69 protein-coding genes, 1 pseudogene and 1 riboswitch (1 of these 71 cut by a window edge) are annotated in these 56,173 nt (G+C 40.1%); of the genes and pseudogenes, 61 read left to right on the forward strand and 9 right to left on the reverse strand.

What is annotated here, in order from left to right; all coding sequences use genetic code 11:
• The coding region (locus tag HT730_RS00125; RefSeq protein ID WP_173306445.1) for a beta-propeller fold lactonase family protein at positions 1-112 on the forward strand (112 nt) is incomplete at its 5' end.
• Positions 113-288: 176 nt separating this feature from the next.
• Here HT730_RS00125 and HT730_RS00130 read toward each other — a convergent pair.
• From HT730_RS00130 to HT730_RS00140, 3 genes are all read right to left on the reverse strand, one after another.
• Complete coding sequence (locus HT730_RS00130; protein ID WP_173306446.1) at positions 289-1,551, reverse strand: NRAMP family divalent metal transporter; 1,263 nt, start codon at positions 1,549-1,551, stop codon at positions 289-291.
• A gap of 215 nt (positions 1,552-1,766) precedes the next feature.
• Positions 1,767-2,225 carry a DUF3021 domain-containing protein gene (locus HT730_RS00135; protein ID WP_000743982.1) on the reverse strand — a complete coding sequence of 153 codons (459 nt, stop codon included), beginning with the start codon at positions 2,223-2,225 and terminating at the stop codon, positions 1,767-1,769.
• Positions 2,222-2,662, reverse strand: coding sequence for a LytTR family DNA-binding domain-containing protein (locus tag HT730_RS00140; protein ID WP_000861971.1), 441 nt, complete (start codon positions 2,660-2,662; stop codon positions 2,222-2,224). Before HT730_RS00140 ends, HT730_RS00135 begins: the two co-directional genes overlap by 4 nt.
• A 537-nt stretch (positions 2,663-3,199) precedes the next feature.
• Here HT730_RS00140 and HT730_RS00145 point away from each other — a divergent pair.
• From HT730_RS00145 to HT730_RS10350, 7 genes are all read left to right on the forward strand, one after another.
• The gene (locus HT730_RS00145) at positions 3,200-4,066 is read left to right on the forward strand and encodes a helix-turn-helix domain-containing protein (protein WP_173306447.1); all 867 of its coding nucleotides are present in this window, start codon (positions 3,200-3,202) and stop codon (positions 4,064-4,066) included.
• Positions 4,067-4,192: 126 nt separating this feature from the next.
• Entirely contained in the window at positions 4,193-4,351 is a 159-nt protein-coding gene (locus HT730_RS00150; RefSeq protein WP_173306444.1) for a hypothetical protein, read from the forward strand.
• Between the two features lie 25 nt (positions 4,352-4,376).
• Complete coding sequence (locus HT730_RS00155; RefSeq protein WP_173306448.1) at positions 4,377-5,492, forward strand: ThiF family adenylyltransferase; 1,116 nt, start codon at positions 4,377-4,379, stop codon at positions 5,490-5,492.
• Positions 5,493-5,824: 332 nt separating this feature from the next.
• Positions 5,825-6,937, forward strand: a complete 1,113-nt coding sequence (locus tag HT730_RS00160; protein WP_173306449.1) for an arginase family protein — start codon at positions 5,825-5,827, stop codon at positions 6,935-6,937.
• Complete coding sequence (locus HT730_RS00165; RefSeq protein ID WP_050223301.1) at positions 6,934-7,461, forward strand: isochorismatase family protein; 528 nt, start codon at positions 6,934-6,936, stop codon at positions 7,459-7,461. The genes HT730_RS00160 and HT730_RS00165 overlap by 4 nt, the downstream gene beginning before the upstream one ends.
• Positions 7,436-8,596: a hypothetical protein gene (locus HT730_RS00170; protein WP_173306450.1), complete on the forward strand. Its 1,161-nt coding sequence runs from the start codon at positions 7,436-7,438 to the stop codon at positions 8,594-8,596. Before HT730_RS00165 ends, HT730_RS00170 begins: the two co-directional genes overlap by 26 nt.
• Before the next feature lie 80 nt (positions 8,597-8,676).
• Positions 8,677-8,787, forward strand: coding sequence for a fucose isomerase (locus HT730_RS10350; protein WP_191995007.1), 111 nt, complete (start codon positions 8,677-8,679; stop codon positions 8,785-8,787).
• 99 nt (positions 8,788-8,886) lie between these two features.
• Here the strand turns inward: HT730_RS10350 and HT730_RS00175 are convergent.
• A pseudogene (locus HT730_RS00175) lies at positions 8,887-9,288 on the reverse strand (transposase); the annotation flags it as partial.
• A gap of 177 nt (positions 9,289-9,465) precedes the next feature.
• Here HT730_RS00175 and mutL point away from each other — a divergent pair.
• Genes mutL through HT730_RS00190 form a run of 3 tightly spaced genes read left to right on the forward strand, consistent with a single transcriptional unit; the run spans position 9,466 to position 12,597 of the window.
• Complete coding sequence (gene mutL / locus HT730_RS00180; protein ID WP_173306452.1) at positions 9,466-11,415, forward strand: DNA mismatch repair endonuclease MutL; 1,950 nt, start codon at positions 9,466-9,468, stop codon at positions 11,413-11,415.
• 15 nt (positions 11,416-11,430) lie between these two features.
• Positions 11,431-12,024, forward strand: a complete 594-nt coding sequence (gene ruvA, locus HT730_RS00185; protein ID WP_000273423.1) for a Holliday junction branch migration protein RuvA — start codon at positions 11,431-11,433, stop codon at positions 12,022-12,024.
• 9 nt (positions 12,025-12,033) lie between these two features.
• Positions 12,034-12,597, forward strand: a complete 564-nt coding sequence (locus HT730_RS00190; RefSeq protein ID WP_173306453.1) for a DNA-3-methyladenine glycosylase I — start codon at positions 12,034-12,036, stop codon at positions 12,595-12,597.
• 89 nt (positions 12,598-12,686) lie between these two features.
• Here HT730_RS00190 and HT730_RS00195 read toward each other — a convergent pair whose 3' ends face one another.
• The 4 genes from HT730_RS00195 to HT730_RS00210 form a co-directional block, all read right to left on the reverse strand.
• Positions 12,687-12,950: a SemiSWEET family transporter gene (locus HT730_RS00195; RefSeq protein ID WP_000166114.1), complete on the reverse strand. Its 264-nt coding sequence runs from the start codon at positions 12,948-12,950 to the stop codon at positions 12,687-12,689.
• Between the two features lie 105 nt (positions 12,951-13,055).
• Positions 13,056-14,090, reverse strand: a complete 1,035-nt coding sequence (locus HT730_RS00200; protein ID WP_173306454.1) for a S66 peptidase family protein — start codon at positions 14,088-14,090, stop codon at positions 13,056-13,058.
• A gap of 142 nt (positions 14,091-14,232) precedes the next feature.
• A complete protein-coding gene (locus HT730_RS00205) occupies positions 14,233-14,910 on the reverse strand; it encodes a DUF1129 domain-containing protein (protein WP_173306455.1) in 678 nt (225 codons plus the stop codon).
• Positions 14,911-14,921: 11 nt separating this feature from the next.
• Positions 14,922-15,866 carry a magnesium transporter CorA family protein gene (locus HT730_RS00210; RefSeq protein ID WP_000815623.1) on the reverse strand — a complete coding sequence of 315 codons (945 nt, stop codon included), beginning with the start codon at positions 15,864-15,866 and terminating at the stop codon, positions 14,922-14,924.
• Between the two features lie 131 nt (positions 15,867-15,997).
• Between HT730_RS00210 and uvrA the strand changes: the two genes are divergently transcribed.
• From uvrA to HT730_RS00460, 50 genes are all read left to right on the forward strand, one after another.
• Positions 15,998-18,829, forward strand: coding sequence for an excinuclease ABC subunit UvrA (gene uvrA, locus HT730_RS00215; protein ID WP_173306456.1), 2,832 nt, complete (start codon positions 15,998-16,000; stop codon positions 18,827-18,829).
• Positions 18,822-19,883, forward strand: coding sequence for a Xaa-Pro peptidase family protein (locus HT730_RS00220; protein ID WP_173306457.1), 1,062 nt, complete (start codon positions 18,822-18,824; stop codon positions 19,881-19,883). Before uvrA ends, HT730_RS00220 begins: the two co-directional genes overlap by 8 nt.
• Before the next feature lie 57 nt (positions 19,884-19,940).
• A riboswitch (M-box (ykoK) riboswitch) is annotated at positions 19,941-20,091 on the forward strand.
• A 194-nt stretch (positions 20,092-20,285) separates the two neighbouring features.
• Complete coding sequence (mgtA, locus tag HT730_RS00225) at positions 20,286-22,946, forward strand: magnesium-translocating P-type ATPase (protein ID WP_173306458.1); 2,661 nt, start codon at positions 20,286-20,288, stop codon at positions 22,944-22,946.
• A gap of 135 nt (positions 22,947-23,081) precedes the next feature.
• The gene (gene spx, locus HT730_RS00230; RefSeq protein ID WP_000591165.1) at positions 23,082-23,480 is read left to right on the forward strand and encodes a transcriptional regulator Spx; all 399 of its coding nucleotides are present in this window, start codon (positions 23,082-23,084) and stop codon (positions 23,478-23,480) included.
• A 65-nt stretch (positions 23,481-23,545) separates the two neighbouring features.
• On the forward strand, positions 23,546-24,115 hold the full coding sequence (locus HT730_RS00235; RefSeq protein ID WP_173306459.1) for an SP0191 family lipoprotein: 570 nt from the start codon (positions 23,546-23,548) through the stop codon (positions 24,113-24,115).
• Positions 24,116-24,201: 86 nt separating this feature from the next.
• Positions 24,202-24,468 (forward strand): IreB family regulatory phosphoprotein, encoded by a 267-nt coding sequence (locus HT730_RS00240; RefSeq protein WP_000507059.1) that lies wholly within the window; start codon positions 24,202-24,204, stop codon positions 24,466-24,468.
• 3 nt (positions 24,469-24,471) lie between these two features.
• Positions 24,472-24,891: a Holliday junction resolvase RuvX gene (gene ruvX, locus HT730_RS00245; RefSeq protein ID WP_004239076.1), complete on the forward strand. Its 420-nt coding sequence runs from the start codon at positions 24,472-24,474 to the stop codon at positions 24,889-24,891.
• A 15-nt stretch (positions 24,892-24,906) separates the two neighbouring features.
• On the forward strand, positions 24,907-25,212 hold the full coding sequence (locus HT730_RS00250; RefSeq protein ID WP_000017620.1) for a DUF1292 domain-containing protein: 306 nt from the start codon (positions 24,907-24,909) through the stop codon (positions 25,210-25,212).
• A gap of 305 nt (positions 25,213-25,517) precedes the next feature.
• On the forward strand, positions 25,518-26,768 hold the full coding sequence (locus HT730_RS00255; protein WP_173306460.1) for a folylpolyglutamate synthase/dihydrofolate synthase family protein: 1,251 nt from the start codon (positions 25,518-25,520) through the stop codon (positions 26,766-26,768).
• Positions 26,769-26,855: 87 nt separating this feature from the next.
• Complete coding sequence (locus HT730_RS00260; RefSeq protein ID WP_001843432.1) at positions 26,856-27,326, forward strand: SP_0198 family lipoprotein; 471 nt, start codon at positions 26,856-26,858, stop codon at positions 27,324-27,326.
• 251 nt (positions 27,327-27,577) lie between these two features.
• On the forward strand, positions 27,578-29,110 hold the full coding sequence (cls, locus tag HT730_RS00265) for a cardiolipin synthase (protein WP_173306462.1): 1,533 nt from the start codon (positions 27,578-27,580) through the stop codon (positions 29,108-29,110).
• A gap of 256 nt (positions 29,111-29,366) precedes the next feature.
• Positions 29,367-30,905, forward strand: a complete 1,539-nt coding sequence (locus tag HT730_RS00270) for a damage-inducible protein CinA (RefSeq protein ID WP_173306463.1) — start codon at positions 29,367-29,369, stop codon at positions 30,903-30,905.
• Positions 30,906-31,024: 119 nt separating this feature from the next.
• Complete coding sequence (nrdD, locus tag HT730_RS00275) at positions 31,025-33,232, forward strand: anaerobic ribonucleoside-triphosphate reductase (RefSeq protein ID WP_173306464.1); 2,208 nt, start codon at positions 31,025-31,027, stop codon at positions 33,230-33,232.
• Between the two features lie 11 nt (positions 33,233-33,243).
• Entirely contained in the window at positions 33,244-33,384 is a 141-nt protein-coding gene (locus HT730_RS00280) for a hypothetical protein (protein WP_000521621.1), read from the forward strand.
• 43 nt (positions 33,385-33,427) lie between these two features.
• The gene (locus tag HT730_RS00285; protein ID WP_173306465.1) at positions 33,428-33,934 is read left to right on the forward strand and encodes a GNAT family N-acetyltransferase; all 507 of its coding nucleotides are present in this window, start codon (positions 33,428-33,430) and stop codon (positions 33,932-33,934) included.
• Entirely contained in the window at positions 33,927-34,517 is a 591-nt protein-coding gene (gene nrdG / locus HT730_RS00290) for an anaerobic ribonucleoside-triphosphate reductase activating protein (RefSeq protein WP_173306466.1), read from the forward strand. Before HT730_RS00285 ends, nrdG begins: the two co-directional genes overlap by 8 nt.
• Positions 34,514-35,140 (forward strand): phosphoribulokinase, encoded by a 627-nt coding sequence (locus HT730_RS00295; protein ID WP_173306467.1) that lies wholly within the window; start codon positions 34,514-34,516, stop codon positions 35,138-35,140. The genes nrdG and HT730_RS00295 overlap by 4 nt, the downstream gene beginning before the upstream one ends.
• 246 nt (positions 35,141-35,386) lie before the next feature.
• Positions 35,387-35,695, forward strand: a complete 309-nt coding sequence (gene rpsJ, locus HT730_RS00300; protein ID WP_001284513.1) for a 30S ribosomal protein S10 — start codon at positions 35,387-35,389, stop codon at positions 35,693-35,695.
• Positions 35,696-35,911: 216 nt separating this feature from the next.
• Complete coding sequence (gene rplC, locus HT730_RS00305) at positions 35,912-36,538, forward strand: 50S ribosomal protein L3 (protein ID WP_000160197.1); 627 nt, start codon at positions 35,912-35,914, stop codon at positions 36,536-36,538.
• Between the two features lie 24 nt (positions 36,539-36,562).
• On the forward strand, positions 36,563-37,186 hold the full coding sequence (gene rplD, locus HT730_RS00310) for a 50S ribosomal protein L4 (protein ID WP_000024549.1): 624 nt from the start codon (positions 36,563-36,565) through the stop codon (positions 37,184-37,186).
• Positions 37,186-37,482 carry a 50S ribosomal protein L23 gene (locus HT730_RS00315; protein WP_001055347.1) on the forward strand — a complete coding sequence of 99 codons (297 nt, stop codon included), beginning with the start codon at positions 37,186-37,188 and terminating at the stop codon, positions 37,480-37,482. The genes rplD and HT730_RS00315 overlap by 1 nt, the downstream gene beginning before the upstream one ends.
• A 17-nt stretch (positions 37,483-37,499) precedes the next feature.
• The gene (gene rplB / locus HT730_RS00320) at positions 37,500-38,333 is read left to right on the forward strand and encodes a 50S ribosomal protein L2 (RefSeq protein WP_000512911.1); all 834 of its coding nucleotides are present in this window, start codon (positions 37,500-37,502) and stop codon (positions 38,331-38,333) included.
• 103 nt (positions 38,334-38,436) lie between these two features.
• Positions 38,437-38,718 (forward strand): 30S ribosomal protein S19, encoded by a 282-nt coding sequence (gene rpsS / locus HT730_RS00325; protein ID WP_000533766.1) that lies wholly within the window; start codon positions 38,437-38,439, stop codon positions 38,716-38,718.
• An 11-nt stretch (positions 38,719-38,729) separates the two neighbouring features.
• Entirely contained in the window at positions 38,730-39,074 is a 345-nt protein-coding gene (gene rplV, locus HT730_RS00330; protein WP_000818137.1) for a 50S ribosomal protein L22, read from the forward strand.
• Between the two features lie 12 nt (positions 39,075-39,086).
• Positions 39,087-39,740, forward strand: a complete 654-nt coding sequence (gene rpsC, locus HT730_RS00335) for a 30S ribosomal protein S3 (RefSeq protein WP_000529936.1) — start codon at positions 39,087-39,089, stop codon at positions 39,738-39,740.
• Between the two features lie 3 nt (positions 39,741-39,743).
• Positions 39,744-40,157 carry a 50S ribosomal protein L16 gene (gene rplP, locus HT730_RS00340; RefSeq protein WP_000960946.1) on the forward strand — a complete coding sequence of 138 codons (414 nt, stop codon included), beginning with the start codon at positions 39,744-39,746 and terminating at the stop codon, positions 40,155-40,157.
• Between the two features lie 9 nt (positions 40,158-40,166).
• Positions 40,167-40,373, forward strand: a complete 207-nt coding sequence (gene rpmC, locus HT730_RS00345; protein WP_000772918.1) for a 50S ribosomal protein L29 — start codon at positions 40,167-40,169, stop codon at positions 40,371-40,373.
• Between the two features lie 24 nt (positions 40,374-40,397).
• A complete protein-coding gene (gene rpsQ, locus HT730_RS00350) occupies positions 40,398-40,658 on the forward strand; it encodes a 30S ribosomal protein S17 (protein ID WP_000440801.1) in 261 nt (86 codons plus the stop codon).
• 25 nt (positions 40,659-40,683) lie between these two features.
• Complete coding sequence (gene rplN / locus HT730_RS00355) at positions 40,684-41,052, forward strand: 50S ribosomal protein L14 (protein WP_000616545.1); 369 nt, start codon at positions 40,684-40,686, stop codon at positions 41,050-41,052.
• A 77-nt stretch (positions 41,053-41,129) separates the two neighbouring features.
• Positions 41,130-41,435: a 50S ribosomal protein L24 gene (gene rplX / locus HT730_RS00360; RefSeq protein ID WP_000497691.1), complete on the forward strand. Its 306-nt coding sequence runs from the start codon at positions 41,130-41,132 to the stop codon at positions 41,433-41,435.
• A 23-nt stretch (positions 41,436-41,458) separates the two neighbouring features.
• Positions 41,459-42,001, forward strand: coding sequence for a 50S ribosomal protein L5 (gene rplE / locus HT730_RS00365; RefSeq protein ID WP_000013542.1), 543 nt, complete (start codon positions 41,459-41,461; stop codon positions 41,999-42,001).
• A 17-nt stretch (positions 42,002-42,018) separates the two neighbouring features.
• Positions 42,019-42,204: a type Z 30S ribosomal protein S14 gene (locus tag HT730_RS00370; protein ID WP_001085697.1), complete on the forward strand. Its 186-nt coding sequence runs from the start codon at positions 42,019-42,021 to the stop codon at positions 42,202-42,204.
• A 180-nt stretch (positions 42,205-42,384) separates the two neighbouring features.
• Positions 42,385-42,783: a 30S ribosomal protein S8 gene (gene rpsH, locus HT730_RS00375; protein WP_000245504.1), complete on the forward strand. Its 399-nt coding sequence runs from the start codon at positions 42,385-42,387 to the stop codon at positions 42,781-42,783.
• A gap of 188 nt (positions 42,784-42,971) precedes the next feature.
• Positions 42,972-43,508, forward strand: coding sequence for a 50S ribosomal protein L6 (gene rplF / locus HT730_RS00380; RefSeq protein ID WP_173306468.1), 537 nt, complete (start codon positions 42,972-42,974; stop codon positions 43,506-43,508).
• 83 nt (positions 43,509-43,591) lie between these two features.
• On the forward strand, positions 43,592-43,948 hold the full coding sequence (gene rplR, locus HT730_RS00385) for a 50S ribosomal protein L18 (RefSeq protein ID WP_000624044.1): 357 nt from the start codon (positions 43,592-43,594) through the stop codon (positions 43,946-43,948).
• A 17-nt stretch (positions 43,949-43,965) separates the two neighbouring features.
• The gene (gene rpsE, locus HT730_RS00390) at positions 43,966-44,460 is read left to right on the forward strand and encodes a 30S ribosomal protein S5 (RefSeq protein WP_000874202.1); all 495 of its coding nucleotides are present in this window, start codon (positions 43,966-43,968) and stop codon (positions 44,458-44,460) included.
• A 13-nt stretch (positions 44,461-44,473) separates the two neighbouring features.
• Positions 44,474-44,656 (forward strand): 50S ribosomal protein L30, encoded by a 183-nt coding sequence (rpmD, locus tag HT730_RS00395; protein ID WP_000057241.1) that lies wholly within the window; start codon positions 44,474-44,476, stop codon positions 44,654-44,656.
• A gap of 144 nt (positions 44,657-44,800) precedes the next feature.
• Positions 44,801-45,241 (forward strand): 50S ribosomal protein L15, encoded by a 441-nt coding sequence (gene rplO / locus HT730_RS00400; protein ID WP_000766087.1) that lies wholly within the window; start codon positions 44,801-44,803, stop codon positions 45,239-45,241.
• Positions 45,242-45,253: 12 nt separating this feature from the next.
• Entirely contained in the window at positions 45,254-46,564 is a 1,311-nt protein-coding gene (gene secY, locus HT730_RS00405; protein WP_049511466.1) for a preprotein translocase subunit SecY, read from the forward strand.
• Positions 46,565-46,793: 229 nt separating this feature from the next.
• Positions 46,794-47,432 carry an adenylate kinase gene (locus HT730_RS00410; protein WP_001050436.1) on the forward strand — a complete coding sequence of 213 codons (639 nt, stop codon included), beginning with the start codon at positions 46,794-46,796 and terminating at the stop codon, positions 47,430-47,432.
• A 116-nt stretch (positions 47,433-47,548) separates the two neighbouring features.
• The gene (gene infA / locus HT730_RS00415) at positions 47,549-47,767 is read left to right on the forward strand and encodes a translation initiation factor IF-1 (protein WP_001029883.1); all 219 of its coding nucleotides are present in this window, start codon (positions 47,549-47,551) and stop codon (positions 47,765-47,767) included.
• 24 nt (positions 47,768-47,791) lie between these two features.
• The gene (rpmJ, locus tag HT730_RS00420; protein ID WP_001808836.1) at positions 47,792-47,908 is read left to right on the forward strand and encodes a 50S ribosomal protein L36; all 117 of its coding nucleotides are present in this window, start codon (positions 47,792-47,794) and stop codon (positions 47,906-47,908) included.
• Between the two features lie 17 nt (positions 47,909-47,925).
• A complete protein-coding gene (rpsM, locus tag HT730_RS00425; protein ID WP_000090781.1) occupies positions 47,926-48,291 on the forward strand; it encodes a 30S ribosomal protein S13 in 366 nt (121 codons plus the stop codon).
• Positions 48,292-48,308: 17 nt separating this feature from the next.
• Entirely contained in the window at positions 48,309-48,692 is a 384-nt protein-coding gene (gene rpsK, locus HT730_RS00430) for a 30S ribosomal protein S11 (protein ID WP_001118385.1), read from the forward strand.
• A 42-nt stretch (positions 48,693-48,734) separates the two neighbouring features.
• The gene (locus HT730_RS00435; RefSeq protein ID WP_000568988.1) at positions 48,735-49,670 is read left to right on the forward strand and encodes a DNA-directed RNA polymerase subunit alpha; all 936 of its coding nucleotides are present in this window, start codon (positions 48,735-48,737) and stop codon (positions 49,668-49,670) included.
• An 11-nt stretch (positions 49,671-49,681) separates the two neighbouring features.
• Entirely contained in the window at positions 49,682-50,068 is a 387-nt protein-coding gene (gene rplQ, locus HT730_RS00440) for a 50S ribosomal protein L17 (protein ID WP_000331493.1), read from the forward strand.
• 265 nt (positions 50,069-50,333) lie between these two features.
• Complete coding sequence (locus HT730_RS00445) at positions 50,334-50,600, forward strand: ACT domain-containing protein (RefSeq protein ID WP_000644126.1); 267 nt, start codon at positions 50,334-50,336, stop codon at positions 50,598-50,600.
• Positions 50,601-50,609: 9 nt separating this feature from the next.
• On the forward strand, positions 50,610-51,947 hold the full coding sequence (locus tag HT730_RS00450; RefSeq protein WP_000354927.1) for a PFL family protein: 1,338 nt from the start codon (positions 50,610-50,612) through the stop codon (positions 51,945-51,947).
• Between the two features lie 206 nt (positions 51,948-52,153).
• On the forward strand, positions 52,154-53,431 hold the full coding sequence (locus HT730_RS00455; protein ID WP_240151443.1) for an N-acetylmuramoyl-L-alanine amidase family protein: 1,278 nt from the start codon (positions 52,154-52,156) through the stop codon (positions 53,429-53,431).
• Between the two features lie 231 nt (positions 53,432-53,662).
• Positions 53,663-54,355 (forward strand): histidine phosphatase family protein, encoded by a 693-nt coding sequence (locus HT730_RS00460; RefSeq protein WP_000241548.1) that lies wholly within the window; start codon positions 53,663-53,665, stop codon positions 54,353-54,355.
• A gap of 254 nt (positions 54,356-54,609) precedes the next feature.
• On the opposite strand, the gene HT730_RS00465 is transcribed toward HT730_RS00460, so the two are convergent.
• On the reverse strand, positions 54,610-56,173 hold the 3' portion of the coding sequence (locus HT730_RS00465; protein ID WP_100104102.1) for an iron ABC transporter permease. 95 nt of this gene lie beyond the right edge of the window; 1,564 of the gene's 1,659 nt are visible here — the last part of the coding sequence; its start codon lies off the right edge, out of view — the gene reads right to left on this strand; its stop codon occupies positions 54,610-54,612.

Here is a 56,173-nt window from a genome sequence, read left to right on the forward strand (position 1 = left end):
AGACTCTGACAATGCCACTGTCTTTAAACGTAATTGTGACAATGGTCGTCTAGCAGAACTCTCCAACGACTTCCGTGTTCCCGAAGCGGTCTGCATCCGTTTTGCTCCTTAATAAAACATATAAAAAATGAACTTGGAATTTTCAAGTTCATTTTGTCTTATACTCAATGAAAATCAAAGAGCAAACTAGGAAACTAGCCGCAGGCTGTACTTGAGTACGGCAAGGCGACGTTGACGTGGTTTGAATTTGATTTGCGAAGAGTATTATCTTCATCTCGCGCTTGTCAGTTAACCTGCTTTTCCGATTGCGAGTGCGTAGATAAAGAAGATGGCGAAACCAAAGAGGAAAATCAATCCTGCAATAGCAAGGTGTTTGAGCCAAGAAGGAAGATGTTTGTTTTCACGCGTTACCAAGGCGTAGTTTAAAAGAGCGAAGAATGGTGTTGTCAGGAAAGAACCAATCATGGCAAAGCGGAGCATGGTTGAAACCTGACCAGCGAAGAACTTGATAATGACGATACCGATGATAGCAGTGATGGTCATCCAGATGTTCAAAGATTTACGATTGTCTTCTTTTTGACTGATTAGCAGTCGGAGAGATTCCTGATTGACGCGAGAATAGCCATCGATAACAGTGATAACTGTTCCAAAGATACACAGGAAGGCAATAAAGGTAATCAAGTAACGGGACCATTCGCCAAGAACAGAGGCATACATGCCCACGAATTGAGAGATGTATTTGGCTGAAGCAGCTTCAACCGCCTGCCCTGTAGGATACTGAATCAGTGCTCCCAGTGCCACAAAGAAGACGGCTAGGATAGCTGTTCCAATATAACCAGTGTTAAAGTCAAACAGAGCGTCTTCTGTGTTAAAGTTGACGGTCTTTCTCTTTTCAGCTGACCAAAGTGAATTGATAGCTGAAATTTCAATAGGAGCCGGCATCCATCCTAGGAGGGAGACGATGAAGGGCAGAGCTGCCATTTGCCAAGGTGTCTTCTCGACAAAATCAGAACTGTATTCTGGATGCTTGACCGCTGCGATGATAACTGCAAGAACAGTCGCAATGGTTAAGGCAGACATAATCCATTTGACCATGCCGTCTAAAAGTTTGTAGCCTCCAAAGAGTAGCATAGCCCAAATGATTGCAACGAGAATGAGGGACCACTGAGTAATGCTAAGTCCAATCATTGGGAAGGCGCTGGCGATGATAGCTGAGCACAGAATAGCGACACCAGCTGTGTTGACCATAGCCGAAAAGACATTGAGGATAAAGAAAATCCAGAGATAGAGTTTTCCTTTTTCGGCATAACCTTCAACCAAAGTCTTTCCAGTATCAGCTGTGTATTCAGCACCAAAACGGAAAAATGGATATTTAAAGACATTGGCTAAGATGACCAAGAGAAGTAGAGACCAACCGTAAGAACCGCCAGCTTGAGTGGAGGATACAATGTGGGAACCTCCAACAGCGGCAGTTGCCATTAGGATTCCAGGGCCCATTGCTTTTAGTTTACTTGTCCAGGTTGATTGATTTAACGAAATAGCTTGCGACATGATAGATGCTCCTTTTTGAATTTTCAGAATAATCTGGATATGTAATCTATATTCTACAAAAAACTTTGGGAAAATGCAAGAATATTTTGAAAAAAGATAGAAAATTACAGAAAATTTACAAAGAAGATCTGAAAATAACTGCTATGATAGCAAGGTACAGCAGGGTAAAGCAAAACCGAGAAGTTTCTTTCTCGGATTTGCTTATTATGAGTTTCTTACTTTCTATGCTCTAAGAGTTGATTGATGTGATCTACTTTTTTAGCCTCTCTTTTATAGAGAATAGCCCAGATAATGAGATAGACAATCGCAAACTCGATAATGAGTTGGAGATAGAAGATCCAGTGGAAGGGGAACCAACCTGCTAGGGTTGCTAGTGGGACAAAGCCAGCCAGCATAAGGAAGAAATGAGTCAGAGTTGCACGGAGCATGCTCCAGTCACGGCTGAATAAGCGGTTGCCAAAGTTGAAGAGCATACCGATAGCTGCCCAAATAAGTGTACAGTAGAGCAAGACCAGGGCACCGTGAACCTGATGCTGAGCCATCACTTGGCCGATGAGAGAGTAGGGATTCAGTGGGGCATAAGTACTCGGTGCATAAATGAGTGAAAAGATGATAGAGAGGATGAGGCCGATGAGGACACCAGTAGCTGCGTCGTGGAAGATTTGTTTTTTCATAGTTCTAATTTCTCCTTGATGGTTTTTAGATAACGGCGTGAAGAGTAGGTGAAGCTTTCGTTTTTCAAGAAAATTTCTACCAGGCCGTTGGGCGTAAGCTTGAGATGGGAGATGGAGTCGATATTGATGATTTCTGATTGGGAAATTTGGATAAAATTGGTTGGCAGGAGTTCAAGGACTTGATAGAGCCGTAAATCAATGTTGTAGGTCTGACTCGCCGTTTCTGCTAGAACCTTCCGATTCTCGATATAGAAGCGTTGTATCTTACCAATCTCAACGAGATAGACCTGATCATCGATTTTTCCTTTGATTTTTTCTTTTCGGTCAAGATTTTCTGCAAACTCGATGACTTTCTGGACTTTATCTGTGGGCTGAGGTGCTTGAACAATCAACTTTTCCTCTTCGTAAGTCTCACTAATCTGTAGTTCTACTTTCATAAATTTCTCTCCTTGTTTTTCATACAAAATTAATCTCACTTCTTGTACATCTTTATTAATACTCTTCAAAAATCAAATTCAAACCACGTCAGCGTCGTCTTGCCGTACTAAAGTACTGTCTGCGCCTAGCTTTCTAGTTTGCTCTTTGATTTTTATTGAGTATACCACTATTTTATGCCCCCTGGCAAGGGACTTTGTTTATGTGGAGGGATTTGGCTCCTATGTGGTGGAGCTTTTCTGTCCTTTCTGAAATATGGTATAATAGCACTAATCAATTTCTAGGAAAATAGATACGGAAAGGGGCAGAAAGAACTAGGGGAACAGTTGGAATTAGAAAGTGATAGGTATGAAAAGTGGCGTTGAAGCTGAATAAGTTTATAAAGCGTTTGAATGAAGAAATGGAAAGTAAATAAGTTGACGATGAATTACAAAATAGATTTTATCTACAATTTGTATCTTTCGAATCATTGATTTGAATTTTAGATTTAATCATGTTACAATTAACACTGAAATCAAATAGAAGAGGAAAATGCAAACGTGGGCACACTATTAGCAACAAGATTAAAAAATAGACGGAAAGAATTAAAAATGTCTCAGCGAGAACTAGCTGAAGGTATTTGTAAACAGGGGCAAATTAGCCGATTAGAGAGTGGCGAGTTCACGCCTGGAGCTGATTTTTTACATGCTCTGGCTAAAAAATTAAAAGTTAGTATGGACTATTTTTTTGATGAGAATATTGTAGAAGAAGTTGGTGAGCTATCAGAATTTAAGAAATTAGCACAGACTTTTATCACAAATCGTAATTATGAATCATTGAAATATATATATGAATTGGAGAATGTAAAAGCTCACCGCCTATCTTTAGCAGATAAAATCTACATGGAATGGATAAAATCTCTGATAGATTTTTATTTTTACGGACAGAAAGAAGATGCGATTGTACGATTAGAGGGGGTATTATCACAGTTAAGTGTATCTGATTTGAACTATCTCCAAGTTTCAAACACCCTATTCAATTTTTATTATGATATTGGAGATTTAGGTCGTTTCAATAAAATTCGTGAAAAACTAGAGTATCAAATAAATCAACTCAATTTGAGTACAATCGAAGAGTTAGAACTATCTATTAAGTTTAACTACAACGTTTGTCGTTATCTATGGTTACAGAAAAATATTGAAGAAGCTATTACTAAAATTACAGCTACTATAAAACAATGTAAGGCTTACAGAACGAATTATCTTTTGGCTGATTTGTACTTATTGATGGGAAACGTAAGTGAAAATTTCTCTTCTAAAAGTTCAGTGAAAGAATATTTTGAGACAGCTCATTTCCTTTACAAATTAGAGGAAAACATGTCAATGGCTTTGAAAGTTGAGCATTACATTGCAGATATAACAGAATAATGAATACGGTGTTCAAGTGAGCATCGTTTTTTAAACTTATCTTAGATACAAAAAAGTATCAAAAAAAAAAAAATAAAAAAACATTATAAAAATACTTGACGAGCTAATTTTGAAGTGATAAAATAAATGAAAGAAAAAAAGGAGAGGTATATGAGAAGCTTGTTTAAGAAAATAGTTGCTGTATTAGTTATTGGATTAATTCTGTTAGGGATTGCGAGAACACCTCAAGTTCGTAAGATAGCTAGAGGGATTGATCCAGGTCCAGCTAATATTATGCCGAAATAAAATTTGAAAGATTGGAAAATAAAAAATGAGAAAACCATATTTCAAAAAGCAGTTAGCTCTAATTCCGTATGAAAATAAATTATCAATAGGTTCTACTCCTGGATTTGCATTAGAAATATCAGATGATGACCATCTAGTGTATAATATATTGAAACTTTGTGATGGTTTTCATAGCGAGGAAGACATTGCCGATTTACTTTCTGTTGATTTCCCAACTATCACTATTAGAGAAGTGTCAGAAATTTTAAGCGAGTTAGAAAACTATCCTGTCGTTTTAGAAGATTTTGAACTAACTTTGAATAGTGAACTAACTCCTAACCAAATTGAAAGACATAGTAGAACTATGAATTTTTTATCTAATTTTGATGCGTCTGGTAATCACAAAATAGATTACATGAAAAAGATAATTGATTCGAATGTGTTAGTAATTGGTCTAGGAGGTGTTGGTTCATCTTTGGTAATGAATTTATCAGCACTAGGGGTAGGTACTATAATTGGAGTTGACTTTGATAGTGTTGATTTATCTAATTTAAATAGGCAAATTCTTTATAATGAGTCTGATATTGGTAAGCTCAAATCAGAATGTGCCACAAATAAGATTTCTGAATTTGATAGTAGTATCAAATTTATTACCTATCAGCTAAAAGTTACATCTCCAGCTGATGTGGAAAAATTAATAAACGATCATGAAATTGATTTTGTATTTTGTGCTGCCGATCAACCTTCTATTTGGATTTATAAATGGATTAACGAAGCCTGTTTTAAAACTGGAGTGGCTTGGTTGTATGGTGGCAATAGTGAAGCGTCTTCATATTTTCAAACGATTATTCCAGAGGAATCAAGTTGTTTTAATTGTAGGGAACTTAATTTGAAGATGAAATCATCAGAGGGATTTGTGAAGTACAATGAAGTTTTAAAAAATGGGTATGCAACACAAAATAACTGTTTGGCTGCAACATCTTCTTGTATCACATCATTCATGATATTTGATTTTATCCGATTTATTACTGATATAGAAAAACCTAGGGTCCTAAATAAAATCCTGACAATTGATTATAGAGATTACGATATTTCATATGAAAGTATAGAAACTAATCAAGATTGTTTTTGTTGTCATCATGTCCCTGGAGAGGGACGTTAATCAATACTACTAATTAATTAGGAGGAAAAGTCTCATGGCAGATAATAAAAAGCCTAAGAAAATTGAGATTAAAGTGTTGGACACTGTCGAGCTCACAAAGCGTGGCGGTCGTAATACTATTAATCCAGAATCATAGTGAAGTTTAGAACTTTGCTTTTTGGGACATAATCGAGCTTTTATCTATTTTATGATTAGTGTCATTATTAATTTAGAACGATAGTTTTATAAATTGGTAAAAAAGGTTCGATTATTTTTGATTCGTTAGTTTGATACTAATCGTTTTAGAGTTTGGTGACGATGTCCCGAACTCTTTTTAAAAAAGGAGCTAGCTTATGGACATCAAGAAAGAATCCATTTCAGTAAAATTGATTGACAGTGATTTAATAGAGTTGATTAATTTGCAAACAGGACAAAAGGCTAATATAAATAAATTGACCTATGATGTTATATGTTCTTTGATCAACGAAGAAGAGTCCGAAATTTTTGGAAAGTTTGAAATTTCAGAATGTGAATTAGCTCAAGTAAAGAAGATGATGTTAGATTTAAATTTACTTAGTAATAATAAAAATTCGATTATTTTAAATAGAGAGCTTGGAAATTCTATTTTTGATAGTGATATGAATGACTATGATAAAAGAATTTTATTTGTGGGTCTTCCATATGATTCAGGATCTACTGGACCTACAGGTTCTAAGGAGGCGCCGAATTATATTAGAAGATACTACTCTGGTTTTTCATCAACTAGTAATGATTTTTATTTCCAGTCTTGCTCTTTTACTTATTCAAGTCAATTCGGAAGGTATGTTGAAGATTTTGGGAATATTCTTTATATTCCTGGAGAAGGATATAATGCGTTTCATGAAAGAGTAATAAACAATCTTAGTAAAGTAGAAAATAAAAAAATTCTTGGTTTTGGTGGTGACCATTCAGTATCCTATTCGATTTTGGAAGGATTAACTCAAAGAAATAAAGATGAAATTATTTATGTTAAATTTGATGCTCATTTTGACTGTGCTGGAACTAGTGAATTTCTTCCTATTAATCATCATAATTATGTTGAAAAAATTAGAGAAAAGGAAAACGTTTCGATATGGCATATTGGAGTTAGAGAACCTAGATTACCATTTTATGAAACAAGAGATGATTTATTTATAACTGATTTTAATCAACTTAACGATATGATAAACAAGAATAGAAATAAAAAATTCTATCTCTCAATAGATGTAGATATACTAGAACCTATGAATAATCCTGGAACGGCATATCAAATTCCAGAAGGTTTTGAGATAGATGAATTAATTTCTTTTCTTGATTTATTTGATAAGATAAATATTATTGGATTAGATGTTGTAGAGTTTAATCCCCTATTAGATAGAAATAACTCGTCTTTGAAGAATGTAAAAAAAATATTAACCAGAGCAATTAGATTGTTGGAGACATTATGAAGGCACTTATTATTTTAGATTGTCAAAAGGGAATGATTTCGGGAAAACAGTTTGATAAAGAATTGTCTAATATAAAATCATTGCTAGATTACATAAAAGAAAAGAAGGGTATTATTATTTCGACAAAACATATTGATTATGAACCAACTTCTATTATCTATTTTAGTGATAAATCTAAGTCTGACTTAGAAAGTTTTGTGGAATCTAAATCAGACTATATTATAGAAAAGAGTACACCGAATATTTTTATCCAAACTGATTTATTAGAGATATTGAAGAAAAATAACGTTGATGAAGTAGTAATATGTGGATTTAATGCCGAATATTGTTGTCTGTTTAGTGCAATTATATTCAATGATAGAGGATTTAAAGTTACTTATATAGAAGATGCAACTTCTTCTGTCAATACTCCTGATACATATGAAATGCCCGGGCTAGATATTGTTGATTTTGTAGGATGCATCTTAGATTGGTCAGGGTTAATTGAGGTATTGTATTATGAAGAATACTTATCGAAATATTGAGTTTTTTTCTGATTTTTTTCTACGTCAGGAATCAAAAGAAACAATCATTATTGGTAGAACTTCTATAAATAAATATATAGAAATACCTTATGATACTATCGGTATTATTAATGATATTTATCACCAGAAAATCATTTTAGATGAATATGATAATTATAAAGTAGAAGATATAGATGAGTTTATTCGAAATTTAATTGAACTCAATTTTATAGAGTATGCTGATGGTAAAAAATTTGAGTCAGAAACTATTAATATTGATGGGATTAGTTTTCCATTGATTACTCAAGATATATTAAAAAAGATTTTTACCAAAAAATTTTTTATTGCATTACTTATCTATTTAATTACTACTTACTCTTTTATTATTGCTAAACATTCCGACTTATTTAATTTGAATTATAAGCAAATATTTTTTTCTAGGTCGTTATTATTAATTACGTTTACTATAACAATTCTGGATTTTATTTTAGTATTTTTGCATGAATTTAGTCATTTTATGGCAATTAGACTATTGAGTGGTGAATTAGGTCATGTTGGAATTGGTCGGCGATTATTTTATTTTGTGTTCCAAACTAAAATTGATAATATTTGGATTTTAGGAAAGACAAAAAGAATTATTGTATACTTATCGGGTATAATATGTGACTTATTTATTTTATCATTATTGTGTTTATGTTCAATTATTCTAAAGAATGGACTTTTATTTAGTATTACTAGAATTGCAGAGTTTCTGCTCATTGTTGGTATATTGTTTGAGTTTAAGTTCTATCTAAAAACAGATTTATATTATTTGATTTCAGATTTATCAAATTCAAGAAATCTTATGAATGAGTCTAGAATGGTGTTAAAGAACTTTTTTACTAAAAGAAAATCGAAAAATATTATTGCAAGTATTTACTCTATTTTAATGATTATTGGTATCTTTATAGAAATTGCGATCGTAGCTTTGATAGGTTTCCCATCATTTTTATTTGTTCTAACACAAACTATAGAGGACTTTATGAATAGTAATTGGGATTATTTTTTTGCTAATTTGTTAGTTATTTCTTTGGGCACTTTGGAATTTATATTGATTTCTTATTTATTTTGTAAAGAAAAATCATCTAATTTAAAATTGTTTTTTCAAAAATATTGACAATAAGAAAGTTGGCTCATATAGGTGAACCGCACCCCAAAAGTTAGACAGGAAAACTCTAACTTTTGGGGTGTTTTTTGATGAAACTCAATTACGAAGATAAAGTTCATATCTATGAATTGAGAAAACAAGGTGCTACTTGGGCACAACTTTCTGAAAAATATGGTGTCGTGACAAGCAATCTTAAATAATAGAGTAACTACATTAGTAGCTTAAAAACGTGATTAAATCGCTATTCTTAGGACTAGCGATTTTTCTTTTTGTATAAAAAGTGGAGTAAGTATATATAGTCATTTAGTTTTAAAAGAGCGCTCTAAACATTCAAAAATATTTGGGACTTTCCTTAATAAATCCGTCACTTTCTTCTTCAAGATAGCCCAATCTTGCTCAATAGGATTCAAATCTGGTGAATAAGGCGGTAGAGGCAAGAAAAAGTGTTTATCTTGGATGCACAGTTCATCCAAGATGTTCTTGGGATGAAAACTAGTATTGTCCATGACAATGACATAAAGTGTCTTCAAAGCAGGTAGGACTAGCGTTTTGAACCACTCCACAAAGAAATCACTTGTCATACTTTCCTTGTAAATCATGGGATCTATAAACTCTCCATCTACTTGTTATGAAACAATTAAAGTCCGCTCAAAAAACCGTCCGCTAATCTTTTCATATACTTTCTCTCCTCGCCTAGCTTTCTAGTTTGCTCTTTGATTTTTATTGAGTATACCACTATTTTACGCCCTTTGGCAAGGGACTTTGTCTATGTGGAGGGATTTGGCTCCTATATGGCGGAGCTTTTCTGTCCTTTCTGAAATATGGTATAATAGCACTAATCAATTTCTAGGAAAATAGATACAGAAAGGGGCTGAAAGATGTCTCATATTATTGAATTGCCAGAGGTGCTGGCAAACCAGATCGCAGCTGGAGAGGTTATCGAGCGTCCAGCTAGCGTTGTTAAGGAGCTGGTAGAAAACGCCATTGACGCGGGCTCTAGTCAGATTATCATTGAGATTGAGGAAGCAGGTCTCAAGAAGATTCAAATCACAGATAATGGTCATGGAATTGCTCACGATGAAGTAGAATTAGCCTTGCGTCGTCATGCGACCAGTAAGATAAAAAATCAGGCAGATCTCTTTCGGATTCGGACGCTTGGTTTTCGTGGTGAAGCTCTGCCTTCTATCGCGTCTGTCAGTGTACTGACTCTGTTGACGGCTATGGATGGTGCAAGTCACGGAACTAAGCTAGTCGCGCGTGGGGGAGAAGTTGAAGAAGTCATCCCAGCGACTAGTCCTGTGGGAACCAAGGTTTGTGTAGAGGATCTCTTTTTTAACACGCCTGCCCGCCTCAAGTATATGAAGAGCCAGCAAGCGGAGCTGTCTCATATCATTGATATTGTCAATCGTCTGGGTTTGGCCCATCCTGAGATTTCTTTCAGTTTAATTAGTGATGGCAAGGAAATGACGCGAACAGCGGGAACAGGTCAATTGCGCCAAGCTATCGCAGGGATTTACGGTTTGGCGAGTGCCAAGAAGATGATTGAAATTGAGAATTCGGATCTTGATTTCGAAATTTCAGGTTTTGTGTCCTTGCCTGAGTTAACTCGGGCCAATCGCAATTATATCAGTCTCTTCATCAATGGTCGTTATATCAAGAATTTCCTACTCAATCGTGCTATTCTTGACGGTTATGGCAGTAAGCTCATGGTGGGGCGTTTTCCACTGGCTGTCATTCACATTCATATTGACCCTTATCTAGCGGATGTCAATGTGCATCCGACTAAGCAAGAGGTGCGGATTTCTAAGGAAAAAGAACTGATGACGCTGGTCTCAGAAGCTATTGCAAATAGTCTTAAGGAACAAACCTTGATTCCAGATGCCTTGGAAAATCTTGCCAAATCGACTGTGCGCAATCGTGAGAAGGTGGAGCAGACCATTCTCCCACTCAAAGAAAATACGCTCTACTATGAGAAAACAGAGGCAACTAGACCTAGTCAAGCTGAGGTGGCTGATTATCAGGTGGAATTGACTGAGGAAAGGCAGGATTTGACTCTGTTTGCCAAAGAAACCTTGGATCAATTGACTAAGCCGGCAAAACTGCATTTTGCAGAGAGAAAGCCTGCTAATTATGACCAACTAGACCATCCAGAGCTAGATTTAGCCAGTCTGGATAAGGCCTATGACAAGCTGGAGCGAGAAGAATCATCCAGCTTCCCAGAGTTGGAATTTTTCGGGCAAATGCATGGAACCTATCTCTTTGCCCAAGGGCGAGATGGACTCTACATCATAGACCAGCATGCGGCTCAGGAACGGGTCAAGTACGAGGAGTACCGTGAAAGTATTGGGAATGTTGACCAGAGCCAGCAGCAACTCCTAGTGCCCTATATCTTTGAATTTCCAGCGGATGATGCCCTTCGTCTCAAGGAAAGAATGGCACTTTTGGAGGAAGTTGGGGTCTTTCTAGCAGAGTACGGAGAAAATCAATTTATTCTACGTGAACATCCTATCTGGATGGCAGAGGAGGAGATTGAGTCAGGCATCTATGAAATGTGTGATATGCTACTCTTGACCAAGGAAGTTTCTATCAAGAAATACCGAGCAGAGCTGGCTATCATGATGTCCTGCAAGCGATCTATCAAGGCCAATCATCGTATCGATGACCATTCAGCCAGACAGCTCCTCTATCAACTTTCTCAATGTGACAATCCCTACAACTGTCCTCACGGACGTCCTGTTTTGGTGCATTTTACCAAGTCGGATATGGAAAAGATGTTCCGACGTATTCAGGAAAATCACACCAGTCTCCGTGAGTTGGGGAAATATTAAACAAAAAGGAAAACTATGTACGAATATTTAAAAGGAATCATTACCAAAATCACTGCTAAATACATTGTTCTTGAAGTCAACGGTATCGGTTATATTTTGCATGTGGCCAATCCTTATGCTTATTCAGGACAGGTCAATCAAGAAGCTCAAATTTATGTTCATCAAGTTGTACGTGAGGACGCTCATCTGCTTTATGGTTTTCGCTCAGAAGACGAGAAAAAGCTCTTTCTCAGTCTGATTTCGGTATCTGGGATTGGTCCTGTATCAGCTCTGGCCATTATCGCTGCCGATGACAATGCTGGCTTGGTTCAAGCCATCGAAACCAAGAATATTACCTACTTGACCAAGTTCCCTAAAATTGGCAAGAAAACAGCCCAGCAGATGGTGCTGGACTTGGAAGGCAAGGTAGTAGTTGCTGGAGATGACCTTCCTGCTAAGGTCGCAGTGCAAGCAAGCGCTGAAAACCAAGAATTGGAAGAAGCCATGGAAGCCATGTTGGCACTGGGATACAAGGCGACCGAACTCAAGAAAATCAAGAAATTCTTTGAAGGAACGACAGATACAGCTGAGAACTATATCAAGTCGGCCCTTAAAATGTTGGTTAAATAGGAGCAGAGCATGACAAAACGTTGTTCGTGGGTCAAGATGACCAATCCTCTCTATATCACCTATCATGATGAGGAGTGGGGGCAGCCCCTCCATGATGACCAAGCATTGTTTGAGTTGTTGTGTATGGAAACCTATCAGGCAGGCCTGTCTTGGGAAACGGTGCTCAACAAACATCAAGCTTTCCGAGAAGCATTTTATGGCTATCAAATTCAAGCGGTCGCAGAAATGACCGATACTGAATTGGAAGACTTGCTGGATAATCCAGCCATCATCCGAAATAGAGCCAAGATTTTTGCTACACGCGCTAACGCCCAAGCCTTTCTACGATTACAGGCAGAATATGGCTCTTTTGATGCCTATCTTTGGTCTTTTGTTGAGGGGAAAACTGTCGTTAATGATATTCCTGATTATCGCCAATCCCCAGCTAAAACCGCTTTGTCTGAGAAATTAGCCAAAGATCTCAAAAAACGAGGCTTCAAGTTCACAGGCCCAGTCGCCGTCTTGTCTTTTCTACAAGCAGCAGGGCTGGTTGATGACCATGAGAATGATTGTGAGTGGAAAAGCGGTCATTAGTGTGTACAGGTAACTAGCATATCTGAGAATAGAATATAGAAAAAAGCTGAGAAACTTTTCCCAGCTTTTTATATATACTATTAGATTTGTTAGAGTGAAGTCAAAAAAGTGATTCCACCTAAAATAACACCAGCTGAATTTGGAATGATTAGTATCCAATCCTTCTTAGGTTCCTTTGTCCATCCATAAATAACCCAGATTAAGCAAGATATAGCAGCTGATAAAGGTTGAAATGGTTGAGCTTTATTTCCCTGTAAATTAGCGATAATTTGAGGTATGTAGGCAATAAATACTATAATTCCAATAAAGGCACCAATAGAACCTACGATTCGATTAATTTTTTGTTTTGTCATATACACCTCCTTCAAAAGGATAACATAGAAATTAGCGAAATGCAATAAATTCAGATACAAATTGTAACGAAAACGAATACAAAAGCACAAAAATAGAGAAACTATTTATTTTTTGTTATAGTCAAAGCGAATGACTTGCTCCTGTGCATCTACATGGGCATGGACGCCAAAGGGAACAATGGCTCTTGGAGTTGCGTGGCCGACATTTAGATTATAGAGAATCGGAATATTGCTGTCAATAATATCCAATAGTGCCTCTTTATAGTCGTCATAGAAAGTTTCATCCATAGGTTTTCCGACCAGGAGTCCACTGATGGCCTCGAATATACCAGTGTTCTTTAAAGTCTGCAACATCTTTTTGAAGTCTTCCGGCTCAGGCTTTTCTTCGCTTGTCTCTAGCAAGAGGATTTTTCCTTCCCAGTCTGACAAGTCAGGGAAAAGTTTGTACTTTTGGCAGAGGTTCGTGCTATCTGCGTATCGAGAATTGTCAAAGATATCATAGAGAGATTCGAGACAGCCACCGAGGATTTTTCCCTCGAACTGGGCATTTCCTTGCAATAATTCAAAACCGGTATTTTCATGACTGACACGAGGGGTCCCCAGAGCCTTGGGACTGAAGTCAGTTCGTTCCTCATACCAAACGTCACTAGGGCGGATTTCTGAGATTCTTCCCGTCTCAATCAATTCTTTGAAGTAGTGAAGGCTATAGGGCAACATCTCCTTGTCCAATTCACAAATGTCTGCTAAGAAGGATTGACCGTAAAAAGTCTTGATTCCTAGTTTATGCAATATGAGATGGTTCATGGTTGTATCCGAAAAGCCAAGAAAAATTTTTTGTTTGATAACCTTTTGGAGTTGGTCATTTTCAAAAAGATAAGGTAGTAAGCGATAGGTATCGTCTCCACCAATGGCGCATAGGATCATATCGATGCTATCATCAGAAAAGGCATGAATCAAATCCTCTGCACGCGCTTCAGGATGGTCCTTGATAAAGTCTAATCCTTTTTGCGAATGGGGCAAAAAGATAGGATTGAGTCCCAGGTCCTTGAGACGTTGGACACCCAAGTCCACTTCGTGTTTGACAAAGTCCTCTCCGATAATGCCACTAGATAAACTAACAATACCAATAGTAGAAATCATATTTTATCCTCCTAGAAATAGATTGAGCCTATTTTATCACAAAAGATTAGATAGAGCTATGTGGGATGTCAGAAGAATACTTTAAAATCAAAAAAGAGCCGTAAAAAAGCAACCGCATCTGCAGTTGCTTTTATCATTCTTCTTAATAGCGTGTTGGTCCTGCACTTGCGCTGCGGATGTTCAAGCGTTTCTTGAGATAGAAGCGAAGGGCTAGGAGGGCTGCTCCGATAATAGCCAGTGGCAATGGAGCAAGTACTGGGTTAAGGCTAGCTGGTAGGAAGCTTGTTGCAAAGAAGACAAGCAACCAAAGGAACATAGAAACTAGGATAACCAGTACAGATTTCCAGAAAGGTGGACGTTGACTGCGGTCCATATCAGGCCCGTAGTATTGGTAAACAAAGTAGTACATCAAGTAGAAGGCAAATCCACCAACCAGTCCAACTAAGAGGAGGGTAATCAATCCATAGCCGAAAGCTTGATCTGCTGAGAAGAAGGTTGTGAGGGCGCTGACGAGGGCAAAGAGGCTAGTGATGAAAAGAGCTGAGTCCATAATCATGAGTTTGGGATCATCATTTTCTTTTGGATGCTCTTTTTCGTATTGCTCCTTGACAGTGAAACTATGAGCCCAGTGGGTTGGTGCGCCATAGAGGGAACGAGCAGTCGTACCTTTGGCTTGCTCTTCAAGGATTTGGGGAATAACTTCCTCAAAAATAGCCTTGATTTCAGCGTCTGTTTTCCCATCTTTGATGAATTGTTGGGTAGCGATGTGGACAAACTCTTGGTTTTTCTTAGTTAATTTTTGTAGATCAATCTGAGACATAGGAACTCCTCTTAGAACCATTTTTTATGGATGAGATAGAGAGTGAGCGAGACACTCATAGCAAAGGCGATAAAGACGATTAACCAGAAGGCATTCGGCTCGCCGTTTAGGGGGATTTCATTATCCTTAAAGTTCATCCCGTAGGCAGAAAAGACCATGGTTGGGATGGACATGACGATGGTCACAAGGGCCAAGGTTTTCATGATGTTGTTCTGGTTGTTGGAAATGATAGAGGCGAAGGTCTCTGTCATAGAATGCAAGACGTTTCCATAAATGTCTGCCATCTCGATGGCCTGTTGGGTTTCAATCAGGGTATCTTCAAGCAGGTCCTCGTCTTCAAGGTATTTCTTGATATTGCTGGTTGAGCTGGTCAATTTCTTAATCACACGCTCATTTGTTTTGAGGGAGGCCTTGAAATAGACGATGGTTTTTTCCAATTCCATGAGCTCAATCAATTCTTCATTACGAGTTGATTGATGCAGTTGACTTTCGATTTGCTCACTCTTACGGTCGATTGAACGAAGGGCTGTTAGGTAAAGCTCTGCATTGCGATAGAGAATTTGAAAGATAAAACGCGAACGCATGAAGGTGTAGAAATTACGCAATCGACGGTTGATAAAGACATCGAGGACTGGTAGAGGTTCCAAACACGTAGTGATAATGGTTTCCTCAGTGATGATAATACCAAGCGGGATGGTTACGTAGTAGGTGCGGTTATTTCTTTCTTCTGTGACCGGCACGTCAACGATAATCAGGGTATACTCGTCTTCAATGGTAATACGAGACATTTCTTCCGCATCGAGCGGTGCTCGAAGGTCCGCAATATCAATATCGAAGGCGTTGGCGATTTCGAGTGATTCATTTTGAGTCGGATTGACGAGATTGATCCAAGTACCCGGTTCAAGCGTATCGATCTCTTTAAATTCAGTTGTTGTAGAGAGAAAAACTTGTTTCATATCCCTTATCCTTTCTCATTTTTCAGATTTTTTCACACCGTACTATTATACTACAAAATCGGCCTTTTGGGTAATAGAATCTCACTTTTTTTGGTATAATGGTAAGCAATAATGGACTAGAAAGAACAAAGATGCAAGATAAAATTGTCATTCATGGGGCGCGTGCCCATAATTTAAAAAATATTGATGTGGAGATTCCGCGAGATAAGCTGGTTGTAGTGACTGGCTTGTCAGGTTCAGGGAAATCCAGTCTGGCCTTTGATACCCTCTATGCGGAGGGACAACGTCGCTATGTGGAGAGTTTGTCAGCCTATGCTCGTCAGTTTTTGGGCAATATGGAAAAACCAGATGTAGACGCTATTGATGGTCTCAGCCCAGCTATTTCCATTGACCAGAAAACGACTAGCAAAAACCCTCGCTCGACGGTGGGAACCACGACTGAAATCAATGACTATCTGCGTCTCCTCTACGCGCGTGTGGGGACGCCCTACTGTATCAACGGGCATGGGGCTATCAAGGCTTCTTCTGTGGAGCAAATCGTGGATAAGGTTTTAGAATTGCCTGAACGCCAGCGCTTGCAGATTTTGGCCCCTGTCATCCGCAAGAAAAAAGGCCAACATAAGAGTGTCATTGAGAAGGTTCAGAAAGACGGGTATGTCCGTGTCCGTGTGGATGGGGAAGTCTATGATGTGACCGAAGTGCCAGAGTTGTCCAAGAGCAAGCAACACAATATTGATGTCGTGGTTGACCGTATTGTCATCAAGGAGGGCATTCGTAGCCGTCTCTTTGATTCCATTGAGGCTGCCCTTCGTATCGCAGAAGGTTACGTCATTATCGACACTATGGACGACTCTGAGTTACTGTTCTCTGAGCATTATGCCTGCCCAGTTTGTGGATTTACTGTCCCAGAGTTAGAGCCACGTCTCTTCTCATTCAATGCTCCTTTTGGCTCTTGTAGTGAGTGTGACGGCTTGGGCATCAAGCTGGAGGTGGATACTGATTTGGTGGTGCCAGATGCCAGCAAAACGCTACGCGAGGGAGCCTTGGCTCCTTGGAATCCTATCTCATCCAACTACTATCCAAACATGCTAGAGCAGGCTATGACAGCCTTTGGAGTGGATATGGATAAGCCTTTTGAGGACTTGTCAGAAGAAGATAAGAACTTGATTCTCTATGGGTCTGATGGCAAGGAATTCCATTTCCACTATGAGAATGAATTTGGTGGTGTGCGCGATATCGATATTCCTTTTGAGGGAGTTGTTAATAATATCAAACGTCGCTACCATGAAACTAATAGTGACTACACCCGCACCCAGATGCGCCTCTACATGAATGAGCTGACTTGCGGAACCTGTCACGGTTATCGTCTCAATGACCAGGCCTTGTCTGTCCGTGTGGGTGGCGAGAACGGCCCACATATCGGAGAAATTTCAGACCTGTCTATCGCAGATCACTTGGAATTAGTCAGTCAGTTGACTCTTTCTGAAAACGAAGCCATCATTGCTCGGCCTATTCTCAAGGAAATCAAGGACCGTTTGACCTTCCTTAATAATGTGGGTCTTAACTATCTAACCCTGTCACGCTCAGCAGGAACCCTTTCAGGTGGGGAAAGTCAGCGTATTCGTTTGGCAACCCAGATTGGTTCCAACCTATCAGGTGTCCTTTATATTCTAGACGAGCCGTCAATCGGTCTTCACCAGAGGGACAATGACCGTCTGATTGCTAGTCTGAAAAAGATGCGCGACTTGGGTAATACTCTTATCGTGGTGGAACACGACGAAGATACCATGCGCGAGGCGGATTATCTGATTGACGTTGGTCCTGGTGCCGGTGTTTTTGGTGGGGAGATTGTTGCTGCAGGTACGCCCAAACAGGTGGCTCGCAACAGCAAGTCTATCACAGGCCAGTACTTGTCAGGCAAACGTGCCATTCCAGTGCCAGAAGAGCGCCGTACCGGAAATGGTCGTTTTATCGAGGTGATGGGAGCGCGTGAGAATAACTTGCAAAATGTCACAGCTCGCTTTCCACTAGGAAGATTCATCGCGGTGACAGGTGTGTCAGGTTCAGGGAAATCGACCTTAATCAACAGTATCCTCAAAAAAGCTATTGCCCAGAAGCTCAACCGTAATTCAGATAAGCCTGGTAAGTTTAAAACGATTACAGGGATTGAGCATGTAGACCGATTGATTGACATTGACCAGAGCCCTATCGGACGAACGCCAAGGTCTAACCCTGCTACCTATACAGGAGTCTTTGACGATATACGTGACCTCTTTTCTCAGACAAATGAAGCTAAGATTCGAGGCTACAAGAAGGGTCGTTTCAGTTTCAATGTCAAGGGTGGTCGTTGTGAAGCCTGCTCAGGTGACGGGATTATCAAGATTGAGATGCACTTCTTGCCAGATGTTTATGTGGCTTGTGAAGTCTGCCATGGAACCCGCTACAACAGTGAGACTCTAGAAGTTCATTACAAGGAAAAAAATATCTCGCAGGTCTTGGATATGACCGTCAACGATGCGGTGGAGTTCTTCCAACATATTCCAAAGATTCAACGTAAACTTCAGACTATCAAGGATGTAGGACTGGGATATGTAACGCTAGGGCAACCAGCTACCACCCTTTCTGGGGGAGAAGCCCAGCGTATGAAACTGGCTAGTGAACTCCACAAACGATCGACAGGAAAATCTTTCTACATTCTGGACGAGCCGACGACAGGGCTTCATACCGAGGATATCGCTCGTTTGCTTAAAGTCTTAGCTCGCTTTGTAGACGATGGCAATACAGTCCTCGTCATTGAACACAATTTAGACGTTATCAAGACAGCAGACCATATCATCGACTTGGGACCTGAGGGCGGTGTCGGTGGTGGAACCATCATCGCAACAGGAACTCCAGAAGAAGTAGCGGCCAATGAAGCCAGCTACACAGGACATTATTTGAAAGGAAAGTTACATCATGAATAAACGTGTACAAGCATTTCTAGCTAAAATGCAAGAAAAAGAACTAGATGGTATCATCATCAACAACCTTAAAAACGTCTATTACCTGACTGGTTTTTGGGGCTCAAACGGAACAGTCTTTATCAGCCGTGACCGTCAGGTCTTGGTGACAGACTCTCGCTATATCATTGCAGCCAAGCAAGAAACCAGTGGTTTTGAGATTGTGGCTGACCGTGATGAATTGGCTGTCATTGCAGGCATTGTTAAGGATATGGGCTTGTCTCGAATCGGTTTTGAAGATGAGATTTCAGTTTCTTATTATCATCGTATGCAGGCCGCCTTTGAAAGAATTGACTTGCTTCCACAAACTCAGTTTGTTGAAGGTCTTCGAATGATTAAGGATGAAGCGGAGATTGCAGCTATTCGCAAGGCTTGTTCTATCTCAGACCAAGCTTTCCGCGATGCGCTTGACTTTATCAAACCAGGAAAGACTGAAATTGAGATTGCCAACTTCCTTGACTTCCGCATGCGTGAGTTGGGAGCATCTGGCTTGTCTTTTGACACCATTCTAGCTAGCGGTATCAACTCTTCTAAACCTCATGCCCATCCCATGCACAAACCAGTTGAGCTAGGAGAAGCCATTACTATGGACTTTGGATGCCTCTACGACCACTATGTCAGTGATATGACACGGACTATCTATCTAGGACATGTTAGCGACGAGCAAGCAGAGATTTACAATACAGTTCTAAAAGCTAACCAAGCCTTGATTGACCAAGCCAAGGCTGGTTTAGGTTTCCGTGACTTTGACAAAATCCCTCGTGATATTATCATCGAGGCAGGCTATGGCGACTACTTTACTCACGGTATCGGACACGGTATTGGACTGGATATTCATGAGGAACCATACTTTAGCCAGACTTCTACAGAAACTATTAAGGCAGGTATGGCCTTGACCGATGAACCAGGTATCTACATCGAAGGTAAATATGGTGTTCGTATCGAGGATGATATCCTGATTACAGAGACAGGTTGTGAATTATTGACCCTTGCTCCAAAAGAGTTGATAGTTATTTAAGAGTTAAACAACTCAAATGATTGACTTTTAAATTTTAAAGGTTTATACTGAAAAACGAAAACGGTAGGTGAGGCTACCATAGGGATACGGATGACTACCGCAAAGCAGTGGAGACACTACTCGTTGGTCAACAGTCCTGGTCGCGAAGGCCAAGACTAAGCTCATTACATTGCCCTATGGAGTTAAAGCTTGAACGAAAAACAGATAATTAGTTTTTTAATCCTGCCATTTTATGGTGGGATTTTCTACTGTTTAAATCAAAGAAAGGAGATAAACGATGCAAATTGACGATCATCCGGAACCGCACATACACAGCCAATCGCTGATTTGTGTCGTTCTGTCCTTATAAAGTGATTGGTCTCTGTGTATGAAACACATCATTCATACAGATAGGAGAAACCAATGAAAACTACAAAAGAAAGATTAGCAACAGCTATTCATACATCTTTAAACGAAACTCTATCTTTTTATAAGACAAGTCTAACAGGCTTGACTGAGGAGCAGGTGGAGAAAAATCGTGACCTATATGGCGAAAATACCATCACAAAGGGTCAAGAAGACAGTATCCTCAAAAAGATTTACGAATCCATTATCAATCCTTTTACGATTATCTTACTGGTCATCGCCGTGATTTCCTTGGTGACCAATGTCTGGTTGGCAAAACCAGGTCAAGAAGATCCGACGACTTCTATTATCATCGTTGTCCTAGTCCTCATTTCTGGTGGCATACGCTTTGTCCAAGAACTCCGTAGTGATAAGGCTACGACCAATCTATCAAAAATGATTGTCAACACAGCGACTGTCATTCGTCAAGGAGAAATCCAAGAAGTGCCTATCGATGATTTGGTAGTGGGTGACGTGGTTAAATTAAGTGCTGGAGACATGATTCCAGCAGATCTTCTTTTATTTGAGTCGCGCGATTTCTTTGTACAACAGTCGGGCTTGACAGGTGAAAGTGAATCGGTTGAAAAATTGGCCTTGACCAAGGCAACAGTTCAACAATCTGATAGTCTGCTAGAAGCAGAAGCGCTAGCCTTTATGGGAACCAATGTCTTGTCTGGTAGTGCCAAGGCCGTGGTTTTAGCAGTTGGTGATGATACCATGATGGGGGCCATTGAGCAGACTTTGAACACCTATGACGAGCCTACTTCGTTTGAGCGGGAGATGAATAGTATTTCGTGGCTCTTGATTCGTTTGATGCTGGTCATGGTGCCCATCGTTTTCTTGTCCAATGGTTTAACAGATGGTGACTGGCTGGAAGCTGGCGTATTTGCTTTGAGTGTTGGTGTTGGATTGACACCTGAGATGCTTCCTATGATTATCACGGCCAGTCTAGCAAAAGGCTCCATCATTATGGCCAAGGAAAAAGTGGTTATCAAGAAACTCAATGCCATACAGGACTTAGGGGCGATTGATATTTTGTGTACAGATAAGACAGGAACTCTAACCCAAGACGAAATTGTCCTTGAATATCCCTTGGACATCCATGGACGCTTGGATTTGACCGTCTTGAGACGAGCTTATCTCAATTCTTATTTTCAAACGGGCTTGAAAAATTTGATGGACAGAGCCATCATCAAACGGACTGAAAAGGAAGCCAAAGAACACGCCCTCTTGCAAAATCTGGCTCAAACTTTTCAAAAAATAGATGAGCTTCCCTTTGATTTTGAACGTAGACGGATGAGTGTTATCGTTAAGGATGAACACGAGGTTGTTAGTTTGGTAACCAAGGGTGCCCTAGAGGAAATGTTGACGATTTCCAGTCATGCGGAATACCATGGAGTGATTACTCCCTTGACAGATGTTATTAGAGAAGAAATTTTAGCAGAAGTCAGACAACTAAATCAACAAGGTTTGCGTGTCTTGGGAGTGGCCTATAAGTCAGGTTTGAGGGAAGGTCATGCCTATACAGTTGATGACGAAGGGGATATGATTCTAACTGGTTATTTAGCCTTCCTAGATCCTCCTAAACCATCTGCAGCACCAGCAATTAAGGCTCTGTTAGAGCATGGGGTTCAAACAAAGATTTTGACGGGAGACAACGAAAAAGTTACCCAAGCAGTCTGTGAAAAGGTTGGTTTGGATATCAATCAGATGCTGTTGGGGTCTGAAATTGATCAGATGAGTAATCAAGAATTGGCCCAAGCCGTAGAGGAGGTAACTGTCTTCGCCAAACTTTCTCCGGACCAAAAAGCAAGGATTATTCTGCAATTTAAGGCTAATGGTCATGCTGTCGGCTATATGGGAGATGGGATCAATGATGCTCCTTCTATGAAAGTTGCAGATGTGGGGATTTCTGTTGATACAGCAGTAGATATTGCCAAAGAAACAGCTGATGTTATCCTACTTGATAAGGATCTCATGGTGCTGGAAAAAGGACTTGTTGAAGGGCGTAAGGTCTATGCCAATATGACTAAATATATCAAAATGACAGTGAGTTCTAATTTTGGAAATATCTTATCCCTATTAGTCTCTGGAATCTTTTTGCCATTTTTACCAATGGCACCAGTCCATTTGATTATCCTAAATCTAGTCTATGATTTGTCTTGTATTGCCTTGCCTTTTGACAAGGTGGATAAAGATTTTTTGAGAAATCCGCATACCTGGGAAGCTAAGTCCATCACACGTTTCATGATTTGGATGGGGCCTATCTCTTCTGCCTTTGATATTTTGACCTTCAGTTTGCTCTATTTTATCATTGTACCTATGACAACAGGTCAAGCTTATGTTCATGGGGCAGAGTCTGCCGTAGGCTTTATTGTTTTGTTCCAAACGGGTTGGTTTATCGAGTCCATGTGGTCTCAGACTATGGTTATCCATATGTTGCGTTCAGCCAAAATTCCTTTTTTACAAAGTCGTCCAGCTTGGCTAGTCCTTGTGACAACCTTATTGGCTGCAGCCTTTGTGACCTTCCTTCCTTACAGTCCACTAGCTAGCCTTCTTCATCTAACTCCTTTGAAACCGATTTATTTTATCTTTTTGATTTTCATCATCATTTTGTACATGATTAGCGTGACAATCGTGAAAAAAATCTATATCAAGAAATATAAAGAATGGCTGTAAATTTCATTTTGTCAAGAAAAAAGTGTGAAAATGACGAAAAAAGTCAAAAAAATTTAAAAATAGGTCGCAAGTCGGATGTTTTTTATGGTATAATAGACTAAACTGATAGTAACATGTAGCGAAAGGGGTAGGTACATGATTAAAATTTATACAGTCTCAAGTTGTACTAGCTGTAAAAAAGCAAAAACCTGGCTCAATGCCCACCAGTTAAGTTATAAAGAACAAAACCTTGGTAAAGAAGGAATTACGAGAGAAGAATTACTGGATATTCTAACCAAAACAGATAACGGAATAGCCAGCATCGTTTCGTCTAAAAATCGCTATGCCAAAGCCCTTGGAGTGGATATTGAAGATTTGAGTGTCAATGAAGTCCTCAATCTGATTATGGAAACACCGAGAATTTTAAAGAGCCCAATTCTTGTGGATGAAAAACGCCTACAAGTTGGCTACAAGGAAGACGATATTCGTGCCTTCCTACCACGCTCTGTCCGTAATGTAGAAAATGCAGAAGCACGTTTGCGTGCAGCTCTATAAACATCAAGACTGGGAGCAACTCCCAGTCTTATTCTATTTTAATTTCAAAAAGAAAGAAGAAAGAAATGAAAAAAATAGTTCTTGTTAGTCTAGCTTTCCTTTTTGTCCTGGTTGGTTGCGGACAGAAAAAAGAAACTGGACCAGCTACAAAAACAGAAAAGGATACGCTTCAGTCGGCATTGCCAGTTATTGAAAATGCTGAGAAGAATACAGTTGTAACCAAGACTTTGATCTTGCCCAAGTCAGATGATGGTAGCCAGCAAACCCAAACCATTACATACAAGGACAAGACTTTTTTGAGCTTAACGATTCAACAAAAACGTCCAGTTTCTGATGAGTTGAAAACTTATATTGACCAACATGGAGTGGAAGAAACTCAAAAAGCTCTCCTTGAGGCGGAGGAGAAGGATGAGGCTATCATAGCAGCTCGTAAATTAGCAGGCTTTAAGCTTGAAACCAAATTATTGAGCGCAACAGAACTTCAAACAACGACTAGTTTTGATTTTCAAGTTTTGGATGTCAAGAAGGCTTCTCAGTTAGAATATTTGAAGAATATTGGTTTAGAGAATCTCTTGAAGAATGAACCAAGCAAATATATTTCAGACAGGTTGGCAAATGGTGCGACAGAACAGTAGAAAATCCAAATAAATAGACTGCCTGAATTGTAGAACGTAAGGAATTATGCTATAATGGTACTATTCTAAGGAAAGAGGGTGTTAGAATGGGATTTACTGAAGAAACAGTACGTTTTAAATTGGACGATTCCAATAAAAAAGAAATTAGCGAAACTTTGACTGATGTCTATGCTTCGTTGAACGATAAGGGCTACAACCCAATTAACCAAATCGTAGGCTACGTATTGAGTGGAGACCCTGCCTACGTTCCTCGTTATAATAATGCACGAAATCAAATCCGTAAGTATGAGCGTGATGAAATCGTTGAGGAATTGGTCCGCTACTACCTTAAAGGACAAGGAGTCGATCTATAACCTATGAGAATTATGGGATTGGACGTCGGTTCAAAAACGGTAGGGGTGGCGATTAGCGATCCGCTCGGTTTTACAGCCCAAGGGCTTGAAATCATCCAAATCAATGAGGAGCAAGGCCAATTTGGTTTTGACCGCGTTAAGGAGTTGGTTGATACTTACAAGGTGGAACGATTTGTAGTGGGCTTGCCTAAAAACATGAACAATACAAGCGGACCGCGCGTGGAAGCTAGTCAAGCATACGGAGCAAAGTTAGAAGAGCTTTTTGGTTTACCAGTAGACTATCAAGATGAACGCTTGACAACAGTTGCCGCAGAGCGCATGTTGATTGAGCAAGCAGATATTAGCCGTAACAAGCGCAAGAAAGTCATTGATAAGTTAGCAGCTCAGCTGATTTTACAAAATTATTTAGATAGAAAATTTTAATATAAAGGAGAGGCTATGTCACACGATCATAACCACGACCACGAAGAACGTGAACTAATCACACTAGTAGATGAGCAAGGAAATGAAACCTTGTTTGAAATCCTTTTGACGATTGACGGAAAAGAAGAATTTGGTAAAAACTATGTTCTTCTAGTACCAGTTAACGCAGAAGAAGACGAAGACGGACAAGTTGAAATTCAAGCTTACTCATTCATCGAAAACGAAGATGGAACAGAAGGCGAATTGCAACCAATCCCAGAAGACTCAGAAGACGAATGGAACATGATTGAAGAAGTCTTCAATAGTTTTATGGAGGAGTGATACAGTCTGGGAGACTGTATCAGCCCAACTCCCAGAAATTGGGAAGAGTTGGAACGTCCGGGGGACGTTTTTAGCCCTGCGCTAGAAATTAGAAACGCAGGTAGTCTGGGAGACTGTATTACCCCAACTCCTAGAAATTGGAAGAGTTGGAACATCCAGTGGATGTTTTTAGCCCAAGTTAATATTCATAGTTGCTAGTTATTAGCTAACCAGGTAAGAGGTCGGGACGAAAATCCTGGCCTCGTTTTTGTTAGTCATCATGCTTTGGTGTGGTAATTGATTAGACTTTTATCAAGGAGATGTGTATGTTTGAAGTAGAAGAATGGCTCCATAGTAGGATTGGTTTGAATTTTCGATCAGGTTTGGGCCGAATGCAAGAAGCGGTGGATTTGCTAGGAAATCCCGAGAAGTCTTATCCTATTATCCATGTGACAGGGACTAATGGGAAAGGTTCTACCATTGCTTTTATGAGGGAGTTATTTATGGGTCATGGTAAAAAAGTCGCGACCTTTACCTCTCCTCATATCATCTCCATCAATGACCGAATCTGCCTTAACGGGCAACCAATAGCTGACGTAGACTTCATCCGTTTGGCTGAGCAGGTCAAGGAGATGGAAAAGACACTTCTGCAAACTCATGACCAGTTGTCCTTTTTTGAATTGCTGACCTTGATTGCTTTTCTTTATTTTAGAGAGCAAGAGGTGGATTTGCTTTTACTAGAAGTGGGAATTGGTGGCTTACTTGACACGACTAATGTGGTAACTGGAGAGCTTGCTGTCATCACCTCCATCGGGTTCGATCATCAAGAAACCTTGGGTGATAGTCTAGAAGCAATTGCAGAGCAGAAAGCTGGTATTTTCAAGGCTGGTAAAAAAGCTGTGATTGCTAAGCTGGCTCCAGAAGCTAGGCTTGTCTGTCAGAAAAAAGCCGAATCTTTAGCTGTTGCCCTTTATCAGGCGAGTCAGGATTTTTCAATGCTGAATAGTGATTTTTCAAGTTCTTTGGGAACTTTTTCGCAGTTGAAAATAGGATTGGAAGGAGCTTATCAGCAGGAAAATGCGGCCTTGGCGTTGCAAACTTTTCTTATCTTTATGAGGGAAGGAAAGGAATCTATTGATGAGCAGGTTGTAAGACAGGCTTTGGAGAAGACCCATTGGGCTGGGCGTTTGGAGCGTATTCGTCCTCAGATTTACTTGGATGGTGCTCATAACCTCCCTGCCTTGACTCGCTTGGTTGAGTTTATCAAAGAAAAAGAGCAAGGAGGTTATCGTCCTCAAATCCTCTTTGGGGCCTTGAAACGCAAGAATTATCAAGGGATGTTGGGTTATCTGACTCAAAAATTGCCTCAGGTGGCACTCAAGGTGACTGGTTTTGACTATCAAGGTTCTCTGGATGAGACAGATGTAACAGGTTACCATGTCATTCCTTCTTACAGAGAATTTATCAGCAGTTTTGAAGAAAGAGCAGATGCTCAGGACTTGTTATTCATTACAGGGTCTCTCTATTTTATCTCAGAAGTACGGAGCCACCTACTGGGGCATGAGCAGATAAATTGACCTCTTCTTTTGTCTTTGTTATACTAGATGAATTGCTGGCTAAGGAAAATCTATTTTTCTAGCATGGCAAGAGAAAGGACATTTATTATGACATTCAAAACAGCAGCACTTTCTATTGTTTCTTTAGCGAGTGTATCTTTGCTAGTTGCTTGTTCCCAAAGAACACAACCAGTTCAACAGCCTGTGGCTCAGCAGCAGGTCCAACAACCTGCTCAACAACCTGCTCAACAGAATACCAATACTGCAAATGCAGGGACTAATCAAAATCAAGCGGCTCCAGTACAGAACCAACCTGTTGCTCAACCGACTGATATTGATGGGACTTATACAGGCCAAGATGATGGAGACCGTATCACTTTAGTGGTCACTGGAACGACTGGTACGTGGACTGAGCTCGAATCTGACGGGGATCAGAAAGTCAAACAGGTTACATTTGATGCAGCAAATCAACGCATGATTATTGGCGATGATGTCAAAATTTACACTGTAAACGGTAATCAAATCATCGTAGATGATATGGATAGAGACCCATCGGACCAAATCGTTTTAACTAAATAAGACTATGCAAGTAGGAAGGGCTGGATTTTTCAGCCTTTTTACTTTTACCTAGAAAATAATCATAAATACTTGCCTTCTGTCGAATACCTGAGTTATACTAGTATCAATTACTTGTTTTTAGCATTCATACTCTTCGAAAATCAAATTCAAACCGCGTCAACGTCGCCTTGCCGTACTCAAGTACAGCCTGCAGCTAGTTTCCTAGTTTGCTCTTTGATTTTCATTGAGTATCAAAATATCAAGGAGGGGATATGAAATATAGAAAATTTCAATTATTGATGTCCAAGTATGGCTTTAGTCTTTCGATTATGCTACTTGAACTTTGTCTGGTTTTTGGTCTCTTTCTTTATTTAGGACGCATGGCTCCCATTTTATGGATTACTGTCCTCATTCTACTGAGTATCATCACAATCATTTCGATAGTCAACCGTAATACGACTCCTGAGAATAAGGTAACCTGGTTATTAGTAGCCTTTGTACCAGTATTTGGTCCCTTACTTTATCTGATGTTTGGTGAAAGGCGATTGTCCAAAAAAGAAATCAAACAACTGAAGAAGCTAGGCTCCATGCATTTCCAAGAAGCAAATAGCCAGCTACTAAAAGAGGAATTAAAAGAAAGTGATAAGGCGGCATATGGCGTCATCAAGTCCTTATTGAGTATGGATACCAATGCCGATGTCTATGATCAAACTGCCTCTACATTTTTTCCTAACGGAGAGGCTATGTGGAAAAAGATGGTAGAAGATCTTAAAAAGGCTGAGAAATTTATCTTCTTGGAATATTACATTATAGAAGAAGGTTTGATGTGGAATCGTATTTTAGAAATCTTGGAGGAAAAAGTTGCTCAAGGCATTGAAGTTAAACTGCTCTATGACGATATTGGCTGTATGGCTACTTTAACAGGAGATTATGCACATCGACTTCGTCAGCTAGGCATCGAGGCCCACAAATTCAATAAAGTTATTCCTCGTTTGACAGTGGCCTATAATAACAGAGATCATAGAAAAATATTGATTGTTGATGGTCAGATAGCTTATACAGGAGGCATTAACTTAGCCGATGAGTACATTAACCATGTCGAGAGATTTGGTTATTGGAAGGATAGTGGAATTCGCTTAGACGGACTAGCGGTAAAAGCCCTGACACGCTTATTTTTAACCACTTGGTACATCAATCGAGGAGAGATTAGTGATTTTGATCAATATCATTTAGAAAATCATTCTATCCCAAGTGACGGTTTAACCATTCCATACGGAAGTGGACCCAAGCCAATTTTTCGAACGCAGGTAGGGAAAAAGGTTTATCAGAGTTTGATCAATCAAGCAACGGAATCGGTCTATATTACGACACCTTATTTGATCATAGACTATGATTTAACGGAGACAATCAAAAATGCAGCTATGAGAGGGGTCGATGTTCGGATTGTTACCCCTTACATACCAGATAAGAAGTTCATTCAGTTAGTCACAAGAGGCGCTTATCCAGACCTTCTTTCTGCTGGTGTTCGAATTTATGAGTATAGTCCAGGTTTTATTCATAGTAAGCAGATGTTGGTAGACGAAGATTTTGCGGTGGTGGGGACAATCAATCTCGACTACCGGAGCTTGGTACACCATTATGAAAATGCAGTCTTACTCTATAAAACTCCTTCTATAATGGAAATCGCCCGAGATTTTCGAAATATATTTGCAGATTCTCAGGAAGTCTATCCTCATTCTATCAAAACGAGCTGGTATCAAAAGCTTGTAAAAGAAATTGCCCAGTTATTCGCCCCTATCTTATAAGAAATCTAGGACTGAGGACACAAACCAGTCCTCTTTTTCTTGCTTTTTACGAATAGAAAGATATAGGGGAGGGACGATGCTGACTCAGAAAGAAATAAACTATATCCTGACATTCAAACAGACACATTTACACCGCTTTCGGGAAATTGAAACCTTTGTGAAACTATGCAAAAAATCACTCAAACAGCCATCGCAAGCTGACAATCCTAGGACTTTTTGATATACTAAGACAGATAAATTGAATAGGAGAAACGATATGAGTGTGTATGGTAGAGTGGAAGAAGTTCATCAGGAGAATCGTGAACCTCTAGAATACCAAATCGAACAAGAATTGCATCATCGTGAATCAAGTCGTCTTCCTTTGGTGAAAATTTTACTATGGAGTACGCTTGTAACGGGGATAACTCTAGGAGTACCGCTATTACTCGATTTAATGAGTGCACAAGAAGTGCAGGATTTTTATACAGGTTGGGCGCTTCATCAGACAGGGAAAATTTACAGCGACTATTATGGAAGTCAAGGTTTGCTTTATTATTTGCTGACTTACGTGACTCAGGGCGGATTTTTCTTTGCCATCTTTGAGTGGTTAGCCTTGGTAGCAGGAGGATTTTTCCTTTTTAGATCAGCGGACACCTTGACAGAGCAAGGAGACCAAGCTGGACAAGTGGTGACTATTTTTTACATGCTAGTTACAGGTCTTGCTTTTGGTGGAGGTTATGCGACTCTTTTAGCGCTTCCTTTCTTATTCGCAGCCTTTAGTTTAGTTGCGGCTTACCTAAGCAATCCAAGCCATGATAAGGGATTTGTACGGATTGGGCTGGCTTTGGCGGGAGGATTTTTCTTTGCTCCCTTGGCATCGCTCCTGTTTATTACTGTAGTGAGTTTAGGCTTGTTGGTCTTTAACCTTGGGCATAGACGCTTTGCACATGGATTTTATCAGTTTCTTGCAGTGACTTTAGGTTTTTCACTGGTCTTTTATCCAACTGCCTACTATAGTGTTGCAACAGGAAGTTTTGGGGATGCCATTAGTGGTATTCGTTATCCTATTGACAGTATTCGCTTTGATTTCACTTCTAAAATTTTAGAGAATATGGCTTTTTATGGCTTGTTGTCCCTTGGTTTGGGATTTGTGGTTTGTATCTTTTTAGGTTTCTTTCAATCCAAACCCTCTAAACTATACGTCATTTCGGTTCCTGCAAGTCTTGTGACAATTTTAGGTTTGATTTTGCTTTTCTTTTCACAAGAGCCTCTGCACGCTTCTTATTTGATGGTCATCTTCCCTGTTTTCCTACTTTTATTGGTAACCAATATTAAGAGTCAACAGAGGGGGCGTAGTGTTAGACGAAGACGAAGAGAAACGCCAGTTAGTCTATGGAGTCGTTTCTTCAAAGGAAATCTATATCTGCCAGTTTTAGGGCTTGTCTATCTTTTGACTGTTCCTTTTTTGATGAGGTTTGTCCTTTATCCCGTACCTTATCAAGAACGTGAGCGTCTTGCTGATTTGGTGAAAGAGGAGACAAGTACGGAAGATGCTATCTATGCATGGGATGATACTGCAACTCTTTATCGTAAGAGTGAGCGCTTGTCGCCATCGGCTATTTTGTCCCCGTTGCACTATACAGCAACTGAGGAAAATCGGAATAAGTTACTTAATGACTTGAAAGAAAAACAACCCAAGCTGATTGTGGTAAATGACAAGGTGCCAGTCTGGTCTGAAGTGGAAACAATCTTGAAAGAAAATTACCAACCAGTAAAGACAGATTACTCAGAGTTTAAAGTCTATAAAATCAAATAGCTAAATCAATATCTTGTGTATTTTTAAAAATTTTATGATTTTTACCACAAGATATTGATTTTTCTTTTTAGAGTGGTATAATACTTTTTAGAAAGAACATTTTAGAAAAGAGCATGCATATGATTGCACTAGAAGAAAAAATTACAATTTTGCCAACTCTCTTCGTCGAGAAACGAGATGGGAGACGTGTTGTATTTGATGTGGACAAGATTGACAAGGCTCTCCACAAGGCGGCTGACAAGGTTATGGATGTGACACCCTTGGTTGAAAAGCGCCTAAATGCTCTGACCGAGCGAATTGTCACAGAAATTCATAGTCGCTTTCCACAGGGGGTTAAGATTTACGAAATTCAAAATATCGTAGAACATGAACTGCTTGAAGCCAAAGAATATGCGCTGGCTGAGGAGTATATTACTTATCGGACACAGAGGGATTTTGAGCGCTCAAAAGCGACAGATATTAATTTTAGTATCCATAAACTTCTCAATAAAGACCAGGCGGTGGTCAATGAGAATGCCAATAAAGACAGCGATGTCTTTAATACCCAGCGTGATTTGACAGCAGGGATTGTTGGGAAATCAATCGGACTGCAAATGCTTCCTAAGCACGTAGCCAATGCCCACCAAAAGGGAGATATCCACTATCACGATTTGGACTACAGCCCCTATACCCCTATGACCAACTGCTGTTTGATTGACTTTAAAGGTATGTTGGAAAATGGTTTTAAGATTGGAAATGCGGAGGTAGAGAGCCCCAAGTCTATTCAGACTGCGACAGCACAGATTTCGCAAATCATCGCCAACGTTGCTTCTAGCCAGTACGGTGGCTGTTCAGCTGACCGTATCGATGGAGTCTTGGCGCCTTATGCAGAGAAGAACTACCAAAAACACCTCAAAGATGCAGAAGAATGGGTCTTGCCTGAAAAACGGGAAGATTACGCTTGGAAGAAAACTCAAAAAGACATCTACGATGCTATGCAATCCCTTGAGTATGAAATCAACACCCTCTTCACTTCAAATGGACAAACACCTTTTACCTCGCTAGGTTTTGGTCTAGGAACTAGCCGTTTTGAGCGTGAAATTCAAAAGGCTATTTTAAACATTCGCATCAAGGGTCTTGGTTCAGAACACCGTACGGCTATCTTTCCTAAACTCATCTTTACGCTTAAAAGAGGCCTCAATTTAGAGGAAGGTTCGCCTAACTACGACATCAAACAGTTGGCCCTCGAGTGTGCAACTAAACGGATGTATCCGGATGTCTTATCCTATGATAAGATTGTTGACTTGACAGGTTCTTTCAAAGTTCCTATGGGCTGCCGTTCGTTCCTTCAAGGATGGAAAGATGAGAATGGTGTAGAAGTCAATTCGGGTCGGATGAATCTAGGCGTTGTGACAGTTAACCTGCCTCGTATTGCTCTTGAGTCTGAGGGCGACATGAATAAGTTCTGGGAAATCTTCAACGAGCGTATGAATATCGCTGAGGATGCTCTGGTTTACCGTGTCGAACGAACCAAGGAAGCTACACCGGCAAATGCTCCTATTCTTTATCAGTACGGTGCTTTTGGCCATCGTCTAGGTAAAGAAGAAAGTGTTGACCAGCTCTTTAAGAATCGTCGGGCAACAGTTTCGCTGGGTTACATCGGCTTGTATGAAGTAGCGACAGTTTTCTTTGGTAACAGCTGGGAAAGTAATCCAGATGCTAAGGAATTCACGATAGACATTATTCGAGATATGAAACGCCGTGTAGAAGAGTGGTCTGACCAGTATGGCTATCATTTCTCTATCTACTCAACACCGTCTGAAAGTCTGACAGACCGTTTCTGCCGACTAGATACAGACAAGTTTGGTTCTATTCCTGATATTACAGATAAGGAATACTATACCAACTCTTTCCACTATGATGTTCGTAAAAATCCAACACCGTTTGAAAAATTAGACTTTGAGAAAGTCTATCCAGAAGCAGGTGCGTCAGGTGGTTTCATTCATTATTGTGAGTATCCAGTCCTCCAGCAAAATCCTAAAGCCTTGGAAGCTGTCTGGGATTATGCTTATGACCGTGTGGGATATTTGGGGACAAATACTCCAATAGACCGTTGCTACAAGTGTGACTTTGAAGGGGATTTTGAACCAACTGAGAGAGGATTTGCTTGTCCAAACTGTGGCAATAGTGACCCTAAAACAGTAGACGTTGTTAAACGGACTTGTGGTTATCTAGGTAATCCTCAAGCGCGTCCGATGGTTAATGGACGTCACAAGGAAATCGCTGCGCGTGTCAAACACATGAATGGCTCAACGATTAAAATAGCTGGGCATCAAGTAACAAATTAGAAAGAAATGAAATGGGAAAATATCAATTAGATGATAAGGGGCGCGCACAAGTGACTCGTTATCACGAGAAACACTCTAAAGGCGGAGCTGGTAAGAAAGAACGTTTGCTCAGTCTCAGAGAACAATTTTTAAACAAGAATAAGAAGAAATAAAAGTGAGAGTCAGCTCTCGCTTTTCTCATAGTGGGAGGTAAGGATGGAACTACGCAGACCAAGATTAGCAGATAAAGAAACAGTTTTAGAGATGATGGCAGAGTTTGAAAAGAGCCAATCAGCCCATGACGGAGGATTTTGGGATACAGAGAACTTTGTGTATGAAGAGTGGTTGGAAACAAATATGCAAAAAGAGATGGGAATAAACTTGCCTGAAAATCGTGTTCCTTCTATTCAATTTGTATCATTTGATGATGTAGGTCGTGCTCTAGGATTTTTGAATCTGCGATTGAGACTGAATGAGGGTTTACTGAATTATGCTGGTCACATTGGCTACTCCATTCGCCCATCTGAAAGAGGCAAAGGTTATGCTAAGGAAACTCTCCGTCAGGGCTTGCACGTTGCTAAGGCAAAGAACATCAAGAAAACTCTGGTGACCTGTAGCGTGAATAACTCTGCTAGCAGAGCAGTCATTCTAGCAAATGGAGGAATTCTTGAAGATGTTCGTAATGGAGTTGAGCGTTATTGGATAGAGGTAGCGAATGAATAATCCAAAACCACAAGAATGGAAAAGTGAGGAACTCAGTCAAGGGCGTATTATTGATTACAAGGCCTTCAACTTTGTGGATGGAGAGGGTGTGCGTAACTCTCTCTATGTATCAGGCTGCATGTTTCACTGCGAGGGGTGTTATAATGTTGCGACTTGGTCTTTCAATGCAGGAATTCCCTACACAGCAGAATTAGAAGAGCAAATCATGGCAGACCTTGCCCAGCCCTATGTTCAAGGATTGACCTTGCTGGGAGGGGAGCCCTTCCTCAATACGGGCATTCTCTTGCCTCTAGTTAAACGCATCCGAAAGGAATTGCCAGACAAGGACATTTGGTCCTGGACGGGCTACACTTGGGAAGAAATGATGCAGGAGACTCCAGACAAATTGGAACTCTTATCACTGATTGACATCCTTGTCGATGGACGGTATGACCGAACTAAGAGAAATCTCATGCTCCAGTTTCGAGGTTCGTCCAATCAACGCATCATCGATGTGCAAAAATCCCTCAAAAGTGGGCAAGTAGTGATTTGGGACAAGCTCAATGACGGAAAAGAAAGCTATGAACAGGTGAAGAGAGAATGAAGAAAAAAGACTTAGTAGACCAACTAGTCTCAGAGATCGAGACGGGGAAAGTCAGGACACTGGGAATATACGGTCATGGAGCTTCAGGCAAGTCAACCTTCGCTCAGGAATTGTACCAAACCCTAGATTCTGCAAAGGTAAACTTATTGGAAACCGATCCTTACATTGCTTCAAATCGTCATTTAGTGGTGCTAAAGGAGACTCCAGACCAAAAAGTGACCGCTTGTTTACCTGTGGTTCATGAACTGGTAAGTTTAGAAAGAGACATTCTCGCTTTAAAGGCTGGCATGGATATCTTAACAATTGAAGAACCTTGGAAAGCTAGTGAGGTCTTGTCTGGAGCAAAGCCAATTCTGATTGTCGAAGGGATGTCTGTTGGCTTTTTACCCAAAGAACTCTTTGACAAAACCATCTGTTTCTACACGGATGAGGAGACCGAATTAAAGCGACGCCTTGCTAGAGATACGACTGTGAGAAATCGCGATGCATCCTTTATATTGGCTAGTCATCAGATGAGACGGGAGCAGTATCTGCGATACTATAAAGAAACTGAGTCAAGGGCGGACATTCTAGTGGACCAATCAGAAGGTAAATTTGAGGTCAAGAGGAGTCAGTTTATATAGAAGAAAATCCCTAATTTTAGAAAGAAAAAGTAGGAAAACAGTTTCATCGTAAAAAAAAACGAAAAAACAGCAACAAATCCCTTGCAATCGCAGGGGCTTTGTGTTATTCTATTATGGTGCTGTAAATTACAGCTTTAGCTTTGATGCAAGAGGTTGCGACACGCTCGGTTGCATTGCCACGCAACACCGCGTCGGTTTTCTTGTGGAGCTAGCCTATTATCTTAAATAGACGAAAAGGAGAAAAAGATGGCAAACAAAAAAATCCGTATCCGTTTGAAAGCTTACGAACACCGTACGCTTGACACAGCGGCTGCAAAAATCGTAGAATCAGCTACTCGTACAGGTGCACAAGTTGCGGGTCCAATCCCACTTCCAACTGAACGTAGCCTCTACACAATCATTCGTGCGACTCACAAATATAAAGACTCTCGCGAACAATTTGAAATGCGTACACACAAACGTTTGATCGATATCGTTAACCCAACTCAAAAAACAGTTGATGCTTTGATGAAATTGGATCTTCCAAGTGGTGTAAACGTAGAAATCAAACTTTAATCTAAAATATAAAAGAGCAGAGGCTGGTGTTTCAATCTAATTGAACACGGGCTAAACTCGGTGTGAAAAAGATAAACTTCCTAGTGTCTGCTAGACACTGCGTCAGTTTCCTATTTTCACTTTGAGTTTGACGCCCTTTGTATCTTAGACTTGAGCATAAAAAACGCTCGTTAAAAACTTTTTGAATAAAAAATATAGAAAAGGAACTATTTTCTCATGACAAAAGGAATCTTAGGGAAAAAAGTGGGAATGACTCAAATCTTCACTGAAGCTGGCGAATTGATCCCTGTAACAGTTATTGAAGCAACTCCAAACGTTGTTCTTCAAGTTAAAACTGTTGAAACAGACGGATACAACGCTATCCAAGTTGGTTTCGATGACAAACGCGAAGTATTGAGCAACAAACCTGCTAAAGGACATGTAGCGAAAGCTAACACGGCTCCTAAGCGCTTCATTCGTGAATTCAAAAACGTTGAAGGCTTGGAAGTTGGTGCTGAAATCACAGTTGAAACATTCGCAGCCGGAGACGTTGTTGACGTAACTGGTACTTCTAAAGGTAAAGGTTTCCAAGGTGTTATCAAACGCCACGGACAATCACGTGGACCAATGGCTCACGGTTCTCGTTACCACCGTCGTCCAGGTTCTATGGGACCTGTTGCACCTAACCGCGTATTCAAAGGTAAAAACCTTGCAGGACGTATGGGTGGTGACCGCGTAACAATTCAAAACCTTGAAGTTGTACAAGTTGTTCCAGAAAAGAACGTTATCCTTATCAAAGGTAACGTACCAGGTGCTAAGAAATCTCTTATCACTATCAAGTCAGCAGTTAAAGCTGGTAAATAATAAGGAAAGGGGAATACAGTCAAAATGGCAAATGTAACATTATTCGACCAAACTGGTAAACAAGCGGGCGAAGTTGTTCTTAACGATGCAATCTTTGGTATCGAACCAAACCAATCTGTTGTGTTTGATGTGATCATCAGCCAACGTGCTAGCCTTCGTCAAGGAACTCACGCAGTTAAAAACCGTTCAGCTGTTTCAGGTGGCGGACGCAAACCATGGCGTCAAAAAGGAACTGGACGTGCTCGTCAAGGTTCTATCCGCTCTCCACAATGGCGTGGTGGTGGAATCGTCTTCGGACCAACTCCACGTAGCTATGCGTACAAACTTCCTCAAAAAGTTCGTCGCCTTGCGCTTAAATCTGTTTACTCAGAAAAAGTTGCTGAAAACAAATTTGTAGCCGTTGATTCTCTTGAATTTACAGCTCCAAAAACTGCTGAATTTGCAAAAGTTCTTGCAGCTTTGAGCATCGATTCTAAAGTCCTTGTTATTCTTGAAGAAGGAAACGAATTCGCAGCTCTCTCAGCTCGTAACCTTCCAAACGTGAAAGTTGCGACTGCTACAACTGCAAGTGTTCTTGACATCGCAAATAGTGACAAACTTCTTGTTACTCAAGCAGCTATCTCTAAAATCGAGGAGGTTCTTGCATAATGAATTTGTATGATGTTATCAAAAAACCTGTTATCACTGAAAGCTCAATGGCTCAACTTGAAGCAGGGAAATATGTATTTGAAGTTGACACTCGTGCACACAAACTTTTGATCAAGCAAGCTGTTGAAGCTGCTTTCGAAGGTGTTAAAGTTGCAAATGTTAACACAATCAACGTAAAACCAAAAGCTAAACGTGTTGGACGTTACACTGGTTTTACTAACAAAACTAAAAAAGCTATCATCACACTTACAGCTGATTCTAAAGCAATCGAGTTGTTTGCTGCTGAAGCTGAATAATCTAAGGAGGAAATATCGTGGGAATTCGTGTTTATAAACCAACAACAAACGGTCGCCGTAATATGACTTCTTTGGATTTCGCTGAAATCACAACAAGCACTCCTGAAAAATCATTGCTTGTTGCATTGAAGAGCAAGGCTGGTCGTAACAACAACGGTCGTATCACAGTTCGTCACCAAGGTGGTGGACACAAACGTTTCTACCGTTTGGTTGACTTCAAACGTAACAAAGACAACGTTGAAGCAGTTGTTAAAACAATCGAGTACGATCCAAACCGTTCTGCAAACATCGCTCTTGTACACTACACTGACGGTGTGAAAGCATACATCATCGCTCCAAAAGGTCTTGAAGTAGGTCAACGTATCGTTTCAGGTCCAGAAGCAGATATCAAAGTCGGAAACGCTCTTCCACTTGCTAACATCCCAGTTGGTACTTTGATCCACAACATCGAGTTGAAACCAGGTCGTGGTGGTGAATTGGTACGTGCTGCTGGTGCATCTGCTCAAGTATTGGGTTCTGAAGGTAAATACGTTCTTGTTCGTCTTCAATCAGGTGAAGTTCGTATGATTCTTGGAACTTGCCGTGCTACAGTTGGTGTTGTCGGAAACGAACAACATGGACTTGTAAACCTTGGTAAAGCAGGACGTAGCCGTTGGAAAGGTATCCGCCCAACAGTTCGTGGTTCTGTAATGAACCCTAACGATCACCCACATGGTGGTGGTGAAGGTAAAGCACCAGTTGGTCGTAAAGCACCATCTACTCCATGGGGCAAACCTGCTCTTGGTCTTAAAACTCGTAACAAGAAAGCGAAATCTGACAAACTTATCGTTCGTCGTCGCAACGAGAAATAATATTAAACTAGTCGCTTAAGCGACTAGTAAATCCGCCAGCTCGGTAGCGCTCCATAGGAGCGCAAGCCGCTGTGGTACAACATTTAAAGGAGAAAATATAAAAATGGGACGCAGTCTTAAAAAAGGACCTTTCGTCGATGAGCATTTGATGAAAAAAGTTGAAGCTCAAGCTAACGACGAAAAGAAAAAAGTTATTAAAACTTGGTCACGTCGTTCAACGATCTTCCCAAGTTTCATTGGTTACACTATTGCAGTTTATGACGGACGTAAACACGTACCTGTTTACATCCAAGAAGACATGGTAGGTCACAAACTTGGTGAATTTGCACCAACTCGTACTTACAAAGGTCACGCTGCAGACGACAAGAAAACACGTAGAAAATAAGGAGAACATAAATGGCAGAAATTACTTCAGCTAAAGCAATGGCTCGTACAGTACGTGTTTCACCTCGTAAATCACGTCTTGTTCTTGATAACATCCGTGGTAAAAGCGTAGCCGATGCAATCGCAATTTTGACATTCACTCCAAACAAAGCTGCTGAAATCATCTTGAAAGTTTTGAACTCAGCTGTAGCTAACGCTGAAAACAACTTTGGTTTGGATAAAGCTAACTTGGTAGTATCTGAAGCATTCGCAAACGAAGGACCAACTATGAAACGTTTCCGTCCACGTGCGAAAGGTTCAGCTTCACCAATCAACAAACGTACAGCTCACATCACTGTAGCTGTTGCAGAAAAATAAGGAGGTAAAATCGTGGGTCAAAAAGTACATCCAATTGGTATGCGTGTCGGCATCATCCGTGATTGGGATGCCAAATGGTATGCTGAAAAAGAATACGCGGATTACCTTCATGAAGATCTTGCAATCCGTAAATTCGTTCAAAAAGAACTTGCTGACGCAGCAGTTTCAACTATCGAAATCGAACGCGCAGTAAACAAAGTTAACGTTTCACTTCACACTGCTAAACCAGGTATGGTTATCGGTAAAGGTGGTGCTAACGTTGATGCACTCCGTGCAAAACTTAACAAATTGACTGGAAAACAAGTACACATCAACATCATCGAAATCAAACAACCTGATTTGGATGCTCACCTTGTAGGTGAAGGTATTGCTCGTCAATTGGAGCAACGTGTTGCTTTCCGTCGTGCACAAAAACAAGCAATCCAACGTGCAATGCGTGCTGGAGCTAAAGGAATCAAAACTCAAGTATCAGGTCGTTTGAACGGTGCGGATATCGCCCGTGCTGAAGGATACTCTGAAGGAACTGTTCCACTTCACACACTTCGTGCAGATATCGATTACGCTTGGGAAGAAGCAGATACTACATACGGTAAACTTGGTGTTAAAGTATGGATCTACCGTGGTGAAGTTCTTCCAGCTCGCAAAAACACTAAAGGAGGTAAATAACCAATGTTAGTACCTAAACGTGTTAAACACCGTCGTGAATTCCGTGGAAAAATGCGCGGTGAAGCAAAAGGTGGAAAAGAAGTAGCATTCGGTGAATATGGTCTTCAAGCTACAACTAGCCACTGGATCACTAACCGCCAAATCGAAGCTGCTCGTATCGCCATGACTCGTTACATGAAACGTGGTGGTAAAGTTTGGATTAAAATCTTCCCACACAAATCATACACTGCTAAAGCTATCGGTGTGCGTATGGGATCTGGTAAAGGGGCACCTGAAGGTTGGGTAGCACCAGTTAAACGTGGTAAAGTGATGTTCGAAATCGCTGGTGTATCTGAAGAGATCGCTCGCGAAGCGCTTCGTCTTGCTAGCCACAAATTGCCAGTTAAATGTAAATTCGTAAAACGTGAAGCAGAATAAGGAGAAGGCATGAAACTTAATGAAGTAAAAGAATTTGTTAAAGAACTTCGTGGTCTTTCTCAAGAAGAACTCGCGAAGCGCGAAAACGAATTGAAAAAAGAATTGTTTGAACTTCGTTTCCAAGCTGCTACTGGTCAATTGGAACAAACAGCTCGCTTGAAAGAAGTTAAAAAACAAATCGCTCGTATCAAAACAGTTCAATCTGAAGCGAAATAATAGACTAGGGAAGGAGAAATTTCAATGGAACGCAATAATCGTAAAGTTCTTGTTGGACGTGTTGTATCTGACAAAATGGACAAGACAATCACAGTTGTAGTTGAAACAAAACGTAACCACCCAGTCTATGGTAAACGTATTAACTACTCTAAAAAATACAAAGCTCATGATGAAAACAATGTTGCCAAAGAAGGCGATATCGTACGTATCATGGAAACTCGCCCGCTTTCAGCTACAAAACGTTTCCGTCTTGTAGAAGTTGTTGAAGAAGCGGTCATCATCTAATCAAACCTGAAAGGAGAAAACTGAAATGATTCAAACAGAAACTCGTTTGAAAGTCGCAGACAACAGCGGTGCTCGCGAAATCTTGACTATCAAAGTTCTTGGTGGTTCAGGACGTAAATTTGCAAACATCGGTGATGTTATCGTGGCATCTGTAAAACAAGCTACTCCTGGTGGTGCGGTTAAAAAAGGTGACGTTGTTAAAGCAGTTATCGTTCGTACTAAATCAGGTGCTCGTCGTGCTGATGGTTCATACATCAAATTTGACGAAAACGCAGCAGTTATCATCCGTGAAGATAAAACTCCTCGCGGAACACGTATCTTTGGCCCAGTTGCACGTGAATTGCGTGAAGGTGGCTTCATGAAGATTGTGTCACTTGCTCCAGAAGTACTTTAATTTTTAGAAACAAACTAGTCCCCTAGCTTCAAGCTAGGGTGCCCTTATGGGCGTAAGAAAAATCAAGGAGAAACCTAATGTTTGTAAAAAAAGGCGACAAAGTTCGCGTAATCGCTGGTAAAGATAAGGGAACAGAAGCTGTTGTCCTTACTGCCCTTCCAAAAGTAAACAAAGTTATCGTTGAAGGTGTTAACATCGTTAAGAAACACCAACGTCCAACTAACGAGCTTCCTCAAGGTGGTATCATCGAGAAAGAAGCAGCTATCCACGTATCAAACGTTCAAGTTTTAGACAAAAATGGTGTAGCTGGTCGTGTTGGTTACAAATTTGTAGACGGTAAAAAAGTTCGCTACAACAAAAAATCAGGCGAAGTGCTTGATTAATCACGAAGGAAAGGAGAAGTATAATGGCAAATCGTTTAAAAGAAAAATATCTTAATGAAGTAGTTCCTGCTTTGACAGAACAATTCAACTACTCATCAGTGATGGCTGTGCCTAAAGTAGATAAGATCGTTTTGAACATGGGTGTTGGTGAAGCTGTATCAAACGCTAAAAGCCTTGAAAAAGCTGCTGAAGAATTGGCACTTATCTCAGGTCAAAAACCACTTATCACTAAAGCTAAAAAATCAATCGCCGGCTTCCGTCTTCGTGAAGGTGTTGCGATCGGTGCAAAAGTTACCCTTCGTGGTGAACGTATGTACGAATTCTTGGATAAATTGGTTTCAGTTTCACTTCCACGTGTACGTGACTTCCACGGTGTTCCAACAAAATCATTTGATGGACGCGGAAACTACACACTTGGTGTGAAAGAACAATTGATCTTCCCAGAAATCAACTTTGATGACGTTGACAAAACTCGTGGTCTTGACATCGTTATCGTAACAACTGCTAACACTGACGAAGAGTCACGTGCATTGCTTACAGGCCTTGGAATGCCTTTTGCAAAATAATATAGGAGGTAAATCTAATGGCTAAAAAATCAATGATTGCTAAGAACAAACGTCCAGCGAAGTTCTCTACTCAAGCTTATACTCGTTGTGAAAAATGTGGTCGTCCACATTCAGTTTACCGCAAATTTAAACTTTGCCGTGTTTGCTTCCGTGAATTAGCTTACAAAGGACAAATTCCTGGTGTAACAAAAGCATCTTGGTAATTCTAACTTTCAATCCCGTCGTGATTCGTCGTTATCTGCTTTTGCCTAACTCAAGTTATGCCTGCAAGCAGATGCCTAGACTCACTTAGGAATTGAAACCTAGAAACATATTCTGAGCTTAGCTCAATCATTAACTAGCAAGTGCAACTTGCAAACTACTAGTAAGAGGAGAAAAACAAAATGGTTATGACTGACCCAATCGCAGACTTCCTAACTCGTATTCGTAACGCTAACCAAGCGAAACACGAAGTACTTGAAGTACCTGCATCAAACATCAAAAAAGGGATTGCTGAAATCCTTAAACGCGAAGGTTTTGTAAAAAACGTTGAAATCATCGAAGATGACAAACAAGGCATCATCCGTGTATTCCTTAAATACGGACCAAACGGTGAAAAAGTTATCACTAACTTGAAACGTGTTTCTAAACCAGGACTTCGTGTCTACAAAAAACGTGAAGACCTTCCAAAAGTTCTTAACGGACTTGGAATTGCTATCCTTTCAACTTCTGAAGGTTTGCTTACTGATAAAGAAGCACGCCAAAAGAATGTTGGTGGTGAGGTTATCGCTTACGTTTGGTAATATTTAGCTCCCAATTTCTTTGTGACTCTTCGTTATCGTCTCTTACCTAACCCAAAGTTATGCCTGCGAGACGATGCCTAGATTCACTTTGAAATTGAAACCTAAATGTTCCTTTAAATCGAGAAATCGATTTAGCCCCCGTGAAAACTGGCCGTTCTGGCCTGACAATTTAACAGGAGAAAATAAACATGTCACGTATTGGTAATAAAGTTATCGTGTTGCCTGCTGGTGTTGAAATCACTAACAATGACAACCTTGTAACTGTAAAAGGACCTAAAGGAGAACTTACTCGTGAGTTCTCAAAAGATATTGAAATCCGTGTGGAAGGTACTGAAGTAACTCTTCACCGTCCAAACGATTCAAAAGAAATGAAAACTATCCACGGAACTACTCGTGCCCTTTTGAACAACATGGTTGTTGGTGTATCAGAAGGATTCAAGAAAGAACTTGAAATGCGCGGGGTTGGTTACCGTGCACAACTTCAAGGATCTAAACTTGTTTTGGCTGTTGGTAAATCTCATCCAGACGAAGTTGAAGCTCCAGAAGGAATTACTTTTGAACTTCCAAACCCAACAACAATCGTTGTTAGCGGAATTTCAAAAGAAGTAGTTGGTCAAACAGCTGCTTACGTACGTAGCCTTCGTTCACCAGAACCATCTAAAGGTAAAGGTATCCGTTACGTTGGTGAATTCGTTCGCCGTAAAGAAGGTAAAACAGGTAAATAATGTTGAGTGGTTGATTTTCAACCACCAACCTATTTTCCAACTTTGTGCATAGCACACGATTTAAAACTAAAGAGGTGAAAACTGTGATTTCAAAACCAGATAAAAACAAACTCCGCCAAAAACGCCACCGTCGCGTTCGCGGAAAACTCTCTGGAACTGCTGATCGCCCACGTTTGAACGTATTCCGTTCTAATACAGGCATCTACGCTCAAGTGATTGATGACGTAGCGGGTGTAACGCTCGCAAGTGCTTCAACTCTTGACAAAGAAGTTTCAAAAGGAACTAAAACTGAACAAGCCGTTGCTGTCGGTAAACTCGTTGCAGAACGTGCAAACGCTAAAGGTATTTCAGAAGTGGTGTTCGACCGCGGTGGATATCTATATCACGGACGTGTGAAAGCTTTGGCTGATGCAGCTCGTGAAAACGGATTGAAATTCTAATAGGAGGACACTAGAAAATGGCATTTAAAGACAATGCAGTTGAATTAGAAGAACGCGTAGTTGCTGTCAACCGTGTTACAAAAGTTGTTAAAGGTGGACGTCGTCTTCGTTTCGCAGCTCTTGTTGTTGTTGGTGACCACAACGGTCGCGTAGGATTTGGTACTGGTAAAGCTCAAGAAGTTCCAGAAGCAATCCGTAAAGCAGTAGATGATGCTAAGAAAAACTTGATCGAAGTTCCTATGGTTGGAACAACAATCCCACACGAAGTTCTTTCAGAATTCGGTGGAGCTAAAGTATTGTTGAAACCTGCTGTAGAAGGTTCTGGAGTTGCCGCTGGTGGTGCAGTTCGTGCCGTTGTGGAATTGGCAGGTGTGGCAGATATTACATCTAAATCACTTGGTTCTAACACTCCAATCAACATTGTTCGTGCAACTGTTGAAGGTTTGAAACAATTGAAACGCGCTGAAGAAGTTGCTGCCCTTCGTGGTATTTCAGTTTCTGATTTGGCATAAGAAAGGGGATAAAATGGCTCAAATTAAAATTACTTTGACTAAGTCTCCAATCGGACGCATTCCATCACAACGTAAAACTGTTGTAGCACTTGGACTTGGCAAATTGAACAGCTCTGTTATTAAAGAAGATAACGCTGCTATCCGTGGTATGATCACAGCAGTATCTCACTTGGTAACAGTTGAAGAAGTAAACTAATGAATTTTTAGGGGATGTGCACTATACCATCCCCTAAAACTAGATATAGTCATCTATGATGACGTCGTATAGGCGAGTTGATGGGGGAGACAACCTTTTCTCCCTTATCGGCGCTAGCATTTTACAAAAGAGGAGAAAATAAAAATGAAACTTCATGAATTGAAACCTGCAGAAGGTTCTCGTAAAGTACGTAACCGCGTTGGTCGTGGTACTTCATCAGGTAACGGTAAAACATCTGGTCGTGGTCAAAAAGGTCAAAAAGCTCGTAGCGGTGGCGGAGTTCGCCTTGGTTTTGAAGGTGGACAAACTCCATTGTTCCGTCGTCTTCCAAAACGTGGATTCACTAACATCAACGCTAAAGAATACGCAATTGTGAACCTTGACCAATTGAACGTCTTTGAAGATGGTGCTGAAGTAACTCCAGTTGTTCTTATCGAAGCAGGAATTGTTAAAGCTGAAAAATCAGGTATTAAAATTCTTGGTAACGGTGAGTTGACTAAGAAATTGACTGTGAAAGCAGCTAAATTCTCTAAATCAGCTGAAGAAGCTATCACTGCTAAAGGTGGTTCAGTAGAAGTCATCTAAGAGAGGTGACCTATGTTTTTTAAATTATTAAGAGAAGCTCTTAAAGTCAAGCAGGTTCGATCAAAAATTTTATTTACAATTTTTATCGTTTTGGTCTTTCGTATCGGGACTAGCATTACAGTTCCTGGTGTGAATGCCAATAGCTTGAATGCTTTAAGTGGATTATCCTTCTTAAACATGTTGAGCTTGGTCTCAGGGAATGCCCTAAAAAACTTTTCGATTTTTGCCCTAGGAGTTAGTCCTTATATCACCGCTTCTATTGTTGTCCAGCTCTTGCAAATGGATATTTTACCCAAGTTTGTAGAGTGGGGAAAACAAGGGGAAGTAGGCCGAAGAAAATTGAATCAAGCCACTCGTTATATTGCTCTAGTTCTCGCTTTTGTGCAATCTATCGGGATTACAGCTGGTTTTAATACCTTGGCTGGAGCTCAATTGATTAAAACTGCTTTAACTCCACAAGTTTTTCTGACGATTGGTATCATCTTAACAGCTGGTAGTATGATTGTCACTTGGTTGGGTGAGCAAATTACAGATAAGGGATACGGAAACGGTGTTTCCATGATTATCTTTGCCGGGATTGTTGCCTCAATTCCAGAGATGATTCAGGGCATCTATGTGGACTACTTTGTGAACGTCCCAAGTAGCCGTATCACTTCATCTATCATTTTCGTAATCATTTTGATTATTACTGTATTGTTGATCATTTACTTTACAACTTATGTTCAACAAGCAGAATACAAAATTCCAATCCAATATACGAAGGTTGCACAAGGTGCTCCATCTAGCTCTTACCTTCCATTGAAGGTAAACCCTGCTGGAGTTATCCCTGTTATCTTTGCCAGTTCCATTACTGCAGCGCCTGCGGCGATTCTTCAGTTTTTGAGCGCTACAGGTCATGATTGGGCTTGGGTAAGGGTAGCACAAGAGATGTTGGCAACCACTTCTCCAACTGGTATTGCCATGTATGCTTTGTTGATTATTCTCTTTACATTCTTCTATACGTTTGTGCAGATTAATCCTGAAAAAGCGGCAGAGAACCTACAAAAGAGCGGTGCCTATATCCATGGAGTTCGTCCTGGTAAAGGTACAGAAGAATATATGTCTAAACTTCTTCGTCGTCTTGCAACTGTTGGTTCCCTCTTCCTTGGTGTGATTTCCATTTTGCCGATTGCAGCTAAAGATGTATTTGGTCTTTCTGATGTTGTTGCCTTTGGGGGAACAAGTCTCTTGATCATTATCTCTACAGGTATTGAAGGAATCAAGCAATTGGAAGGTTACCTATTGAAACGTAAGTATGTTGGTTTCATGGATAGAACAGAATAAAAGTATTTACTGATACTCTTCGAAAATCTCTTCAAACCACGTCAGCTTTATCTGCAACCTCAAAGCAGTGCTTNNATTTTCATTGAGTATGAATCAGTAAATGCTGAGGGAGTGGAGATTTAAACTCTGACATTTGTGAGAGTTTAGTCTCCCCTCTTCTATTTTGTTTTTAAATAGGGGTGAAAAGATTTTTTGCTTCTATTTAAAAATAAAATAAGGAGATCAAATCATGAATCTTTTGATTATGGGCTTACCTGGTGCAGGTAAGGGAACTCAAGCAGCAAAAATCGTTGAACAATTCCATGTTGCACATATCTCAACAGGTGATATGTTCCGCGCTGCAATGGCAAATCAAACTGAAATGGGTGTTCTTGCTAAGTCATACATTGACAAGGGTGAATTAGTTCCTGACGAAGTTACAAATGGGATCGTAAAAGAACGTCTTTCACAAGATGATATTAAAGAAACAGGATTCTTGTTGGATGGTTATCCACGTACAATCGAACAAGCTCATGCCTTGGACAAAACATTGGCTGAACTTGGCATCGAACTAGAAGGTGTTATCAACATCGAAGTGAATCCAGATAGCCTCTTGGAACGTTTGAGTGGCCGTATCATCCACCGCGTAACTGGAGAAACTTTCCACAAGGTCTTTAACCCACCAGTTGACTATAAAGAAGAAGATTACTACCAACGTGAAGATGATAAACCTGAGACAGTCAAACGTCGTTTGGATGTGAATATTGCTCAAGGAGAACCAATCATTGCTCACTACCGTGCCAAAGGTTTGGTTCATGACATCGAAGGTAATCAAGATATCAATGATGTCTTCTCAGATATCGAAAAAGTATTGACAAATTTGAAATAAAGCGTTTTTCACACTTGCAAAAATCCGCTACAAATGTTATACTAAGATAGTCTGACTTATAATTGTTGTCTCTGTGTCTAGAGGCATCGAATCGAAATTTATGGAGGTGCTTTTGCGTGGCAAAAGACGATGTGATTGAAGTTGAAGGCAAAGTAGTTGATACAATGCCGAATGCAATGTTTACGGTTGAACTTGAAAATGGACATCAGATTTTAGCAACAGTTTCTGGTAAAATTCGTAAAAACTATATTCGTATTTTAGCGGGAGATCGTGTTACTGTCGAAATGAGTCCATATGACTTGACACGTGGACGTATCACTTACCGCTTTAAATAATCGAAAAACTTGGAGGGATAAGAAATGAAAGTAAGACCATCGGTCAAACCAATTTGCGAATACTGTAAAGTTATTCGTCGTAATGGTCGTGTTATGGTAATTTGCCCAGCAAATCCAAAACACAAACAACGTCAAGGATAAGATAGAAAGGAGAAAACATGGCTCGTATTGCTGGAGTTGACATTCCAAATGACAAACGCGTAGTAATCTCATTGACTTATGTTTATGGTATCGGACTTGCAACATCTAAGAAAATTTTGGCTGCTGCTGGAATCTCAGAAGATGTTCGTGTACGTGATCTTACATCAGATCAAGAAGATGCTATCCGTCGTGAAGTGGATGCAATCAAAGTTGAAGGTGACCTTCGTCGTGAAGTAAACTTGAACATCAAACGTTTGATGGAAATCGGTTCATACCGTGGTATCCGTCACCGTCGTGGACTTCCTGTCCGTGGACAAAACACTAAAAACAACGCTCGCACTCGTAAAGGTAAAGCTGTTGCGATTGCTGGTAAGAAAAAATAATATAGGAGGTAAAAGTCTTGGCTAAACCAACACGTAAACGTCGTGTGAAAAAGAATATCGAATCTGGTATTGCTCATATTCACGCTACATTTAATAACACTATTGTTATGATTACTGATGTGCATGGTAATGCAATTGCTTGGTCATCAGCTGGTGCTCTTGGTTTCAAAGGTTCTCGTAAATCTACACCATTCGCTGCTCAAATGGCTTCTGAAGCTGCTGCTAAATCTGCACAAGAACACGGTCTTAAATCAGTTGAAGTTACTGTAAAAGGTCCAGGTTCTGGTCGTGAGTCAGCTATTCGTGCGCTTGCTGCCGCTGGTCTTGAAGTAACAGCAATTCGTGATGTGACTCCAGTGCCACACAATGGTGCTCGTCCTCCAAAACGTCGCCGTGTATAATCATCGCATTACACTGCTTTTCGTTTAAGAGGGAGTAACTAAATGATCGAGTTTGAAAAACCAAATATAACAAAAATTGATGAAAATAAAGATTATGGCAAGTTTGTAATCGAACCACTTGAACGTGGCTACGGTACAACTCTTGGGAACTCTCTTCGTCGTGTACTTCTAGCTTCTCTACCAGGAGCAGCTGTGACATCTATCAATATTGATGGTGTGTTACATGAGTTTGACACAGTTCCAGGTGTTCGTGAAGACGTGATGCAAATCATTCTGAACATTAAAGGAATTGCAGTGAAATCGTACGTTGAAGACGAAAAAATCATCGAACTGGATGTTGAAGGTCCTGCTGAAGTAACAGCTGGTGACATTTTGACAGATAGCGATATTGAAATTGTAAATCCAGATCATTATCTCTTTACAATCGGTGAAGGTTCTTCTCTAAAAGCGACTATGACTGTTAACAGTGGTCGTGGATATGTACCTGCTGATGAAAATAAAAAAGATAATGCACCAGTTGGAACACTTGCTGTAGATTCTATTTATACACCAGTTACAAAAGTCAACTATCAAGTGGAACCTGCTCGTGTAGGTAGCAATGATGGATTTGACAAATTAACCCTTGAAATCTTGACAAATGGAACAATTATTCCAGAAGATGCTTTAGGGCTTTCAGCACGTATTTTGACAGAACATCTTGATTTGTTTACAAATCTTACTGAGATTGCTAAGTCAACTGAAGTGATGAAAGAAGCTGATACTGAATCTGACGACCGTATTTTGGATCGTACGATTGAGGAACTGGACTTGTCTGTGCGTTCATACAACTGTTTGAAACGTGCCGGTATCAATACTGTGCATGATTTGACAGAAAAATCTGAAGCAGAGATGATGAAAGTACGAAATCTTGGACGCAAGAGTTTGGAAGAAGTGAAACTCAAACTCATTGATTTGGGTCTTGGATTAAAAGATAAATAAAGGAGGAATACATGGCTTACCGTAAACTAGGACGCACTAGCTCACAACGTAAAGCAATGCTTCGCGATTTGACAACTGACCTTTTGATCAACGAATCAATCGTGACAACTGAAGCTCGTGCTAAAGAAATCCGTAAAACTGTTGAAAAAATGATTACTCTAGGTAAACGTGGTGATTTGCATGCACGTCGTCAAGCAGCTGCTTTCGTACGTAATGAAATCGCATCTGAAAACTATGATGAAGCAACTGATAAGTACACTTCTACTACAGCACTTCAAAAATTGTTCTCAGAAATCGCACCTCGTTATGCTGAACGTAACGGTGGATACACTCGTATCCTTAAAACTGAACCACGTCGTGGTGATGCAGCGCCAATGGCGATTATCGAATTAGTATAAAATCATCAATTTTGTTGAGTGTTATGATGATGGAGTCTTATGCTCTTAGTCTAGCTCTGGTCTACCGCTAGGATTTCGGTCCTAGCGGGAACACTCATCATAAGTTGGGATAGTAGACGCTTGTTTACGAAATTGTTTTTTTTCTTAAGAACAACTTCGTAAGCAGGCGTTTTTGAGTATTTTAATTAGAATTATGCTATACTATTTGAAAAGAATCCTGTTTAATGTTCAGGTTTCCTATAAAAAGAAGAATTGGAGTTTGCTTATGAAAGCGATTATAACTGTTGTTGGTAAAGATAAATCTGGAATTGTTGCAGGTGTTTCTGGTAAAATTGCAGAATTGGGTTTGAACATTGATGATATCTCTCAAACTGTTTTGGATGAATATTTCACGATGATGGCTGTCGTCTCTAGTGATGAAAAACAAGATTTCACCTATCTTCGTAATGAGTTTGAAACCTTTGGGCAAACTTTGAATGTGAAAATCAATATTCAGAGTGCAGCGATTTTCGAAGCTATGTATAATATCTAGGAGGTTATCATGGATATTAGACAAGTTACTGAAACCATCTCCATGATTGAGGAGCAAAACTTCGATATCAGAACTATTACCATGGGGATTTCCCTTTTGGACTGTATCGATCCGGATATCAATCGTGCTGCGGAGAAAATTTATCAAAAGATTACGACCAAGGCGGCTAATTTAGTGGCTGTTGGTGACGAAATTGCAGCTGAGTTGGGAATTCCAATCGTTAATAAGCGTGTATCGGTGACTCCTATTTCTTTGATAGGGGCAGCGACAGATGCGACGGACTACGTGGTTCTGGCAAAAGCGCTTGATAAGGCTGCGAAAGAGATTGGTGTGGACTTTATTGGTGGTTTTTCTGCCTTGGTACAAAAGGGTTATCAAAAGGGAGATGAGATTCTCATCAATTCTATTCCTCGCGCTTTGGCTGAAACGGACAAGGTCTGCTCGTCAGTCAATATCGGCTCAACCAAATCTGGTATTAATATGACGGCTGTGGCAGATATGGGACGAGTTATTAAGGAAACGGCTAATCTATCAGATATGGGAGCGGCCAAGTTGGTTGTATTCGCTAATGCTGTTGAGGACAATCCATTTATGGCGGGTGCCTTCCATGGTGTTGGGGAAGCAGATGTTATCATCAATGTCGGAGTTTCTGGTCCTGGTGTGGTCAAGCGTGCCTTGGAAAAAGTTCGTGGACAGAGCTTTGATGTAGTAGCCGAAACAGTTAAGAAAACTGCCTTTAAAATCACTCGTATCGGTCAATTGGTTGGTCAAATGGCCAGTGAGAGACTGGGTGTGGAGTTTGGTATTGTGGACTTGAGTTTGGCGCCAACTCCTGCGGTTGGAGATTCTGTTGCACGTGTCCTTGAAGAAATGGGGCTAGAAACAGTTGGGACACACGGGACGACGGCTGCCTTGGCACTCTTGAACGACCAAGTTAAGAAGGGCGGAGTGATGGCTTGCAACCAAGTCGGTGGTTTGTCTGGTGCCTTTATCCCTGTTTCTGAGGATGAGGGTATGATTGCTGCAGTGCAAAATGGCTCTCTTAATTTGGAAAAACTAGAAGCCATGACGGCTATCTGTTCCGTTGGTTTGGATATGATTGCCATTCCGGAGGATACACCTGCTGAAACCATTGCGGCTATGATTGCAGATGAAGCTGCAATTGGTGTCATTAACATGAAAACAACAGCTGTTCGTATCATTCCAAAAGGAAAAGAAGGCGATATGATTGAGTTTGGTGGCCTTCTTGGTACAGCTCCAGTAATGAAAGTCAATGGTGCTTCGTCTGTTGATTTCATCTCTCGCGGTGGACAAATCCCAGCACCAATCCATAGTTTTAAAAATTAAGAGATTAGGAGAAAATGATGAAAAAAGAAATGAAACATGCTTTAGTAGCTTTAGGACTGTCGACTTTACTAGTTCCAACTTTTGCCAGTCAAGTAGTTTCTGCGCAGGAAAATGATACGAATTAAAGAAATGAAAGTCTATATAAAACACAAGCAGATTTAGAGAATGTAGCTAGAAATTATTCTGAACAAGTGAAGAAAAAATTATTGGAAGAAATTGATGGCATTGATTGGAATACTGTACAATTTAAAGATGATGATGTCTTAAAACTCAAGACTGTCGTAGTTAAAAGATTAGCTGAGGTCACAGAGGAAAATATAAATAGATTTTCAAAAAATGGTTACTATTATTCGTTTGAATTCGAAGAAATTGTCAATAGAATAAAAAGTGATGTGCCTAACTTTTTAGGATATGTTTTTTATATAGCTAGAATAAAAAAATATGACTTACTACTTCAGCAAGTAGAAAAAGATAGTAACTTATACTCATCTGAAGAAAAGGAAAAAATAATTAGCGATTTAAAAATGTTTTACGGACCATTAACAGGCTGGTCGATACCTCGGGACCGTAATTATTTTGGTGATTACGATCCAGAAAATAATACTAATTTAACATTAAAAGATTATGTTCAAAATTTATCAACTTTTTATAAAAATGTTGATAAATCGAGTCCTAGTTTAATTCCTACGCAAAAAAACATTGAAAAGTTGAATGATGTAGCTTTTATTCAAAGAGAAGATATCAGAAGTGATGCTGGTCTTTTAGGTGCGGACAAGCTTAAATTATTCAAAGAAATAGCTCAGATAGTTAAAGAAGCGGAATACAAAATTAAAAAAGAAGCAGGTCTAATATATAAGGAAGAACCTGAAATAAGACATATGCTATCCCCTGAAGAGTTATCTGTCTTTACTAAGCGTATCGAAGATGTTTACCAAGGTAAAGCTAAGCCTAAGGTGACAAAAGAAGAGGCTATTCAAGCAGTTTCTACGGTTACATCAGCCACAGTTTCATCTTCATCTCAAGCTACCGTTACTGCTAATGGAGAGACTAAGAAGGATTATCAAGCAAGTAAGTGGTTTAAAGAGTCTGGCAAATGGTACTACAATGACCTTTCGGGCAATCTTGTCAGAAACCGCTGGGTAGGCCGTTATTATCTAAAAGCAGATGCTTCAATGGCTGCAAGTGAATGGATTTATGATGAAGATTATAAGAGCTGGTTTTATGTAGATTCAACTGGTAGTTATGTGGAGAAAGCTTGGCAGGGCGAATACTACCTAAAACGTGGCGGTTACATGGCTAAGAGCGAGTGGGTATTTGATTCTCAGTATGATAGTTGGTATTATCTGAACCAAGATGGTAAGTACGCTCGTAACCAATGGATTAAGGATGGAGATAAGTGGTATTATTTGCTAGCTGATGGAAAATTAGCAAAAAATATGACCATTAACGGTTATAAAGTAAATGAAAAAGGTGAATGGGTTTAATTTTTAAGTTCTATTTAAGGTTGGATGTGTATACTATAATCATTAAATAAAGACCTCCTAATATTATTTGAAACAGATAACACTGATTTAGTTTGAATTTGATTTTCATCTAATATCTTTATTTAATAGAACTCCTAAACTTTTTCATAATAATCTCCTGCAAAAGTCGCCTGTCTGGGTGGCTTTTGTTTTATCATCCATGATATAATAGAAGCAAACGGAGGACGGAAAATGGTAAAAGTACGATTGTATTTGGTACGTCATGGCAAGACTATGTTTAACACGATTGGTCGTGCGCAAGGTTGGAGTGATACTCCCTTAACAGCTGAAGGTGAGCGAGGGATTCAAGAGTTAGGAATCGGTTTGCGAGAATCTGGTCTGCAGTTTGAGCGTGCTTATTCGAGTGATTCTGGTCGCACTATTCAGACAATGGGAATTATCCTTGATGAACTTGGCTTGCAGGGAAAAATCCCTTATCGCATGGACAAGCGTATCAGAGAATGGTGTTTTGGTAGCTTTGACGGAGCTTACGATGGCGATCTTTTCATGGGCATTATTCCTCGTATCTTTAATGTGGATCACGTTCACCAATTGTCTTATGCTGAACTGGCTGAGGGCTTGGTAGAGGTTGATACAGCTGGTTGGGCTGAAGGTTGGGAAAAACTCAGTGGCCGCATCAAAGAAGGCTTTGAAGCGATTGCCAAAGAAATGGAAGAGCAAGGTGGGGGCAATGCCCTTGTCGTCAGCCACGGAATGACCATTGGAACCATTGTTTATCTGATCAATGGTATGCATCCACATGGTCTCGATAATGGTAGCGTGACGATTCTTGAATATGAGGACGGCCAGTTTAGCGTAGAAGTTGTCGGCGATCGTAGTTACCGAGAACTAGGACGGGAGAAGATGGAGGAAGCCTCTATTTAATACTCTTCGAAAATCTCTTCAAACCGCGTCAACGTAGTCTTGTCGTAGATATGGTTACTGACTTCGTCAGTTCTATCCACAACCTCAAAGCAGTGCTTTGAGTAACCTGAGGCTAGTTTCCTAGTTTACTCTTTGATTTTCATTTAGTATACTCAGTCTAGACTTGCTTGCCATGAGCTAGGAATTTGATAAGAATATCAAGATAAGAAAAAACAGCCGAGGGTAATCCTTTCGGCTGTTTTTGATGGGGGAAACTAAAGTGTGATGCTATTGCTTTTAGAGATTTTCATAAACAAGAGCAAGGAGCCTACTGTTAGAACAGTCAAGATAGTTGACAAGGCTGCGGCTACACCGTAATTCCCTCTGAGAACCTCTGTATAAATAGCTACAGTCATTGTTCTTGTTTTGACATTGTAGAGGAGGATAGAAGTAGAGAGTTCTGAAATCATTGTGACCCAAGATAGGATGGCTCCAGAAATAATACCAGATAGCATCATTGGAGTTGTAATCTTGGCAAAGGTATTGAGACGGCTACTTCCTAAGCTTTCCGCGGCTTCTTCAATACTTGGGGCTATTTGTTGCAAACTAGCAACAGATGAGCGAATTGTATAAGGTAATCTTCTGACAGATAGGGACATGATCAAGATGAAAGCTGTCCCTGTAATCATAAGAAATCCACTTCCAAATAGACCAGTATTGAAGGAAGAAATGAAGGCAATCCCTAGAACGGTTCCTGGTACAATATAAGGAACCATACTGAGGCTGTCAATTAAGTTTGTAAACAAATTCCGTTTTCTAACGGCTAGGTAGGAGATAAATGTTGCGAATAGGACAACTAGGACTAAGGCAATCAAAGGGATACGAATGGTATTGAAAATAGCAGAGCCCATACGATTGAAAGCTACCTTGTAACTGTTTAGAGAATAGCCTTTAACAAATACCATACCTGATGTTTTTAGGAAAGAGGTATAAATTAAGTAGATTTGAGGTAAAACAGAGATAAAGATAATTCCGTAGACTGTTGCATAAATGGCAGCCATTTTTCCTTTTGTAGTTTTTTTAGGCTCAATTGGATGGAGCGAATTCATGCTGAAACTGTAGCGATTTGCAATGTGTTTTTGGATAAGGAAAATTGCCAAGGCAATGATAATCGCCATAATGGCTAAAGCAGATGCAAAAGCAGAATTTCCTCCAACCTCGCTAATAAATTGGGTATAAATCAAGACTGGGAAAGTCCGATATCCTTCACCAATTAACATAGGTGTTCCAAAGTCTGAGAATGCTCTCATAAATACAAGCAAGGCAGCAGCTAGTAAGGTTGGAACTAGGAGAGGTAAAACAACCGTTACGATACGCTTAAATCCGAAGGACCCCATACTTTCAGCTGCTTCAAGTAGAGAATTGTCAATACTCTTCATTGTTCCAGCAACGTATAGAAATACCAGTGGGAATAGTTGCAGTGTAAAGACAAGTACAATTCCTTTGAATCCATAAATATCAATAGCTGGAAGATGAAGGGTATTTGTCAGGAATTTAGTAATGACCCCATTTCGTCCCAGCAAGAGAATCCAGGAGTAGGCTCCCACGAAAGGAGCTGACATGGAAGCAATGATAATCAATATTTGTAGAAATTTCTTTCCCTTGAAATCATACATGGAAAAGAGATAAGCTAATAAGGTTCCTACGACTAAGGAAGTGACAGTAGCGGTAATGGAAACCTTGAAACTGTTGACAAGTGTCTCAGAGTAGTAGGCTTTACTAAAGAAAGTGACAAAATTAGCTAGTGAAAATTGTCCCTCATGTATGAGTGCTTGCTTG

This window comes from Streptococcus sp. k-628 (genome assembly GCF_013277475.1).
Taxonomy (GTDB): domain Bacteria; phylum Bacillota; class Bacilli; order Lactobacillales; family Streptococcaceae; genus Streptococcus.

Coding starts and splice junctions, on each gene's coding strand:
- HT730_RS00410 (WP_001050436.1), top strand. CDS start 46,794: ATGAATCTTTTGATTATGGGCTTACCTGGTGCAGGTAAGGGAACTCAA.
- HT730_RS00130 (WP_173306446.1), bottom strand. CDS start 1,551: ATGTCGCAAGCTATTTCGTTAAATCAATCAACCTGGACAAGTAAACTA.
- uvrA (WP_173306456.1), top strand. CDS start 15,998: ATGCAAGATAAAATTGTCATTCATGGGGCGCGTGCCCATAATTTAAAA.
- HT730_RS00255 (WP_173306460.1), top strand. CDS start 25,518: ATGTTTGAAGTAGAAGAATGGCTCCATAGTAGGATTGGTTTGAATTTT.
- HT730_RS00435 (WP_000568988.1), top strand. CDS start 48,735: ATGATCGAGTTTGAAAAACCAAATATAACAAAAATTGATGAAAATAAA.
- rpsQ (WP_000440801.1), top strand. CDS start 40,398: ATGGAACGCAATAATCGTAAAGTTCTTGTTGGACGTGTTGTATCTGAC.
- mutL (WP_173306452.1), top strand. CDS start 9,466: ATGTCTCATATTATTGAATTGCCAGAGGTGCTGGCAAACCAGATCGCA.
- HT730_RS00220 (WP_173306457.1), top strand. CDS start 18,822: ATGAATAAACGTGTACAAGCATTTCTAGCTAAAATGCAAGAAAAAGAA.
- HT730_RS00155 (WP_173306448.1), top strand. CDS start 4,377: ATGAGAAAACCATATTTCAAAAAGCAGTTAGCTCTAATTCCGTATGAA.
- HT730_RS00370 (WP_001085697.1), top strand. CDS start 42,019: ATGGCTAAAAAATCAATGATTGCTAAGAACAAACGTCCAGCGAAGTTC.
- ruvX (WP_004239076.1), top strand. CDS start 24,472: ATGAGAATTATGGGATTGGACGTCGGTTCAAAAACGGTAGGGGTGGCG.
- HT730_RS00260 (WP_001843432.1), top strand. CDS start 26,856: ATGACATTCAAAACAGCAGCACTTTCTATTGTTTCTTTAGCGAGTGTA.
- HT730_RS00235 (WP_173306459.1), top strand. CDS start 23,546: ATGAAAAAAATAGTTCTTGTTAGTCTAGCTTTCCTTTTTGTCCTGGTT.
- rplE (WP_000013542.1), top strand. CDS start 41,459: ATGGCAAATCGTTTAAAAGAAAAATATCTTAATGAAGTAGTTCCTGCT.
- HT730_RS00315 (WP_001055347.1), top strand. CDS start 37,186: ATGAATTTGTATGATGTTATCAAAAAACCTGTTATCACTGAAAGCTCA.
- rplF (WP_173306468.1), top strand. CDS start 42,972: ATGTCACGTATTGGTAATAAAGTTATCGTGTTGCCTGCTGGTGTTGAA.
- HT730_RS00135 (WP_000743982.1), bottom strand. CDS start 2,225: ATGAAAAAACAAATCTTCCACGACGCAGCTACTGGTGTCCTCATCGGC.
- HT730_RS00200 (WP_173306454.1), bottom strand. CDS start 14,090: ATGATTTCTACTATTGGTATTGTTAGTTTATCTAGTGGCATTATCGGA.
- rplP (WP_000960946.1), top strand. CDS start 39,744: ATGTTAGTACCTAAACGTGTTAAACACCGTCGTGAATTCCGTGGAAAA.
- HT730_RS00205 (WP_173306455.1), bottom strand. CDS start 14,910: ATGTCTCAGATTGATCTACAAAAATTAACTAAGAAAAACCAAGAGTTT.
- rpmD (WP_000057241.1), top strand. CDS start 44,474: ATGGCTCAAATTAAAATTACTTTGACTAAGTCTCCAATCGGACGCATT.
- HT730_RS00285 (WP_173306465.1), top strand. CDS start 33,428: ATGGAACTACGCAGACCAAGATTAGCAGATAAAGAAACAGTTTTAGAG.
- HT730_RS00250 (WP_000017620.1), top strand. CDS start 24,907: ATGTCACACGATCATAACCACGACCACGAAGAACGTGAACTAATCACA.
- HT730_RS00150 (WP_173306444.1), top strand. CDS start 4,193: ATGAAAGAAAAAAAGGAGAGGTATATGAGAAGCTTGTTTAAGAAAATA.
- rpsM (WP_000090781.1), top strand. CDS start 47,926: ATGGCTCGTATTGCTGGAGTTGACATTCCAAATGACAAACGCGTAGTA.
- HT730_RS00295 (WP_173306467.1), top strand. CDS start 34,514: ATGAAGAAAAAAGACTTAGTAGACCAACTAGTCTCAGAGATCGAGACG.
- spx (WP_000591165.1), top strand. CDS start 23,082: ATGATTAAAATTTATACAGTCTCAAGTTGTACTAGCTGTAAAAAAGCA.
- HT730_RS10350 (WP_191995007.1), top strand. CDS start 8,677: ATGAAACTCAATTACGAAGATAAAGTTCATATCTATGAATTGAGAAAA.
- HT730_RS00195 (WP_000166114.1), bottom strand. CDS start 12,950: ATGACAAAACAAAAAATTAATCGAATCGTAGGTTCTATTGGTGCCTTT.
- secY (WP_049511466.1), top strand. CDS start 45,254: ATGTTTTTTAAATTATTAAGAGAAGCTCTTAAAGTCAAGCAGGTTCGA.
- rpmC (WP_000772918.1), top strand. CDS start 40,167: ATGAAACTTAATGAAGTAAAAGAATTTGTTAAAGAACTTCGTGGTCTT.
- mgtA (WP_173306458.1), top strand. CDS start 20,286: ATGAAAACTACAAAAGAAAGATTAGCAACAGCTATTCATACATCTTTA.
- rpmJ (WP_001808836.1), top strand. CDS start 47,792: ATGAAAGTAAGACCATCGGTCAAACCAATTTGCGAATACTGTAAAGTT.
- rplO (WP_000766087.1), top strand. CDS start 44,801: ATGAAACTTCATGAATTGAAACCTGCAGAAGGTTCTCGTAAAGTACGT.
- HT730_RS00160 (WP_173306449.1), top strand. CDS start 5,825: ATGGACATCAAGAAAGAATCCATTTCAGTAAAATTGATTGACAGTGAT.
- rpsH (WP_000245504.1), top strand. CDS start 42,385: ATGGTTATGACTGACCCAATCGCAGACTTCCTAACTCGTATTCGTAAC.
- cls (WP_173306462.1), top strand. CDS start 27,578: ATGAAATATAGAAAATTTCAATTATTGATGTCCAAGTATGGCTTTAGT.
- HT730_RS00210 (WP_000815623.1), bottom strand. CDS start 15,866: ATGAAACAAGTTTTTCTCTCTACAACAACTGAATTTAAAGAGATCGAT.
- HT730_RS00450 (WP_000354927.1), top strand. CDS start 50,610: ATGGATATTAGACAAGTTACTGAAACCATCTCCATGATTGAGGAGCAA.
- HT730_RS00460 (WP_000241548.1), top strand. CDS start 53,663: ATGGTAAAAGTACGATTGTATTTGGTACGTCATGGCAAGACTATGTTT.
- rpsJ (WP_001284513.1), top strand. CDS start 35,387: ATGGCAAACAAAAAAATCCGTATCCGTTTGAAAGCTTACGAACACCGT.
- rplV (WP_000818137.1), top strand. CDS start 38,730: ATGGCAGAAATTACTTCAGCTAAAGCAATGGCTCGTACAGTACGTGTT.
- rplX (WP_000497691.1), top strand. CDS start 41,130: ATGTTTGTAAAAAAAGGCGACAAAGTTCGCGTAATCGCTGGTAAAGAT.
- HT730_RS00140 (WP_000861971.1), bottom strand. CDS start 2,662: ATGAAAGTAGAACTACAGATTAGTGAGACTTACGAAGAGGAAAAGTTG.
- HT730_RS00165 (WP_050223301.1), top strand. CDS start 6,934: ATGAAGGCACTTATTATTTTAGATTGTCAAAAGGGAATGATTTCGGGA.
- rplN (WP_000616545.1), top strand. CDS start 40,684: ATGATTCAAACAGAAACTCGTTTGAAAGTCGCAGACAACAGCGGTGCT.
- HT730_RS00270 (WP_173306463.1), top strand. CDS start 29,367: ATGAGTGTGTATGGTAGAGTGGAAGAAGTTCATCAGGAGAATCGTGAA.
- HT730_RS00280 (WP_000521621.1), top strand. CDS start 33,244: ATGGGAAAATATCAATTAGATGATAAGGGGCGCGCACAAGTGACTCGT.
- rplD (WP_000024549.1), top strand. CDS start 36,563: ATGGCAAATGTAACATTATTCGACCAAACTGGTAAACAAGCGGGCGAA.
- HT730_RS00240 (WP_000507059.1), top strand. CDS start 24,202: ATGGGATTTACTGAAGAAACAGTACGTTTTAAATTGGACGATTCCAAT.
- ruvA (WP_000273423.1), top strand. CDS start 11,431: ATGTACGAATATTTAAAAGGAATCATTACCAAAATCACTGCTAAATAC.
- rplQ (WP_000331493.1), top strand. CDS start 49,682: ATGGCTTACCGTAAACTAGGACGCACTAGCTCACAACGTAAAGCAATG.
- rpsS (WP_000533766.1), top strand. CDS start 38,437: ATGGGACGCAGTCTTAAAAAAGGACCTTTCGTCGATGAGCATTTGATG.
- HT730_RS00170 (WP_173306450.1), top strand. CDS start 7,436: ATGAAGAATACTTATCGAAATATTGAGTTTTTTTCTGATTTTTTTCTA.
- HT730_RS00190 (WP_173306453.1), top strand. CDS start 12,034: ATGACAAAACGTTGTTCGTGGGTCAAGATGACCAATCCTCTCTATATC.
- nrdG (WP_173306466.1), top strand. CDS start 33,927: ATGAATAATCCAAAACCACAAGAATGGAAAAGTGAGGAACTCAGTCAA.
- HT730_RS00445 (WP_000644126.1), top strand. CDS start 50,334: ATGAAAGCGATTATAACTGTTGTTGGTAAAGATAAATCTGGAATTGTT.
- rplC (WP_000160197.1), top strand. CDS start 35,912: ATGACAAAAGGAATCTTAGGGAAAAAAGTGGGAATGACTCAAATCTTC.
- nrdD (WP_173306464.1), top strand. CDS start 31,025: ATGATTGCACTAGAAGAAAAAATTACAATTTTGCCAACTCTCTTCGTC.
- rpsE (WP_000874202.1), top strand. CDS start 43,966: ATGGCATTTAAAGACAATGCAGTTGAATTAGAAGAACGCGTAGTTGCT.